This is a genomic window from Xylophilus sp. ASV27 (assembly GCF_016428875.1).
In the GTDB taxonomy this organism is placed as follows: Bacteria; Pseudomonadota; Gammaproteobacteria; order Burkholderiales; family Burkholderiaceae_C; genus Xylophilus.
Window position 1 is genome coordinate 1 of sequence record NZ_JAELTO010000010.1, and the last position, 56426, is coordinate 56426.

Consider the following 56426-nt stretch of genomic DNA (forward strand, 5'->3'; position numbering starts at 1 on the left):
AGGCCAGACCAATCACCAGCCACACGGCATGTTGCGCCGGCAGCTTGCGGCGCCGTATCGAAGCCTTGCCCGTGGCTTGCAAGGCTTGTTCGATCCAGCCCGGGTCGATCAGGGCGCTCAACTCGGCTATCCCATTGGCAGGGAGTGCCTCCAATGTCTCGTTCAGGGTCGTTTGCAGCAGGCTCAAAGTAAAAAGGGAACGTGGTCCATACGTTCCCTTTTTACCTGCCTTCAGCTTCGCTTGGGCTTATCTGACTGGCATTGCGGCAAAGCCGGCCTTTTTGCTGTGGGCGCTGGTCTCAGCTCACATGCTTGCCGATCAGCGAGGCAAGCTCGAACATCGAAACCTGATCCTTGCCGAAGATCAGCTTGAGCTTGGCATCCGCGTTGATGTTGCGCTTGTTGGCCTTGTCCTGCAGGTCGTGCTTTTTGATGTAGACCCAGAGCTTGCTGACGATCTCGGTCCGGGGCAGGGGCGCGGTGCCCACCACGGCAGCCAATGCAGGGCTCGGCGTGAGCGCCTTCATGAACGCGGCATTGGGTGTGCGCTTTGCCGCTGGCGTCTTCTTGGCCGCTGGAGCCTTGGCTGGAGCAGCCTTCTTGGCCGGCGCTTTGGCCGGGACTTTCTTTGCAGTTGCCATGATCTATTCCTTGTCTGGAAGTTGGTTTTATCCTGTGGCCAGCAAGAAAGCAGCCTCTCCGCTGGCTGTGCGCATGCTACTGGAGAAAAAACGCGCCTCCAAGCGAAAACGCACTTTTTCACCCCTCGGATGAAGGGGCGTGGTCGTGTTTTTTTCAGCCGCAAGAGGCGGTGCCATGCGCCAGCGCATGCATCGGCAATTTCATGATGCTCTCATTGTTTTCTCATTGTGAAAAGCGCAAATGCTGCGGCGCATTAAATTTTCTTGATATGAGAGATGAAATTTCACATTGAGGTAATGAGATTGTAGGTTATTGATTTATTTAGAAAAAATATCTAATCTTCTATAAGATATAAGAGGTGGAATGGTCTTGTAGAAGACTTAAAGTTGCGGCATGGACTTGGATGCAGGGATCTGCGCCAAGTCTTCCTCTCATCAACCCTGGAGTGTCAACATGCCGCAAACCATCACTGAACAGTTGAGCCGCGAGCAGCAGATTTCTGCGCTTGAGAAGGAGTGGGCTACCAACCCCCGCTGGAAGGGGGTCAAGCGGGGCTACGGCGCTGCCGACGTGGTGCGGCTGCGTGGATCCTTCCCCATCGAGTACACGCTGGCCCGCCGTGGCGCAGAGAAGCTCTGGAACCTGGTGCACAACGAACCCTACGTCAACTGCCTGGGGGCGTTGACCGGCGGGCAGGCCATGCAGCAGGTCAAGGCGGGCATCAAGGCGATCTACTTGTCAGGTTGGCAGGTTGCGGCGGACAACAACAGCTATGCCGCGATGTATCCGGACCAGTCCCTCTATCCGGTGGACTCGGTTCCCACGGTGGTCGAGCGCATCAACAACACCTTCCGCCGCGCCGACGAGATTCAGTGGTCCAAGGGCGTAAATCCTGGCGACCAGCAGTATGTGGACTACTTTGCTCCCATCGTGGCTGATGCCGAGGCAGGCTTTGGCGGTGTGCTCAACGCATTCGAACTGATGAAGGCCATGATCCGCGCCGGAGCCAGTGGCGTGCATTTCGAGGACCAGTTGGCGTCCGTCAAGAAGTGCGGGCACATGGGGGGCAAGGTCCTGGTGCCGACGCAGGATGCCGTGCAGAAGCTGATTGCCGCACGCATGGCGGCCGACGTGTGCGGAACTCCGACGCTCGTCATCGCCCGTACCGATGCCGAGGCGGCTGATCTCCTCACCAGCGACCATGACGAGAATGACAAGCCCTTCCTGACGGGCGAGCGTACGGCCGAGGGCTTTTACAAGACCCGCAAAGGCATAGACCAGGCCATCTCGCGTGCCATCGCTTATGCGCACTATGCAGACTTGGTGTGGTGTGAAACGGGGACGCCGGATCTGGCGTTCGCCAAGAAGTTTGCCGACGCCGTTCACAAGGTGCATCCTGGCAAGCTTCTGGCCTACAACTGCTCGCCTTCCTTCAATTGGAGGAAGAACCTGGACGACGCGACCATCGCCAAGTTCCAGCGAGAGCTCGGAGCCATGGGCTACAAGTACCAGTTCATCACGCTGGCCGGCATTCATTCGATGTGGTTCAATATGTTCGATCTGGCGCAGGACTACGCGCAGCGCGGCATGTCTGCCTATGTCGAGAAGGTGCAGGAGCCCGAATTTGCGGCGCGCGACCGAGGCTACACGTTCGTGTCGCATCAGCAGGAGGTCGGCACTGGTTACTTCGACGAGGTGACGACCGCCATCCAGGGAGGCAAGTCGAGCGTTACCGCCCTGACGGGGTCGACCGAGGAAGAGCAGTTCCATTGACTGGCGGCGGCGCTGGCGACCGCGTTGCGATGCCAGCGCCCAGTGCCGGGCTTCTCGCGTGCGGGTGCTAAACTTGCCTGCACATTCACCAGCAAGGGCGAGAAAGGCAACTTGGTTATGACACCGCGAACTACGACGGAGATCCGCACCGGCCACTAGCGGCCGAGAGTTCGCGCCTGCACGTTCGATGCATACCTCAAAAGCGCGGGTCTTCCGCGCTTTTTTGTTTTTCTCTCGCATTCACCATGATCCAGATCACGCTTCCCGACAACTCGCAACGCCAGTTCCCCGGCCCGGTGTCCGTCGCCGATGTCGCACACTCGATCGGCGCTGGCCTGGCCAGGATGACCGTTGCCGGCAAGGTGGATGGCGTGCTCGTGGACGCCAGCGACTTGATTGATCACGACGCCAGGCTGCAGATCATCACGCCAAGGGATCAGGAGGGCGTGGAGATCATCCGGCACTCCACCGCCCACTTGGTGGGGCATGCCGTGAAGCAGTTGTATCCGACGGCGAAGATGGTGATCGGCCCCGTGATCGAGGAGGGCTTCTACTACGACATCTCGTACGAGCGCCCCTTCACTCCTGAAGACGTCGCCGCGATCGAGCAGCGCATGAAGGAGTTGATTTCACAGGACTACGACGTCGTCAAGAAGATGACACCGCGCGCCGAGGTCATCGAAGTGTTCCGCTCGCGCGGCGAGGACTACAAGCTGCGCCTGGTGGAGGACATGCCGGATGAAAAGGCCATGGGCCTGTACTACCACCAGGAGTACGTCGACATGTGTCGTGGTCCCCACGTGCCTAACACGCGCTTCCTCAAGAATTTCAAGCTCACCCGCGTATCGGGTGCTTATTGGCGCGGTGATGCCAAGAACGAGCAGTTGCAGCGCATCTACGGCACGGCCTGGGCGGACAAGAAGGATTTGGACGCCTACATCAGGCGCATCGAGGAGGCCGAGAAGCGGGACCACCGCCGCCTCGGTCGGGAGCTGGACCTGTTCCACATCGATGAGCATTCCCCTGGCACGGTGTTCTGGCATCCCAAGGGCTGGACCATCTGGCAGGAGGTGGAGCAGTACATGCGCCGTGTCTACCGCGACAATGGCTATCAGGAGGTGAAGGGGCCGCAGATCCTCGACAAGGGGCTTTGGGAAAAGACCGGTCACTGGGACAAGTATCGCGAGAACATGTTCACAACCGAGAGCGAAAAGCGCGACTATGCGCTCAAGCCCATGAACTGCCCAGGCCACATCCTGATCTTCAATCAGGGTGTAAAGAGCTACCGGGACCTGCCCTTGCGATACGGCGAATTCGGCCAGTGCCATCGAAACGAGCCGACGGGCGGGTTGCACGGCATCATGCGCGTGCGCGCCTTCACTCAGGATGATGGGCACATCTTCTGCACCGAAGACCAGATACAGCAGGAGTGCGCCAATTTCACGGCGCTGCTGCAGCGCGTCTACAAGGATTTCGGCTTCGCGGACATCATCTACAAGGTGGCCACGCGCCCGGAAAAGCGCATTGGTTCGGAGGAGAGCTGGGATAAGGCGGAGCAGGCATTGATGGACAGCTTGCGCGCGTCCGGCTGCGACTTCCAGATCGCGCCTGGAGATGGCGCCTTCTACGGCCCCAAGCTCGAGTACACCCTGCGCGATGCCATCGGGCGCCAGTGGCAGTGCGGCACCATCCAGGTCGATCCATCCATGCCGGAGCGATTGGGGGCGGAGTATGTCGGCGAAGATGGTGCGCGCCATCGCCCGATCATGTTGCACCGTGCGATTGTCGGGAGTCTGGAGCGCTTCATCGGCATGCTGGTTGAGCACCACGCGGGCGCCATGCCGGCGTGGCTTGCACCAGTGCAGGTAGCGGTGCTGAACATCACGGATGCGCAGGCCGACTACTGTCGCGAAATAGCCAAAGCGATGCGGAATCAGGGCTTGAGGGTGGAGTTGGATCTGCGCAACGAAAAGATAACGTATAAAATACGGGAGCACTCGTTGAAGAAGCTGCCGTACATCCTCGTCGTGGGCGACAAGGAAAAGGCGGCTGGCGCTGTCGCAGTGCGCGCTCGGGGCAACAAAGACCTCGGTGCCATGTCTCTCGGAGACTTCATTCAGCAAGTTTCGGGCGATATTGCTCTCAAGAACTGAATCTCGCCAAAGAACGGTTCCTGCGCGTCCATGTGCCGGCTTTTTGCTACAAGTTTTGTAGCGTTTTTTGAAGGATTGAGCCATCGCTACTGAATTTCGTGACCGCCGTCACCGTGAAGAACGCAAGCATCGGTTGAACCGGGAGATCATGGCGCCGGAAGTGCGCCTCTCCGGTCCCGAGAATGAGCCTCTGGGGATCGTGAGCTTGGCCGAGGCCTTGCGCATGGCAGGTGAGCTTGATGTCGACCTGGTCGAGATCGCCGCCACTGCCAATCCGCCAGTGTGCCGTCTCATGGACTATGGCAAGTTCAAGTACCAGGAACAGAAGAAGGCGGCTGAAGCGAAAGCCAAGCAGACGGTCATCGAGATCAAAGAGATCAAGTTCCGTCCAGGCACCGACGATGGCGACTACAACATCAAGATGCGCAACATCCGTCGCTTCTTGGCCGAGGGTGACAAGTGCAAGATTACGCTGCGCTTCCGGGGACGGGAGATCACGCACCAGGAAATCGGCATGGCGCTGCTTCAGCGCATCCGGGAAGAGCTCTCCGACTTGATCGTGATCGAGCAGTTCCCCAAGCTTGAGGGGCGGCAGATGATCATGATGATCGCGCCGAACCGCAAGAAAGTTGCGGCAAAGGCCGCGGAGCCGGCACCGGCGGCCTGAATGACAGTTCATTCCTCGCGCAAGCGGGGGCTGCGGAGAAGCCAGGGCTTCTCCATACAGGGCAGCGGTTGATCCGTCGCCCTGAAAAGTGGCTCGGGGCCATCAAGTCCGTGAAGGTTTCACGGCGCCTCACGAGCACAAGTAAAAGGAGCATTGATATGCCCAAAATGAAAACCAAGAGCAGCGCGAAGAAACGCTTCCGCGTTCGTCCCGGTGGCACCGTCAAGCGCGGTCAAGCCTTCAAGCGTCACATCCTGACCAAGAAGACCACCAAGAACAAGCGCCATCTGCGCGGTTCGGTGTCCGTTCACGAGACCAACATGGTTTCGATGGCCGCGATGCTGCCCGGCATGGGCATTTAATCCAGACGAACAAGGAGTACTCACATGCCTCGCGTCAAACGTGGTGTAACGGCTCGCGCCCGCCACAAGAAGGTTCTTGCCCTTGCCAAGGGCTTCCGCGGTCGTCGCGGCAACGTTTTCCGGATCGCCAAGCAGGCGGTGATGAAGGCTGGGCAATATGCCTACCGTGACCGCCGTACGAAGAAGCGCGTTTTCCGTCAGCTCTGGATCGCCCGTATCAACGCGGCGGCCCGTGAACTGGGGCTGACCTACAGTCAGTTTGCCAACGGCCTGAAGAAGGCCTCTATCGAGATCGACCGCAAGATGCTGGCTGACCTCGCCGTGCATGACAAGGCTGCATTTGGCAGCATCGTGGAACAAGTCAAGGCCAAGCTGGCAGCTTGATGTTCGACGGCGGTCTGCGGCATGTTTTTGCCGTGGTCTGTGCACCAGAAACAAGGGCTAGGGCTTGCACAAGCACTAGCCCTTTTTCATTTCACAAGAGACTTTATGAACGAGTTGGAAGCCCTGGTTCGCAGCGCGCAGACGAGCTTTGCGGACGCTGCGACACCCGCTGATCTGGAGAATGCCAAAGCGCTGTTCCTGGGCAAGTCCGGCCGCATCACCGAGTTGATGAAGGGCCTGGCTGCGCTCCCCGTGGAGGAGAAGAAAACGCGTGGGGCGGTCATCAATACCGCAAAGCAGGCCATCGAAGCCGCGCTCAATGCCCGTCGGCAAGCCCTCGCCGATGAAGAACTAGACCGGCAACTCAAGGCCGAGGCGCTGGACGTGAGTCTGCCTGGACGGCGGCGAGGCGAGGGTGGCCTGCACCCGGTTTCGCTGACACTGGAGCGGATCGAGGGCATCTTCGGCTCCATGGGCTTTGTGGTTGCTGACGGCCCTGAGATCGAGACGGACTGGTTCAACTTCACCGCGCTCAATACGCCCGAGGATCATCCGGCGCGGTCGATGCACGATACCTTCTATGTGGAGGGCGGCAGCGAGGCGTCTCCGCTGTTGTTGCGCACGCATACCAGCCCGATGCAGATCCGCCATGCAGTGCAGCACGTCAAGCGCTATCGGGCGCTGATCGACGCAGGTCAGGCCATGCCGGAGATCCGGGTGATCGCGCCGGGCCGCACCTATCGGGTGGACAGCGATGCCACCCATTCGCCGATGTTCCACCAGTGCGAGGGCCTGTGGGTTGGAGAGAACGTGAGCTTCAAAGACCTGAAGGTCGTTTTCACCGACTTCTGCCGTGCGTTTTTCGAGTCCGATGATCTGGTGCTGCGGTTCCGTCCCAGCTTCTTCCCTTTCACCGAGCCCAGCGCGGAAATCGATATCCAATTCCAGTCAGGGCCGAATGCAGGTCACTGGCTGGAAGTCTCGGGCGCGGGGCAGGTTCATCCGAATGTCATACGCAACATGGGCCTGGACCCCGAGCGCTTCATCGGATTTGCCTTTGGCATGGGCCCCGATCGTCTCACCATGCTGCGCTACGGGGTCAACGATCTGCGCCTTTTCTTCGATGGAGACATCCGCTTCCTGCGCCAGTTCCAGTAGATCGACATCATCAGAACGAATATTCGAGAACGAGAAAATGCAATTTCCGGAATCCTGGCTGCGCGAGTTTTGCAATCCTCCGTTGGATACGCAGGCGTTGGCCAATACGCTGACCATGGCGGGTCTCGAGGTGGAGGATCTGCGTCCCGTCGCTTCGCGCTTCAGCAAGGTCGTGGTGGGAGAGATCCTCGAAGCCCTTCAGCATCCGAATGCGGATCGTCTGCGGGTCTGCCGGGTGGATGCGGGTCAAGGTAGCCCGCTCAGCATCGTTTGCGGCGCTCCCAATGCACGTGCTGGCATCAAGGTGCCCTGTGCCCTGGTAGGCGCGGAATTGCCGCCCGGCGAAGATGGCAAGCCATTCCTGATCAAGGTTGGCAAGCTGCGCGGCGTGGAGAGCTTCGGGATGCTGTGTTCTGCGCGCGAACTGCAGCTCGGCGAGGCGAATGAGGGCTTGCTGGAGCTAGCCGCCGATGCGCCGGTGGGGACGGATATCCGCAGCTGGCTGAGTCTGGATGACACACTTTTCACGCTCAAGCTCACACCCAACCTGGCGCATTGCCTGAGCGTTCACGGCGTTGCGCGCGAACTCGCAGCCCTGACCGGTACCCCGCTGAAGGCTCTTCAGTTTCCGTCGGTGAAGGTAGTGCACGACCAGCAAGTGCCGGTGCAGGTGCTGGCACCTGATCTGTGCGGTCGCTTCTCGGGTCGTGTGGTGCGCGGAGTCAATCCGCGCGCGGCGACACCAGCATGGATGGTGGACCGACTCGCGCGCTGTGGCCAGCGTAGCGTCTCCCCCTTGGTCGATATCTCGAACTACGTGATGTTCGAGTTGGGCCAGCCTTCGCATATCTTCGATCTCGACAAGCTGCGGGGCGGTCTATGCGTGCGCTGGGGCCAAGCAGGGGAGCAGTTGAGGCTGCTCAATGGCAATACCGTCGCATTGGACGAGAAGGTCGGGGTGATCGCAGATGAGGCGCAGGTCGAGTCGCTGGCCGGCATCATGGGCGGAGACGCCACCGCCGTGTCGGATGCAACCACCAACATCTACATCGAAGCTGCGTTCTGGTACCCCGGCGCTGTTGCGGGGCGCTCGCGCCGCTTCAATTTCTCGACTGAAGCGGGACACCGTTTCGAGCGAGGCGTGGACCCGGGGCGGACCGTTGAGTACCTCGAGCGCGTCACAGCACTGGTGCTGGAGATTTGCGGCGGCGAAGCCGGCCCCGTGACGGACCTGCAGTCGAACCTGCCGGTTGCCCGGCCGGTAACGCTGCGCGCAGCACGTGCGGCTAAGGTAATCGGCATGCCGCTGACACTGAAGCAGTGCGCAGATGCCCTCACGGCCCTTGGCCTGCCCGTAGCGCTGGGCGAAGGAGCATTGACCGTCACGCCGCCATCCTGGCGTTTCGATCTTTCGCTTGAAGAGGACCTCATCGAGGAGGTCGCGCGCATGGTGGGGTACGAGAACCTGCCGACCACGCCGCCATTGGCGCCGATCACCCCGCGGCTGCGTGCAGAGTCGCAGCGAAGTCCCTACGCCGTCCGGCGCGCACTGGCCGCTCTCGGCTACCAGGAGACGATCAACTTCAGTTTCGTCGAAGAGCGCTGGGAGCGGGAACTGGCGGGCAACGACCGGCCGATTCAGCTCCTGAATCCGATTGCGAGTCACATGAGCGTGATGCGCTCTTCCCTGCTCGGTTCCTTGCTGCAGGTGTTGAAGTTCAATCTGGATCGCAAGGCCTCGCGCGTGCGAGTCTTTGAGTGCGGCCGGGTGTTTTTGCGCAATGCGTCGGTACCGAACAGCGACACCACTGTTCAGGGCTTCGACCAACCCATGCGGCTGGCGGGGGCCGTACATGGTACCGCCGATGTACTGCAATGGGGGCGCCCCGAAGCCACTGTCGATTTCTTCGATGTCAAGGGCGATGTGGAGGCGCTGTTGGCCCCAGCCTTGCCGGTGTTCGAACCATGCGAGCATCCTGCACTGCATCCGGGCCGTTGTGCACGTGTGCTGCTCGAGGGCAACGCCATTGGTCACATTGGGGAACTACATCCCCGTTGGCGACAGGCCTACGGGTTTTCGCAGGCGCCCGTGCTGTTCGAGTTGGAGCTTTCCGCCGTTTTGCAGCGTCGGATCCCGGTGCCGCGTCCGGTTGAGAAGCAGCAGGACGTCGAGCGCGACATTGCAGTGGTAGTGGCGGAATCCGTGACGCATGCCCAGGTGCAGTCCGCCGCGCGTGCCGCCGCGGTAGGCGGTGTGCTGCGCGATATCACGCTTTTCGATGTTTATCGCCCAAAGCCTGGCAAGACGGAGTCTGCAACCAGCACTTTGGCTGAAGGAGAGAAGAGCCTGGCACTGAGGCTCGTCCTCAATGGCGGTGATGCTGCACTGGACGAGTCGCGCATCGATGCAGCCGTGCGGGCCGTATTGGCGGCTTTGGCAGACCAGGTCGGCGCCCGGCTTCGTTCCTGAGGAGCAGCAAATGGAGGATGACAAGATGCTATCGGTCGAGAGCCTTGAAATGCCGGCTTTGACCAAGGCGCAATTGGCCGAACTCCTGTTCGACCAGATCGGACTCAACAAGCGCGAATCCAAGGACATGATCGACGCCTTCTTCGATCTCGTGTCCTGCCGGCTGGTTGAGGGAGAGGATGTGAAACTGTCGGGTTTCGGCAATTTCCAGATCCGGATCAAGGCGCCGCGCCCCGGTCGCAACCCGCGCACTGGTGAGTCGATCCCCATCCAGGCGCGGCGGGTCGTGACTTTCCATGCCAGTCACAAGCTCAAGGAGCGGATTCAGGGTTGAGAGATGGTGTAGATGAACGCACGATGCCCGTTTGGGCACGCCGGATTCATCCACACCTTCCGAGGCGTGGCACGCGATGCGCCTCTGAGCGTCTTCTTCTTCATGCAAGCGGAGAGTTGGGGTACGCTTCGGCGCTTGCTTTGCCTCGCTGTGAATCCATGGTCAAACCGCTCCCTTCCATTCCTGCCAAGCGCTACTTCACGATCGGCGAAGTAGGTGACCTGTGCGACGTAAAGCCGCACGTGCTACGCTATTGGGAGCAGGAGTTTGCCCAACTGCGACCCATGAAGCGCCGAGGCAATCGGCGCTACTACCAGCGTCATGAGGTGCTCATGATCCGTCGCATACGGGATCTGCTGTACGACGAAGGTTTCACCATCAGCGGGGCCCGCAGCAAGCTGCAAGAGTGGATGCAGGCGGAGCGGAGCGGCGCGCGGTCCGGAGCGCAGGATGTCGAGGAGGAATTCGCATGCTGGACTGTGCCGACGTCTGAGCCGCACGCGCCTGCTCGCGAGCATCGCTCGTCGCCTGAGGCTTGGCTGCACGAACTACCTGCACTCCGAAAGGAATTGTTCGAAATTCGAGAGTTGCTGGCAGTCTCGGATTGATTCCAGCTTATACTATGAGGCTTGTCGGCGTGTAGCGCAGCCTGGTAGCGCACTTGCATGGGGTGCAAGGGGTCGCGAGTTCGAATCCCGCCACGCCGACCATGTTTTCCTGAATAAGAAAACGGGTTACGACCAAAAGTCGTAACCCGTTTTTCTTTTCTCCAAGATGTTGAGCCGGTCGTACGACTAAGGCACGCTGATGATCGATGGCTTCGCGCATCGTCACTTGACGCGCTGCTTCTCCAGCTTTCTTGCCAGCGTACGGCGATGCATTCCAAGACGTCGTGCCGTCTCGGAAATATTGAAGCCTGTTTCTGCCAGTGTTTCGTGGATCCTCTCCCATTCCAGGGTCTTGATCGAGGTGGCGCGGTTGGTCAATTCAACTTCCGTGTTGCCCATGGATCGACCAAATGCAGCTTCTATGTCGTCCGTGTTGGAGGGTTTTGCCAGATAGTGGCGGGCGCCCAACTTGATGGCTTCGACAGCCGTGGCAATGCTGGCAAAACCGGTCAGCACCACGATCAGCATGTGCGGGTCATGCGCGTGCAGAGCCTGCACGCATGCAAGCCCTGAGGCATCGCCGTTCAGCTTGAGGTCGACCACCGCGTAGCCGGGGGAGTGGTCCCGCAGACAGTGCGTCACGTCGTCCAGGCTGGCCGCCAATGCCACCGTGTAGCCGCGCCTTTCGAATGAGCGGCCGAGGGTGCGTGCGAACGCAGCGTCGTCCTCGACGATCAGCAGCAGGCGATCAGCTTGCATGTCCTTCATCTTCCTCGAGGGTAATGGCCGACAGCGGCAGCGTGATGGTGACACGGGCACCGCCTTCCGGGCGATTACACGCTGTCACGCTGCCGCCCAGCGTGCGTGCCACGTTGACCGCCAGGAACAGCCCTAGTCCTCCGCCTGGCCGGCCTTTGCTCGACTGGTAGGGTTTGCCGAACTGCCCGAGCATGCCGGGCGCGAAGCCAGGTCCTTGATCCGTGACCGTCAGCTTCAGCGTTTCGGCGTCTCTTGAGGCTTCAAGACGCATGCCGCCGGGCGAGGCCTCCAGTGCATTGTCCAGTACGTTGCAGATCATCTGCTTCAGGGCGGAGTCGGAGACCATGGGCAGATCGTGGCCGAAGCTGTTTTCATAGCTGAAGGCGACTACCGGCCGGGTTGCTTTCCAATCCTCTACCAGGTCATCGAGGAAGGTGCAGATGCTCGTTTCCTCGGAAGACTCTCCTCGCGCCTCGCCGGCTGACAGCAAGATGCCGCTCACGATTGACTTGCAGCGTTGTACCTGCGCCTGCATCTCCGTGACTTCCTGCAGGAGTTCGGGGTCTGAACTGAAATGGGGAAGATGCCGCCAGTCGCCCAGAATCACGGCAAGGGTTGCCAGGGGGGTGCCCAGTTCGTGCGCAGCGCCAGATGCGAGGAGGCCCATGCGCACGATATGTTCTTCCTCTGCTGCGCGCTGGCGCAAGTCCGCCAGACGAGCATCGCGCTCGCGCAGGTTGCGGTTGATGCGCGTGATGAAAATCACCAGCAATGCGGCGTTCAGTGCGAAGCAGATCAGCGTGCCCTGGATGTAGAGGCTTTGGAGCCCGCGATCATGATCTGGCGGCAATGCCAGCGGTCGCCCGAACAAGGCCAGTCCAACTAGGCAGGCAGCGGTGATCGCGACCATGGTCCAGGTGGACCAGTGCTTGAGAAGCACGGCGCCCAACGTGACCTGCAGCAGATAGAGAAACGTGAACGGGTTGGTCGCGCCGCCGCTGAGATAGAGCTGGGCCGTCAGCATGCCAACGTCCACCAGCAGTGCGAGGAAGAGCTCCCCATTGGTCACCTCGCGTCGACTGCGATAGCGCAGTTGGCTGGCGACGTTGAAGGCAGCAAGGCCGGCCAGCAGCGTCAACATGTGGTTGAGCGGCAGGCGAATGCCAAAGCCGTAGTGTGCGACCTCGATCGTGACAACCTGCCCGACGACCGCAATCCAGCGCAACTGGATCAGTTGCAGCATGTTCTTCAGCCCCGTCGCGTCATCGAGCCGCGCAGCACTGCTGGGCGCAGGCTGCTGCGCCACGGCCTCCATCGCTTCAGTCCTGGGTGGCAGTTCCGCGTCAGTCATCGATAGCATCCTGTGGGGCACTGTCACGATGCCGTCGCTGCCACTCCTCGCGTCCGAAGCGCCATGCTGCGGCAGCAACCACCAGGGCCAGGACATACCAAGTGATGGCGTAGACCAGATGGTTGTTGTGAAAGGCGATGACCGTCAGACCCCCTGCAGGGGCGGCTGGTGTCTCCGCTGCGTTGGCAGGTGTCATGCCGGCGTCCGCATCAAGGAAGTAGGGCGCGACGTTGGTGAGTCCGCGCGCTCGGGCGATGGCCTGGACGTCGCGCGAGTACCAACGGTCTGCTGCTGGATCATTCCGGCGCAGGAAGCCGCCCCCCGGCTCCGTCATGCGCAGCAGGCCAGTAATGGAGGACTCGTGCTGGGCCTGGCGCGTGGCATGGGTCACAGCATCCCGGTGCTCGGGCGGACTGAATCCCTGGTTGACGATTACGATGCTTCCGTCCTGCATGCGAAGCGGTACCAACACCCAGAAACCGCTTCCGCGCGCGGTGGCGGCCGGCACCAGCGTTACGTGCTCTGGAAGAAAGGTCCCGGTGAGCCGCAGGTGCCGATACTCGTCGTCGGCAGCGTTCACGTGTGCCCAGCGGTCTGGAGCAGGCGGCGAGGCGGGAGGGGCGTGCACACGCTGGTCTACCCGATTGATGAGGTCGAGCTTCCAAGCCCGGCGCTCGAGCTGCCAACTGCCCAGGGCGGCAAAACCGGCAAAGAGCAGGGCTGCACATGCGGCCCAGATGAACAAAGAGGCGGCCGAGCGCAAACCGCGCTCAGCAGCCTCCGCTTCGTGGTCGCCCGATTGAGTCAAGGCATGTTCTTCATGTCGTGTACCGACATGGGCATCATGTTGTGGTTCAGGTGGTACATCACCCACAACGAACCGCTCAAGGTGATCACCACGATGACGACGGTGAAGACCAGGGCCAGCATGTTCCAGCCGCCTTCGGAGCGGGTGTTCATGTGCAAGAAGTACACCATGTGCACGACGATCTGCACGGCAGCAAAGCCCAGTATTACCGTCGCCGTTGTGCTGGAAGAGTCGAACACCTTGCCCATCACCAGCCAGAACGGGATCGCCGTCAGGATCACCGACAGGATGAAGCCCGTCAGGTAGCCCTTCAAGGTGCTGTGGCTGGCGCCGTCGTCGTGATCATGAGCGTGGTCGTGGGTATCGTGAGAAGTCTCGGTCTGCGCGCTCATGGCAGCACTCCCATCAGGTACACAAAGGTAAAGACACCGATCCAGACCACGTCCAGAAAGTGCCAGAACATGGACAGGCACATGAGACGCCGGCGGTTTTCTGCGATCAGTCCATGCCGCGAGAGTTGCACCATCAGCGTGACCAGCCAGATGATGCCAAAGGCCACGTGCAGGCCATGCGTGCCGACCAGAGCGAAGAAGGACGACAGGAAGGCGCTGCGCTGGGGGCCAGCGCCGACATGGATCAGGTGAGCGAACTCGTACAGTTCCAGGCCGATGAAAGCCGCGCCCAACAAGCCGGTGACGGCCAGCCAGGACAGCGTTGGCCGCAGGCGCTTCTTCTGCATCTCCAGCATCGCAAAGCCGTAGGTGATGGAGGACAGAAGCAGCATCGACGTGTTCAGCGCGACCAGCGGCAGGTCGAACAGATCTGCTCCGGAAGGGCCCGCGGCATAGCTGCGTCCCTGCACCGCGTAGACGGCGAACAGGCAGGCAAAGATGAGGCAGTCGCTCATCAGGTACAGCCAGAAGCCCAGCAGAGTGCCGTTCTCTACATGATGTTCCTTGGTTTCATGGAAAACCGGAGTGCCAGGAGCGCCCGGGGCGCCGGCAGGGAAGGGGGCGGTGATATCAGACATGGCTGGCCAGCAGTCGGGTGCGATCGGCTTCGGTGCGGACCACCTGATCCGCCGGGATGTAGTAGTCGCGCTTGTAGTTGAAGGTGTGGCCGACAGTCACGGCCAGAATGACGAAGAAGGTGAGCACGGCAAGCGCCCACATATGCCAGATCAGTGCAAAGCCAAGCACAGCGCTGAGCCCAGCCAGCACGATGCCGGCGCCGGTGTTCTTCGGCATGTGGATCGGGAGGAACCCCGCTTGCGGCCGCACGTAGCCGCGCTGCTTCATATCCCACCACGCATCATTGTCATGAACACGGGGCGTGAATGCGAAGTTGTAGGCCGGAGGCGGTGACGAAGTGGACCACTCCAGCGTGCGGCCATCCCATGGGTCGCCCGTGGTGTCGCGCAGAGACTCGCGACGCAAGAAGCTGACCACCAGTTGGATGACGAAGCACAGGATGCCGAGAGCCACCAGGAAGGCGCCGAAGGCGGCAATCTGGAACCAGATCTGCAGGGACGGATCCTCGAAGTGGCTCATGCGGCGGGTGACGCCCATCAGGCCCAGCACATAGAGCGGCATGAAGGCGAACCAGAAACCCGTGAGCCAAAACCAGAACGAGCATTTGCCCCAGAACGGATCGAGCTTGTAGCCGAAGGCTTTCGGAAACCAGTAGGTGATGCCGGCAAAGATGCCGAACACCACGCCACCGATGATCACATTGTGGAAGTGCGCGATCAGGAACAGGCTGTTGTGCAGCACGAAGTCCGCCGGAGGCACGGCCAGCAGCACCCCCGTCATGCCACCGACGACGAATGTGATCATGAAGCCTATGGTCCAGAGCATGGGCACTTCGAAGCGGATGCGGCCGCGATACATGGTGAAGAGCCAGTTGAAGATCTTCGCCCCGGTGGGAATCGAGATGATCATGGTCGTGATACCGAAGAAGGAGTTCACGCTCGCGCCCGATCCCATGGTGAAGAAGTGGTGCAGCCAGACCAGATAGGAGAGGATGGTGATCACCAGCGTCGCGTACACCATGGACGCATAGCCGAACAGGCGTTTGCGGCTGAAGGTGGATACCACTTCCGAGAACACGCCGAACAAGGGCAGTATCAGGATGTATACCTCCGGGTGGCCCCAGATCCAGATCAGGTTCACGTACATCATCGGGTTACCCCCGAAGTCATTCGTGAAGAAGTTGGTCCCTGCATAGCGGTCGAGCGACAGCAGCGCGAGCACTGCCGTCAGGACCGGGAAGGCCGCCACGATCAGGATATTGGTGCACAGTGACGTCCAGGTGAACACCGGCATGCGCATCAGCTTCATGCCTGGCGCGCGCATCTTCACGATCGTGGCGATCAGGTTGATGCCTGACAGCAAGGTGCCGATGCCCGCGATCTGCAGGGACCAGATGTAGTAATCGACGCCCACATCCGGGCTGTACAGGATGCCGGAGAGTGGCGGATACGCCAGCCAGCCGGTGCGGGCGAACTCGCCGACGAACAGCGACATCATCACCAGCGCGGCACCGCTGGCCGTCATCCAGAAACTGAAGTTGTTGAGAAAAGGGAAGGCGACGTCGCGTGCACCGATCTGCAGTGGCACGACGAAGTTCATGAGGCCGGTGACCAGCGGCATGGCCACGAAGAAGATCATGATCACGCCATGGGCCGTGAAGATCTGGTCATAGTGGTGCGGCGGCAGAAATCCCGTCGAGTCGCCAAAGGCAATGGCCTGCTGCAGCCGCATCATCAGCGCGTCGGCAAAGCCGCGCAGCAGCATCACCAAGCCCAGCACTATGTACATGATGCCGATCTTCTTGTGATCGATGCTCGTCAGCCACTCGCGCCACAGGTAGCCCCAGGCGCGGAAATAGGTCAGGGCGCCGACGAGCGCCAGGCCGCCCAGTGCAACGGCGATGAAAGTCACGAGCAGGATGGGTTCGTGATACGGGATCGCCTCCCAGGTGAGGCGGCCGAAGATGAGCTTCGTAAGGTCGATATGGTCGAACATCGTAGGTCCGGGGAGCAAGAGTGACGCGGGGCAACGCAGCGGGGATGACAGCGAAGGGCTACGGCCGCCAGGCAGCCGTATTACAGGGGCCTGTCGGCGGAGGGAGAGGCCGTGGCGCCACTCGGGTCGCTGGCGGTGCACATCGCCGCGACGTAGCTTCGGGTGGGGGTGTCACCAAAGCCCAGGCGAATGCGGGTCGCAAGATCGAGCGAGGCAAGATTGTAGGTGCCGGGCAGGCCCAGGCCACCATTGGCGTCGATGGCCATCATGTCCTTCATGCACATGCGGTTGTTCTCCACGCAGCGGTTCAGGATCGCGTCGTACAGGCCGCCCGCCACGCTGCCATAGTGGCGCACGGGTTCGCGCTCGCTCGGGCGCTCGAGTTGCAGGTAGGCATCGCGGCTCAGTTCCCCGCCGCCAGCCTTGATCTTCTGCACCCACTGGTCGAAGTTGCCGTTGCTCAGGCCATGGAACTTGAAGCGCATGCCAGAGAAGCCGGCACCGCTGTAGTTGGCCGAAAAGCCCTCGAATTCGCCCGGTTTGTTGATGACCGCGTGCAGCTTGGTCTCCATGCCTGGCATGGCGTAGATCTGGCCGGCCAAGGCCGGGATGAAGAACGAGTTCATCACCGACGATGCCGTGATTTTGAAGGTGATCGGACGGTCCACCGGCGCGGCCAATTCATTCACTGTGGCAATGCCCTCTGCCGGATAGAAGAACAGCCATTTCCAGTCGAGCGCGACCACCTCGACCACCAGGGGTTTTGTTCCCGCCGGGATTTCGCGCTGGGCGTCGAGCCGGCTGAGTGGCCGGTAGGGATCCAGCGTATGGGTGCTGATCCAGGTCAGCGCGCCGAGCGCGATGATGATCAGCAGTGGCGCCGCCCAGATCACCAGTTCGAGCTGGGTGGAATGATCCCAGTCCGGGGAGTAGGTGGCCTTGGTGTTGGACCTGCGGTAGCGCCAGGCAAAGAACAGTGTCAGGAAGATCACCGGAACGATGATCAGCAGCATCAGGAACGTGGAGATGTAGATCAGGTCACGCTGCTGAACGGCGATGTCGCCGGACGGACGCAGCAGTACTGCATTGCAGCCTGAGAGCAGGGCGACCACAGGAAGCAGTAGCAGTGCGCGGAGTTTTTTCAGGGGAGGCATGCCGTGCAGGAAGAGAGGAAAACGGAGGGCGATAACCCGCCAAATGTAAGACGATTGCTGTCTGGTGGACATTGGACGTTTTGTCCTATAGTGGGACCCGATGGGCCAAGCAATTTCTGCGCCGTTTGAGCCGGCGACGCGAAGCCCGAATTACCAAGGAGCAGGCATGACCTTCAGTACAAGTCCGGATTCTTCCGCGCTTTCTTCGTACACGGCGGGGCGCGGTGTGCAGCAGCCTGTAGGCCATGGCGACCATGGCGACCACGGAATCGCTCCGGGTGAGATCGCCATCGGCGTGATCATCGGGCGAGCGTCGGAGTATTTCGACTTCTTTGTCTACGGTATCGCGTCCGTGCTGGTCTTTCCCGCAGTGTTCTTCCCATTAGAGACGCGGTTGGAAGGAACACTGTACGCTTTCGTCATCTTCTCTTTCGCCTTCATCGCCCGGCCGCTGGGATCGGTCGCTTTCATGGCGATACAGCGTCGATGGGGGCGTGGAACCAAGTTGACTGCGGCGCTGTTCCTTCTGGGCATTTCCACTGCTGGCATGGCCTTTTTGCCTGGCTATACCAGCCTGGGTTTCTCCGCGGTGGTGCTTCTTTCCGTATTCCGTTTCCTGCAGGGAATAGCGCTGGGTGGGTCCTGGGATGGCCTGCCCTCGCTCCTGGCATTGAACGCGCCCCAGAATCGCCGTGGCTGGTACGCCATGCTCGGCCAGCTTGGCGCGCCGATCGGCTTCATCGTGGCCAGCGGGCTGTTCCTGTTCCTGCATTCGGCGCTGTCGATGGAAGACTTTCTCGACTGGGGCTGGCGTTATCCCTTCTATGTCGCATTCGCCATCAACGTCGTTGCGCTTTTTGCGCGCTTGCGGCTGGTGGAAACCAATGAGTACTCTCGCCTCCTGGAGGAGCGAGAATTACAGCCGACAGACGTCGGTGAAATGCTGCGCACACAAGGCAGCAATCTGCTCATCGGCGCTTTTGCAGCACTGGCAAGCTACGCGCTGTTTCATCTTGTCACGGTGTTTCCTCTTTCGTGGATCGCGTTGCATGCCACCCAGCCGATCAATGATGTGCTGGTCGTCCAGATGGTGGGGGCCGTGATCGCCATGGGCGGCATCATCGCGTCGGGTCTGATCGCCGATCGCATCGGCCGGCGCAGCACTCTTGGCATCCTCGCATGCCTGATTGGTGTGTTCAGCGTGTTTGCTCCCGTGCTCCTGGGAGGCGGCCCGTTTGCGCAGGATGTCTTCATTCTGGTTGGTTTTGCGCTGCTGGGCCTGTCCTACGGTCAGGCGGCGGGGGCGGTGACCGCCAATTTCGCTTCCAAGTACCGCTACACCGGTGCGGCTTTGACCTCGGATCTCGCCTGGTTGATCGGTGCGGCGTTCGCTCCGCTGGTGGCCCTGGGGCTGTCCGCCAATTTTGGCCTGGCCTATGTGAGCATCTACCTGCTGTCGGGGGCGGTTTGCACGCTTGCCGCGCTCCGGCTCAACCGCGCGCTCGAGATTCGCGATTGACCGAGGGCGTCCTGGCCGGCAGGCTATTGCAAGGGCCTTGGCTTGCCGGTCTACTCCGTTTGCACGACTCGTCCTTTCGTCCTTTTGTCGACGCGTGCAACTTGGACGGCCTTTTCATGGGTTCGGCGACAGGCTGAACCTCTTCTTTGCTCTGCGGCTCCGACCCGCCAAAGTCCGACAGCCTGCTGCCGGCTTCCGTAGGGAGGTCGGGCCAAAGCGGTTTCGGTGGCACAATCGCCACCCGTACAAGGCCCTTCCACAGCCACAGTCGCATCCGCCAATCGGTTCAGCCGTGTCGCGGAAGGTTTCAAACCAGCTAATGTTTTCCCAAGGGAAACGAAAGTAGCGCCTCATGAGCGAGACCACGTCTCTTTACAGCGCCTATCTAGGCAACACCTACCTCTTCGGCGGCAATGCCCCTTACGTCGAAGAAATGTACGAGAACTATCTGGCCAACCCTGGCAGCGTTCCCGACAACTGGCGCGAGTACTTTGATGCATTGCAGCACGTGCCTGCCGCCGACGGCAGCGACGCGCGCGATGTGCCGCATCAGCCGGTCATCAATGCGTTTGCAGAGCGTGCAAAGCAGGGGCAAACGAAAGTCGTCGTCGCCAACGCGGATTCCGAGTTGGGCCGGAAGCGCACCGCCGTCCAGCAGCTGATTGCGGCGTATCGCAACGTTGGCGTTCGCTGGGCGGACCTCGATCCGCTCAAGCGGACCGAGCGTGAGAACATTCCGGAGCTCGAACTGTCCTTTTACGGCTTCACCGATGCCGACCAGGAGACGGTGTTCAACACCAGCAACACCTTCTTCGGCAAGGAGACGATGCCCTTGCGCGAGCTCATGAATGCGCTGCGCGAAACCTATTGCGGCACCATTGGCGCCGAATACATGTACACCACCGACCAGAACCAGAAGCGGTGGTGGCAGCAGAAGCTCGAGAGCATTCGCAGCAAGCCCAGCCTCAATGCCGACCAGAAGAAGCGGATTCTCGACCGCCTGACCGCTGCCGAGGGGCTTGAGCGCTTCCTCCATACCAAGTATGTGGGCCAGAAGCGCTTCTCGCTCGAAGGCGGTGAGAGCTTCATCGCCTCCATGGACGCGCTGATCCAGGAGGCCGGAGCCAAGGGCGTGCAGGAAATCGTGATCGGCATGGCACACCGTGGTCGCCTGAACGTGCTTGTGAATTCGCTGGGCAAGCTGCCTGCCGATTTGTTCGCCGAGTTCGATCACACGGCACCGGAGGATCTCCCGAGTGGTGACGTGAAGTACCACCAGGGCTTCAGTTCCGACGTCGCTACCCCGGGCGGTCCCGTGCACCTGAGCCTAGCGTTCAACCCTTCGCATCTGGAAATCGTGAACCCGGTGGTCGAGGGCTCGGTGCGTGCCCGCATGGACCGTCGCGGCGACCCCGAAGGCCGCCAGGTGCTGCCGGTGCTGGTGCACGGCGACGCCGCTTTTGCCGGTCAAGGCGTCATCATGGAAACGCTGGCCCTCGCCGAGACGCGTGGCTACCACACCGGTGGCACGGTGCACATCGTCATCAACAACCAGATCGGCTTCACCACCAGCGATCCGCGCGACAGTCGCTCCACGCTCTATTGCACCGACGTCGTCAAGATGATCGAGTCGCCGGTGCTGCACGTCAACGCCGATGATCCTGAGGCGGTTGTGCTGGCGACCCAGCTCGCGCTCGAGTTCCGCATGGAATTCAAGAAGGACGTCGTCGTGGACATCATCTGCTACCGCAAGCTGGGCCACAACGAGCAGGACACGCCTTCGCTCACCCAGCCGCTGATGTACAAGAAGATCGCGGCTCATCCGGGCACGCGCAAGCTCTACGCCGACAAGCTCGCCGCCCAGGGGATGGGCGACACGCTCGGTGACGACATGGCCAAGGCGTACCGCGCCGCGATGGAGGCGGGCAAGCACACGACGGACCCGGTGCTCACCAACTTCAAGGGCAAGTACGCAGTCGACTGGAGCCCCTACCTGGGCAAGAAGTGGACCGATGCCGGCGACACCGCGATCCCGCTGGCGGAGTGGCGACGTCTGGCCGAGCGCGTGACAACGATCCCCACGTCGGTGACGCCTCACCAGTTGGTGAAAAAGGTCTATGACGATCGCGCCGCCATGGGCCGCGGCGAAATCAATGTCGACTGGGGCATGGGCGAGACCATGGCCTATGCCTCCCTGGTGGCCAGCGGCTATCCGGTGCGTCTGTCGGGTGAGGACTGCGGCCGTGGCACCTTCACGCACCGCCATGCCGTGATCCACGACCAGAAGCGCGAAAAATTCGACGAAGGCATCTATGTGCCTTTGTCGAATGTGGCCGACAACCAGGCGCCGTTTGTCGTCATCGACTCCATCCTGTCGGAAGAGGCCGTGCTGGGCTTCGAGTACGGCTACGCCTCCAACGATCCCAACACTCTGGTGATCTGGGAAGCACAGTTCGGCGATTTCGCCAACGGTGCACAGGTGGTGATCGACCAGTTCATTGCCTCCGGAGAGGTGAAGTGGGGGCGCGTCAACGGCCTGACACTGATGCTGCCGCACGGTTACGAAGGCCAGGGCCCGGAGCATAGCTCTGCTCGCCTGGAGCGTTTCATGCAGTTGTCGGCCGATACCAATATGCAGGTGGTCCAGCCGACCACTGCGGCCCAGATCTTCCACTTGCTGCGCCGTCAGATGGTGCGTGACCTGCGCAAGCCGCTGATCATCATGACCCCCAAGTCGCTGCTGCGCAACAAGGATGCGACCTCACCGGTCGCCGACTTCACGCACGGCGCCTTCAAGACGGTGATCGGTGACAGCCGTGAACTCAAGGCCGACAAGGTCAAGCGCGTCATCGCCTGCTCGGGCAAGGTCTACTACGACCTTGCCAAGAAGCGCGAAGAGAAGGGTGCGGACGATGTTGCGATCCTGCGCGTGGAGCAGTTGTATCCGTTCCCGCACAAGGCCTTTGCTGCGGAACTCAAGAAGTACCCACACGCGACCGAACTCGTGTGGTGCCAGGATGAGCCGCAAAACCAGGGCGCATGGTTCTTCGTTCAGCACTACATCCACGAAAACATGGCAGATGGGCAACGTCTGGGCTATTCGGGACGCGCGGCATCCGCTTCGCCCGCGGTGGGCTATTCGCACTTGCATCAGGAGCAGCAGAAGGCGCTGGTCGACGGTGCGTTCGCCAAGCTCAAGGGCTTCGTGCTGACCAAATAAGGGCACACGCCAGGTCCTCTCTCCCGATCAATCGAAAGAAATCAAATGGCTATCGTAGAAGTCAAAGTTCCCCAGTTGTCCGAGTCAGTGGCCGAGGCCACCATGCTGCAATGGAAGAAGAAGGTCGGTGAAGCCGTCGCGGCCGACGAGATCCTGATCGAGATCGAAACCGACAAAGTTGTGCTCGAAGTGCCCGCGCCTTCGGCCGGCGTGTTGGCAGAACTCGTGGTCGGTGACGGCGGAACGGTCGCGTCGGACCAGGTGATCGCGCGCATCGACACCGACGGCAAGGCCACAACTGCTGCGCCTGCAGCGGCTGCATCTGCCCCCACGCCGGGCGCCCCCGCTGCGTCGTCCAGCAACAAGTCCGACGTCGCCATGCCTGCTGCGGCCAAGCTGCTTGCAGACAACAAGCTGGCGGTCGCGGATGTGACGGGTACCGGCAAGGATGGCCGCGTCACCAAGGGCGATGTACTGGCGGCAGTGGCCGCACCAAAGGCCGCGCCGGCACCGGCTCCTGCGCCCAAGGCTGCACTGCCACAGGTCGCTGCGCAGACTGCCAGTTTCGCTGAACTGGGTGACCGCCCGGAGCAGCGCGTGCCCATGAGCCGGCTACGCGCGCGCATTGCCGAGCGTCTGCTGCAATCGCAGTCCACGAATGCCATCCTGACCACGTTCAACGAGGTGAACATGGCGCCGGTGATGGAGTTGCGCAAGCGCTTCCAGGATAGCTTCACCAAGGAGCATGGCGTCAAACTCGGCTTCATGAGCTTCTTCGTCAAGGCCGCCGTGCATGCGCTGAAGAAGTATCCAGTGATCAACGCTTCGGTTGATGGGAATGACATCGTCTATCACGGCTACTTCGACATCGGTATTGCCGTGGGCAGCCCGCGCGGCCTGGTGGTTCCCATCCTTCGCAATGCCGACCAGATGAGCTTTGCCGACATCGAGAAGAAGATCGCAGAGTTCGGCAAGAAAGCGCAAGACGGCAAGCTGGGCATCGATGACATGACCGGCGGGACCTTTTCCATCTCGAATGGCGGTACCTTCGGTTCCATGCTGTCCACGCCCATCATCAATCCCCCGCAGTCGGCCATTCTGGGCGTGCACGCGACCAAGGACCGCGCGGTGGTGGAGAACGGCCAGATCGTGATCCGCCCGATGAATTACCTGGCAATGTCTTACGACCACCGCATCATCGACGGCCGCGAAGCCGTGCTCGGCCTGGTCGCCATGAAGGACGCGCTGGAAGATCCGTCGCGTCTGCTGTTCGATATCTAGATCTGACGCACCCCCAGTCTTCGCGCACTTCGTGTCGCTTCGCCAACCCCCTCCGGTGGGCAACACCGGCGGCCCGGTCAAGCGGGTTCCGCGGGTGTTTTGCGAAAGCCCTCGGCCGACGCGCGTGACAAGCAAATGAGAGAACACAATGTCCAAACAATTTGATGTGGTCGTCATCGGTGGCGGTCCTGGCGGCTATGTGGCCGCCATCCGTGCTGCGCAACTGGGCTTCAGCGTGGCGGCGGTCGACGAAGCCAAGAACGCCAAGGGCGGTCCGGCGCTCGGCGGCACCTGTACCAACGTCGGCTGTATCCCGTCCAAGGCGCTGCTGCAGTCTTCCGAGTACTACGAGCATGCGTCCAAGCACTTTGGCGAGCACGGCATCGAGGTCAAGGGCCTGAGCCTGGATCTCGCCAAGCTGCTGGGGCGCAAGGACACAGTCGTCAAGCAGAACAACGACGGCATCCAGTACCTCTTCAAGAAGAACAGGATCACCTTCTTCCATGGCCGCGCCTCGTTCGCCGCCGCGAAGGACGGTGGCTATGAACTCAAGGTCGCCGGTGCTGCTGAAGAGACCATTACCGCCAAGCACGTCATCATCGCCACGGGTTCCAATGCCCGCGCATTGCCCGGCGTGCCCTTCGACGAGGAGAGCATCCTGTCGAACGACGGTGCTCTGCGTATCGGCGCGGTGCCGAAGACGCTGGGCGTGATCGGCTCTGGTGTCATCGGCCTGGAGATGGGTTCGGTCTGGCGCCGCCTGGGGGCTGATGTCACGATCCTCGAAGGCCTGCCGACCTTCCTTGGCGCGGTGGACGAGCAGGTGGCCAAGGAGGCGCACAAGGCCTTCACCAAGCAAGGCCTGAAGATTGAGCTAGGCGTCAAGGTCGGTGAGGTCAAGTCCAGCAAGAAGGGTGTGAGCATCGCCTACACCGACGCCAAGGGTGAAGCCCAGACGCTCCATGTCGACAAGCTGATCGTCTCCATCGGGCGTGTGCCCAATACCATCGGCCTGGACGCTGGCAAGGTCGGTCTGCATCTGGACGAGCGCGGTGCCATCGTGGTCAATGATGATTGCAAGACCAACCTGCCCAACGTCTGGGCGGTGGGTGATGTGGTGCGCGGCCCGATGCTGGCGCACAAGGCTGAAGAAGAGGGCGTTGCCGTCGCTGAGCGAATTGCCGGCCAGCACGGGCATGTCAACTTCAACACCATCCCGTGGGTGATCTACACCAGTCCCGAAATCGCATGGGTCGGCAAAACCGAGCAGCAGCTCAAGGCCGATGGCGTGGCTTACAAGGCAGGTTCCTTCCCCTTCCTGGCCAACGGCCGGGCCCGGGCGCTGGGGGACACGACCGGCTTCGTCAAGTTCCTGGCCGATGCCAAGACGGATGAAATCCTGGGCGTGCACATCGTCGGCCCCCAGGCCAGCGAGCTGATTTCCGAGGCTGTCGTGGCAATGGAGTTCAAGGCCAGCGCAGAAGACATCGCCCGCATCTGTCACGCGCATCCTTCGTTGTCCGAAGCCACCAAGGAAGCCGCCCTGGCGGTGGACAAGCGTACCCTCAACTTCTGAGGTGGTTGCCCGCATGTCCGTCCGGGAGGCCTACGAGGCCGAGTTGCGCACGCGCGGCTTCGCCAGCGACCCTGCGCAGGAGCGCGCCGTCGACGCGCTGCAGCGTTGCGCAGATGACTGGGCGGCTTACAAGGAGAAACGCTCCAGCACCTTGCGCCGGCTGCTAGCGCGTATCGAGGTGCCGCGCGGTGTCTACATGTACGGCGGAGTGGGGCGGGGCAAGAGCTTTCTCATGGATTGCTTCTTTGGCGCCGTCCCCCTGCGGCGCAAGGTACGCCTGCACTTTCATGAGTTCATGCGCGAGGTGCATCGCGAGCTTGCGGGCCTGCAGGGCACTGTAAATCCACTGGACGTGCTGGGCGAGCGCATCGCGCAGCGCTACCGTCTGATCTGCTTCGATGAATTCCACGTTGCGGACATCACCGATGCGATGATTCTGCACCGGCTGCTGATGGCGCTGTTCGAGAACGGTGTGGGGTTTGTGACGACCTCGAATTTCAAGCCGGACGACCTGTATCCCGGTGGTTTGCACCGTGACCGCATCCTGCCGGCCATCGACCTGCTCAATGCCCGGCTGGAGGTCATCAACGTCGACAACGGTACGGATTACCGTAGGCGCACACTGGAACACGTCAGGCTCTACCATACGCCCCTGGGGCCGCAGGCCGATGCCGAGATGAGTGAGGCTTTCGACCGCCTGGCGGAGACCCGGGATGAAGATCCCGTGCTGGTCATAGAGAGCCGGGAAATCCGGGCGCGACGCCGTGCGGGCGGGGTGGTATGGTTCGACTTCGCCACCTTGTGTGGCGGGCCGCGCTCACAGAACGACTATCTCGAAATCGCCACTCAGTTCCATACGGTGTTGCTCAGCAATGTCCCGCACATGCCGGTACGCATGGCCTCGGAGGCGCGACGGTTCACCTGGCTGGTCGATGTGCTGTATGACCGCCGGGTCAAGCTCATCCTGTCCGCCGCGGTTCCGCCCGAGGATTTGTATACGGAAGGCCCACTTGCCCATGAGTTTCCCCGTACGGTGTCGCGCCTCAACGAGATGCAGTCCGCGGAATTCCTGGCTTTGGAGCGCCGCACCGTCGATACGGGCCTGACTTGATGAAGTTCCTGCTGCTACTCTGGCTGATGTGGGGCACTGCGATGGCGCAGACGACTGCCGGAGAGGCCTCTTTTGCGCAAGCAGATGCTGCGTTGGCCAGGCTGCATGAGATCGATGCGGCTCGCGCCGGGCTGCAGGCGAAGCAGGCCGCCGAGCAGACCGCCTGTTATCAGCGGTTTGCCGTGAATGACTGCCTGACCGAGGTCAAGTCGCGCTACCGGGCGCCGTTGCGGGAACTGCGCCAGGAGGAGCTCTCGGTTCGCGATGGCGAGCGCGCTCGCAAGGAGCGGGAACGCCAGGCACGATTGGAGGAGCAGCGGCAGCAGGATATCCAGAACAAGGAGAGTGCTGCGCGCCGCGCGCAAAGTTCGGCGTCGTCCGAGCAAAGGCAGGCGGATGCCGAGCGTCAGCGAAAGGAACGCGAGGCGGCCCAACCCGCGCAAGCGGAGCGGGCCCGTGCGTCGCGCGCCCAGCAGGAGCGCAGCCGCGCCGATGCCGAGGCAGCGCAGCAGCAGCGTGCTGCCGACGCGCCTGAGCAGCGGCGGCGTTTCGAGGAGAACCAGCGTGCGGCACAGGAGCGCAGGCAATCGCTGCAGCGTCGTCAGCAGGAGCAGAGGGACAGCGGCAAGCCAGCCGCCAAGCCGCTGCCGATCCCTCCGCCTTGATGGCTTCCGGGCTCGTGTGGCTCAGATCCCGGCTTGCAGCGGTTCCACCTTGATCACCGCGACCGACAGGTTGTCGCCCGCGCCATGCGCCCGATGCCTGGCGGTTTCGATCATCCAGTGCACCGCCTCACGCGGCGCCAAGGTATCGAGGCTCTTCGCCATCTCGTGCGGCCGCAGGTAATGCCAAACGCCGTCGCTGCAGGCCATGACCACGTCGCCCGGCTGCAACTGCGCGATGGCATGAGTGCGCACCGGTGGATTGGCCTCGCTTCCCAGGCATGCCAGTAGGATGTTCGATTGCGGGTGGGCTTCGGCATCGGCCTCGCTGACCTCGCCGCGATCCACCAGCGCTTGCACATAGGAGTGGTCCACGGTGCGAAAGGTCAGCTGGCGATGGTGAAAGTGGTAGATCCGTGAGTCCCCCACGTGCACCCAGTGACATTCGCCGCGTGGGCTGATCAGAAATGCGGCCAAGGTGCTGTGGGGCTCTTCCTCGGAGGAGATCGCGATCAGACGTATGACCAGATGGGCTTCCTCCGCTAGCTTGCGCAGGAAGTCCGCGGGCCGGTCCTGCGCGGGGGCATATCGCTCGAACAACTGGCGCGCAGTAAGAATGACCTGGTCCGCAGCCTTGCGCCCTCCGCTGCGCCCGCCCATGCCGTCGGCCACCACGCCCAGTACACAACCGTGGGTGTGAGGATGGGTCAGCAGTGCCACCTGATCTTGCTGATAATGGCGGTCGCCCTTGTGGATCCCCGTGGTGCCGACGAGCCTGTAGCCTGTGTTCATGCCGGATAGTGGATGCCGACGGTATGCCGGCATGTCATTCCTCCCATTTCTATTATCGAACCAGGCTGCGGTGCCTTGGCAGCATCTTCTGACGGACTCTTCTTGAACAGTTTCCCCGAGCCTTCGCCGCTGGTGCAGCAGGTCGTCGCGGCTTTCCTGCCGGATGGCGCCCTGGCGCGGATCGACGACCAGTTCCGGACTCGCGAGGGGCAGGCCGACATGGCGATCGCCGTGGCGGAGACGGTGGAGCAGGGCGGTGTGCTGGTGGTCGAGGCCGGCACCGGCGTCGGCAAGACCTTCTCCTATCTGGTGCCGGCCATCCTCAGCGGTGAGCGTGTACTGGTGTCCACGGCGACCAAGACCTTGCAAGACCAACTGTTCCAGCGGGACCTGCCCCACCTGGTGCAGGCCTTGGGCGTACCGTTGCGCACGGCGCTGCTGAAGGGCCGCTCCAGCTATCTTTGCCTGCATCGCCTCGACGCTGCCAGGCAGAGCGCGGAAGATGTCGATCCTTTCGTGGCACGTGGCCTGGCCAAGGTCGAGCAATGGTCGCAGGCCACCTGCACCGGCGATCTGGCGGAGTTGCCCGGCCTGGACGAACGCTCGCCCGTCATCCCGTTGGTGACCTCGACGCGAGACAACTGCCTGGGCGCGCAGTGCCCGAAGCTGCGGTCGTGCCATGTCAATACGGCGCGGCGCGACGCACTGGCTGCGGATCTCGTAGTGGTCAACCACCATCTTTTCTTTGCCGATCTGGCGGTGCGGGAGTCTGGTATCGCCGAGCTACTGCCGACAGTTCGGGTGGCGATTTTCGACGAGGCGCACCAGCTCAACGAAACCGGCGTGCAGTTCCTTGGCATGCAGTTCAGCACAGGTCAGTTGCAGGACTTTGCCCGCGATCTGCTGGGGGCCGGCCTGTCCTATGCCCGCGGGATGGCCGACTGGCCGGAGGCCAGTAAAGCGATCGAGCGTTCGGCCCGGGAACTGCGGCTCTCGCTCGGCAGCGCCGCGCCGGGAGCCCGTCTTCGCTGGTACGGTTCGGCGCCCGAGGGGGCCTCTCCCTCCGGTTGGGAAGATGCCATGCGGACGATCGATCGCGCCTGCCAGGAGGCTCTGACCGTACTCGAGACTTGCATGGAGATGGCGCCGGACCTCCAGCGGTTGCACGAGCGTGGCCTCGAACTGCAACGCAAGGCCGCGCATTTCGCCAAAGACTGCAGTGCAGGTGCCGTCCGTTGGGCGGATGCAGGGGTACAGCTGCGCATGGTCGAGTCTCCGCTGGACATCGCATCGGCGGTCCGCACCCGCCTGCTGCGCCTGCCTCCGCACGCGCAGGAGACATCGATGGCGCAGTTCATTGAGACCTCGGAGCCAGGCGAGCGGCCACGCGCCTGGATCTTCACCTCTGCGACGTTGGGCGACGAGCCTCAGTTGCGCTGGTTCACCGAGCCCTGTGGTTTGGAAGGCGAGGCGAAGGTGCTGCAGGTGAGCAGTCCGTTTGACTACGCCGCGCAGGCCGCGCTCTACGTGCCGGCATGGCTGCCTCGGCCGGCTGATCCGGGGCATGCGGCGGCACTGGCGCGCCTGTGCGCTGATGCCGCAGAACGGCTCGGTGGCCGGACGCTCGTGCTCACCACGACGCTGCGGGCCTTGCGCACCATAGGCGACGCGCTACGGCAATACTTCGACGCCGGCGGCGCCATCGAAGTCCTGGTGCAGGGGGAGTGGCCGAAGCGCCGCCTGATGGAGCGTTTCCGCGCAGGCAGCAATAATGATGGCGGGCGGGGCTGTGTGCTGGTGGCGTCCGCTTCGTTCTGGGAGGGGGTGGACGTGCCGGGAGACGCACTGCAGCTGGTGGTGATCGACAAGCTGCCTTTCCCGCCGCCCCATGATCCTCTGGTGGAGGCGCGCAGCCAGCGGCTGGAGCAGGCCGGGCGCAGCGCCTTCCGGGACTATTCCGTGCCAGAGGCCGCGGTGGCCCTCAAACAGGGGGCTGGTCGCCTGATACGGCGCGAGACTGATCGCGGCATTCTGGTAGTTGGGGATATCCGGCTCACCACCATGCCCTACGGGCGCCGTCTATTGGCCGCACTGCCACCCATGCGGCGCCTGGATTCGGACGACGCCTTCTATGCGGAGCTGGAATCGCTCACCACACCTTCCACCACGGATCCGTATTGCGCTTGAAGCCCCGCGCCAGGTACTCGCTCTGCGGGAAATTGGTGTCCAGCACGCGTCGCGTGTCATCCCGCAACTGCACCATGCCCAGCGCATCGTAGGACCGCATCAGAATGTACAGCGCCTCTTCCACTGCCGGGACATCGCGATAGTCCGAGATCGCGATCTGCGCCCGGTTGATGGCTGCCACATAGGCGCCGCGGTTGAAGTAATAACGTGCGACATGCACCTCGTACAAGGCCAGCGAGTTGACGATGTAGGTCATGCGCTGGCGCGCATCCGGGGTGTAGCGCGAGTCGGGAAAGCGTGTGGTCAGCTCGCGGAAGGACTCGAAAGAATCCTTGGCGGCCTTCTGGTCGCGCTCGGACAGGTCCTGTCTCGAAATGAAGGAGAACAGCCCCAGGTTGTCGTTGAAGTTGACCAGACCCTTGAGGTAGAGCGCATAGTCGAGCGCCGGGCTGGCCGGGTGCAGCTTGATGAAGCGGTCCAGCGTGGCCAGCGCCTGCGCCTGTTCGCCCCCCTTGTACTGCGCATAGGCCTTGTCGAGCTGAGCCTGCTGGGCAAGCGCCGTACCGGCCGCGCGCCCTTCCAGCTTCTCAAAAAGGGGGACGGCCTTATCGTAAGAGCCGGAATTGAGCTCGTCCTTGGCCTCGGAGTAGATCCGGTTGGGGCTCCAGCCGGCGGTCTTGTCCTCAACCGTACTAGAGCAGCCTGCCAGCAGGCTCGCCAGAAGGGCCGCTGCGAGGATGGGCTGAACCGATAATTTCACTCGACGCATCACGGAAAACCTTCTTGAGAAAAACCACAGCGATTATATCGACCCCCCCATTGCCGACCGTTTTCGAGGATGGACAGGACGAGGGAGGGGACGCCGGCCCCGACAGCGAATGGCGCCGCGTGCTCGTCTCCGCGGAGTTGCACGGGCAGCGCGTGGACCGGGCCCTCGCTCTGGCCGTGCCGGAGTTCTCCCGCAGTTACCTCCAGCAACTGCTGGCAGCGGGCGGCGTGCAGAGCAATGGCGAACTGGTGCAGAAGCCGGCCGCCCGTGTGCGTGCCGGCGACGTGCTGCAGGTGGAACTGCGGCCCACGCCGCAAAGCCAGGCCTTTCGCCCGGAATTCCTGCCGCTCGATGTGGTTTTCGAGGACGAGCACCTGCTGGTCGTCAACAAGCCCGCCGGCCTGGTGGTCCACCCGGCGCCAGGCAACTGGAGCGGTACCCTGCTCAATGCTCTGCTCGGGCGCGATGAAGAGGCTGCGACGCTGCCGCGCGCGGGCATCGTGCACCGTCTGGACAAGGACACGAGCGGGCTGATGCTCGTGGCGCGCAGCCGGGCGAGCATGGACGCGCTGGTGCGGGCGATCGCCGCGCGCGAGGTAAGTCGTCAGTACCTGGCGCTGGCCCACAAGGCGTGGATCGGCCCTGCGGCGCGGGACATCGACGCCGCGGTGGGGCGTGATCCTCGCAATCGCCTGCGCATGGCGGTGGTGGACCTGGCGTCGCAGGCAGGCAAGGCGGCGCGCACGAGCGTGACGCTGATACAGAACGCCGAGCATGGCTGCTGGCTGCGCTGTGCACTGCACACTGGCCGGACGCATCAGATTCGGGTGCATCTGGCGTCGATCGGCCATCCCCTGGTGGCCGACGCAGTCTATGGCGGAGCGGCCGCCGCGGGCCTGCAGCGCCAGGCGCTGCATGCCTGGCGCCTGGCTTTCATGCACCCGGTGACTGGGGAATCCCTGCGCTTCGAGGCTGCTCCGCCACAGGACATCATGCATGCCCTGGCGGAGTGGGGGCTGGATTACAATCCCGGCTGACGCCCGGCCTGGCATAGCCATGCAGGGCCGTTCATGCAAGAAGTGGCCACGGCACCACGACCCGATGCCCCGGCGGCTTGCGAAGCTCTCCGTCCATCGCCTTTCGACCCCCGCACACCGGCGCACTGCCTGCGCAAGGCGTGCTCCCATCCGGACCGACGACCCATGAATACGACGGATGCCAAGCGCATCCTCGAAACCGCTCTGATCTGCTCGCAGCAGCCGTTGGCCCTGCGTGAGTTGCGCGTGCTGTTCGACGATGCCATTGGCGCGGATACCCTGCGCCAACTGCTGGAAGACCTGCAGTCCGACTGGACGCAGCGGGGCGTCGAGCTGGTGCAGGTGGCCAGCGGCTGGCGCTTCCAGAGCCGGCCGGCCCTGCGTCCCTATCTTGACCGCCTGCACCCTGAGAAGCCGCCGCGCTATACCCGGGCGGTGCTGGAGACACTGGCGATCATCGCCTATCGCCAGCCGGTGACGCGGGGCGACATCGAGGACATTCGCGGCGTTGCCGTCAACAGCCTGGTGCTCAAGCAGATCGAGGACCGCGGCTGGATCGAAGTCATCGGCCATCGCGACACCGTGGGGCGTCCTGCGCTTTTTGCCACCACGCGGCAGTTTCTTGACGACCTGGGCATCGCCTCGCTGGACCAACTGCCGGTGGCTGACAGTGCGGCCGCGGAGCAGGCCATGCAGGCGGCCCTGGCGATCGACGGCGGCGATGCCGAGGCCTTGTCCAAACCCGTACCGGATGCCGGGCATGCGGACATGCCCGGTGAGGCTGAACCTACGGCCGAGGCCGATCCCCTGCCGTCCCCGCTCCCTACTCCTGGCGAGGCTTCCGAGTCCGTCCCCGACCATTCTTCTTCCGACGCCGTATGAACGATTCCAATCCTGACGACCAGTTGCCGCCGGAGCACGAAGGCCCCCAGGCGGGTGACGCCACCCCGACCGCCGTCGAGGGCAGGGTGCCGGTGCCCAAGCGCCGGCGCCGGCCGGCGGGGCAGATCGAGGGCGAGGCTTCCACAGCGATCCCGGCTCTGCATGGGGACCAGGGTGGGCACGATTTCCCGCCTGCCGTGCCGGATGCTGAGCCCGTGAAGGCGACCGCGGCACCACGCGCCTTGCAGCCTGAGGGATCGCCGGCAGCCATCCAGTTCGACGACGTGGTCTCGGGCAAATTCGATGCCGAAGCGGACGATGCCGCCGTGCTGCTGCCCGCGAAGCGCGTGCTGGCGCCTCAGCAGGAGACGCCCAAGCTGCACAAGGTGCTGGCCCAGGCCGGCCTGGGCTCGCGCCTGGAGATGGAGCAGCTCATCCTTGAAGGGCGCATTTCCGTCAACAACGAGCCGGCCCACATCGGTCAGCGCATCCAGTATGGTGACCAGGTGAAGGTCAACGGCAAGCCCATCCGCTATCGCATCGATCCGCCGCCGGCCCGCGTCATCGCCTACCACAAGCCCGTGGGTGAAGTCGTCACGCATGACGATCCGCAGAACCGCCCGACCGTTTTCCGCAAGCTGCCGCGTCTTCAGCAGGGCAAGTGGCAGTCCGTCGGCCGCCTCGACCTCAACACCGAAGGACTGCTGCTGTTTACCAGTTCCGGCGAATTGGCCAACAAGCTGATGCACCCGCGCTTCGGTCTGGAGCGCGAGTACGCCGTGCGTGTGCTGGGGGCGCTGAGCAACGACGAGAAACAGCGCCTGCTCGAGGGCGTGACGCTGTCCGATGGCAAGGCGCAGTTCGGATCCATCGAGGATGGCGGCGGCGAGGGCTCCAACTGCTGGTACCGGGTCACCATCTCCGAAGGACGCAACCGCGAGGTGCGCCGCATGCTGGAGGCGGTGGGGCATGCCGTCAGCCGGCTGATCCGTATCCGTTATGGCGCCATGATGCTGCCGCGTGGCCTCAAGCGTGGCGCCTGGCTCGAATTGGACGAGCGCGATATCGATGCGCTGATGCGCGCGGCCGGAGCCGAGCGGCGCGAGCCCTCGGGAGGTGGAGTACCCGCGCGCGGCCGGGGCGGCAACGACCGCAACCGTCGGGAGGGGGCGCCGCGCGGCGACAACCGCTTCGCCGGCAAAGGCAAGCCAGGCAAGCCTGCGCGGGACGGCGACTGGCAGAAAGCGGGTGCCAGCCAGCCCGATCCGATGAAGACCTCGGTCGGCTACATCGGTGCCGATAGCTTCTCCCGCCAGCGGCAGGCGCGCCAAGGGGGGCCGTCAGGCGGCGGTGGTGGTTTCCGCCGTGGCGGGCGGGGTCGCTGAAGCTGGGCCTTTTGCGTGCCATGCCCATGCCGCAGGCTAAAATGTGCGGCTTTGTCCCACGGGGCAAAAACCGCAAGCCTTCAATACGAATCCAGTAGGAAAATTTTCAGCAATGGCAATCGAACGCACCCTCTCCATCATCAAGCCCGACGCAGTGGCCAAGAACGTCATCGGTCAGATCGTGTCCCGCTTTGAAGCCGCCGGCCTCAAGATCGCCGCGGCGCGCCTGGTGCAGCTCTCCCGCGCGGAAGCCGAGCAGTTCTACGCCGTGCACAAGGCCCGCCCGTTCTTCAAGGATCTCGTGGATTTCATGATCTCCGGCCCGGTGTTCGTGCAAGTGCTCGAGGGCGAGAACGCCATCCAGAAGAACCGCGACCTCATGGGCGCAACGGACCCGAAGAAGGCCGACGCCGGTACCATCCGCGCCGACTTCGCCGACAGCATCGACGCCAACGCCGTGCACGGTTCCGACGCCGCCGAAACCGCCGCGGTCGAGGTCGCTTTCTTCTTCCCTTCCCTGAACGTCTACAGCCGCTGAGGGCTGTATCCGCGCTCACATGACGGTCAACCTGCTCGACTTCGATCTAGAGGGGCTGGCCGCCTGTTGTGAGCGCCTGGGAGAAAAGCGCTTCCGCGCGACCCAGCTGTTCCGCTGGATCCACCAGCGCGGAGCGGCAGATTTCGGCCAGATGACCGATCTTGCCAAGTCGCTGCGCGAGAAGCTGCAGGGCACGGCCGAAGTGCGTGCCCTGCCGGTGGTGGCCCAGCATGTTTCAGCCGACGGCACCATCAAGTGGCTGTTCGACGTCGGCGCAGGCGATGCGGTCGAGGCCGTGTTCATCCCCGAGGATGATCGCGGCACGCTCTGCGTGTCGTCGCAGGCCGGCTGCGCCGTGAATTGCCGCTTCTGCTCCACGGGCCACCAGGGTTTCAGCCGGAACCTGACGACGGCCGAAATCGTGGCGCAGCTCTGGTATGCCGAGCATTTCCTGCGCAAGCGCCGCAACACCGGCGAGCGGGTCATCTCCAACGTGGTGATGATGGGGATGGGCGAGCCCCTGCAGAATTACGGCGCTCTGGTGCCCGCGCTGCGCACCATGCTGGACGACCATGCCTACGGCCTGTCGCGGCGCCGCGTGACGGTGTCCACCTCCGGCGTGGTTCCCATGATGGACCGCCTGTCCGAGGACTGCCCGGTGGCACTCGCGGTGTCGCTGCATGCGCCAAACGACGCATTGCGCGACAACCTCGTGCCGCTCAACCGCAAGTACCCGATCGCCGAGCTGCTGGATGCCTGCAACCGCTATCTGGTGCATGCGCCGCGCGATTTCATCACTTTTGAATACTGCATGCTCGATGGTGTCAACGACCAGCCCGAGCATGCCGGGCAGTTGATACAGCTGGTCAGCAAGCATGCCCGACGCGGCGTTTCCTGCAAGTTCAACCTCATTCCCTTCAATCCGTTCCCCGCCTCCGGCCTGCTGCGGTCGCCCGCGCCGCGCGTGGCGGCTTTCGCCAAGGCGCTGAGTGATGCTGGTATCGTCACCACCGTGCGCAAGACCCGGGGGGACGACATCGATGCCGCCTGCGGCCAACTGGCCGGCGACGTCAAGGACCGGACCCGCGTGGGCGAGCGCATCGTACGGCAGCGTACCGTGATGCTCGTGCCGGCCCGATCGGTGGCTGGCGCCGCCACCAAGGAGGTTTGAGATGCCGTGTGCAGTGCGCCTGTCGAAGGCCGGGCCGGCGTTGGGGGGGGTGGTGCCGTTGCTACTCCTCTGCGCTCTGCTGCAGGCGTGTGCTGGACGCTCCGGCACGCCCAGCGGCGGCGTCGATGCCGCCGCTGGGCGCCAGGACCTGGTCACGGCCTCCGACGAAAAGCCCGAGCGGCGCCGCGCGCGCATCAGGCTCGAGCTGGCTGCCAGTTATTTCCAGGATGACAAGGCCACGATTGCCCTGGACGAGATCAAGCAGTCGCTGACCGCCGACCCCAGCTACGGCGAGGCCTACAACCTGCGCGGGCTGATCTACATGCGGCTGGGCGACTTCAGTTTGGCGGAGGACAGTTTCAAGCGTGCCGTGGCGCTCAACCCGATGGATGCGGACGCCATGCACAACCACGGCTGGCTGCTGTGCGAGCAAAGGCGCTATGCCGAAGCTGACGCGCTCTTCAGGCGGGCCGCGGCGCAGCCCACCTACGGTGAAAAGGCCAAGACCCTGATGACGCAGGGCATCTGCGAAGTGCGCGCAGGCCAGCTCGCGCTGGCGGAGCAGACCCTGGCCGAGTCCTACAGGCTCGATCCTGGCAATCCGATCACCGGCTACACGCTGGCCAACCTGCTGTTCCAGCGCGGCGAGGCGTCGCGGGCCCAGTTCTACATGCGGCGCATCAACAATGGGGAGTACGCCACGGCGGATTCCCTGTGGCTCGGAATCAAGATAGAGCGCCGCCTTGGCGACCGCGTGGCCATGGGGCAACTGGCTGACCAGTTGCGCAAGCGCTTCCCCCTGTCGACCGAGCGTGCGGCCCTGGACCGTGGAGCGTTCGATGAGTGAAGACGTGCCGATGAGTGAAGACGTGCCGATGCAAGCCGACTCCGCGCGGTCGCCAGGCGCGCAACTGCGCCAGGCGCGCGAGGCCGCAGGCGTGCACATTGCCGCGCTCGCGGCCGCCCTGAAGGTGCCTGCGGCGAGGCTGGAGGCCATCGAGGCCGACCGGTTCGATCTGCTGCCCGATGCCGCCTTCACACGTGCGCTGGTGGCGAGCATCTGCCGCCTGCTGCACGTCGAAGCGGCACCCATCCTGGCCCAGCTCCCACGGGCCGGTGCGGGCCGCCTGGCCGACGACGTGCGTGCGCTGTCCGGCAACATCCCATCGGCCTCCGGCCGCAGGTTCGGCCTGTCACAGCAGTTCCCGCGTCCGCTGCTGTGGGGCGTGCTGCTCCTGCTGCTGGCAGCGGCCGTACTGGTGCTGGTCCCGACCTCCACCATGCAGGGCTGGGCCGACGCCCTGCAGGCGCGACTGAGCGCGCAATCTGGCGAGTCCCAGGCACCACCGCCTGCTGCGCCTGCGTTGGCCGCCGTGCCGCCGGCGGAGCCGGCCGGGCTTGCCGATGCCGGCACGGCGGCGCTCAAGCCCGAGGCCGCCGCGGTGCTGCCGGACGGGCCGGCGCAAGCCGCGGCGGTGGCTGCCCCGGTGGACACGAGCGTGCCCCTGTCTTTGCATGCACGGGCGCAATCCTGGGTGAAGGTGACCGATGCGCGCGGCGTCGTGGTGCTGCAGAAGACTCTGGCCGAGGGCGAGTCGCAGGATGTCAGCGGTACGCTGCCCTTGTCCGTCGTCGTGGGCCGGGCCGATGCCACCGAGGTCCGGGTGCATGGCCAGCCCCTGGACCTGACGCCCCTGGTGCGCAGCAACGTCGCACGCTTCGAGGTGAAATGAACATGGTCCCGATGTCTCCCGCCGATGCCCAGCCGATTGCGGTGGCCAGGCCGTTGCCGCGGCGCTCGCGGCAGGCGCGTGTGGTCTGGGGGTCGCGCGTGGTCACCGTGGGCGGCGACGCGCCGGTGCGCGTGCAGTCGATGACCAACACCGACACGGTCGATGCCATCGGCACAGCGATCCAGGTCAAGGAGCTGGCACTGGCCGGCTCTGAGATGGTGCGCATTACGGTCAACACGCCGGAAGCCGCGGCGCAGGTGCCCTACATCCGCGAGCAGCTCGATCGCATGGGCGTGGACGTGCCGCTGGTGGGCGATTTCCACTACAACGGCCACCGCCTTCTGACCGATTACCCGGCCTGCGCCGAGGCCCTGTCGAAGTACCGCATCAACCCCGGCAACGTGGGCAAGGGCGACAAGCACGACCGGCAGTTCGGCCAGATGATCGAGGCCGCGCTGCGCTGGAACAAGCCGGTGCGCATCGGCGTCAACTGGGGCAGCCTGGACCAGGAGTTGCTCGCCGCCCTGATGGACGAGAACAGCCGCCGCGCCGAGCCCTGGGATGCGCGCCAGGTGATGTACGAGGCGCTGATCACCTCGGCCATCGATTCCGCCCGGCTCGCCCAATCCATGGGCATGGATGGCAGCCAGGTCATCCTGTCCTGCAAGGTGAGCGGCGTGCAGGACCTGATCTCGGTCTATCGCGAACTGGCGCGCCGCTGCGACTATCCGCTGCACCTGGGCCTGACCGAGGCCGGCATGGGCACCAAGGGCACGGTGGCGTCTACGGCCGCGCTGTCACTGCTGCTGCAGGAGGGCATCGGCGACACGATCCGTGTCTCGCTGACCCCGCAGCCGGGCGAATCGCGGACCCAGGAAGTGGTCATCGCCTCCGAGATCCTGCAGGCGCTGGGATTGCGCATCTTCGTGCCCAGCGTGACGGCCTGCCCCGGTTGCGGCCGCACCACCAGCACCACGTTCCAGGAACTGGCCAAGCAGATCGACGACTACCTGCGCCTGCAGATGCCGGTCTGGCGCAAGAAGTATCCCGGCGTCGAGGGCCTCAAGGTCGCCGTCATGGGCTGCATCGTCAATGGTCCGGGCGAGAGCAAGCATGCCGACATCGGCATCAGCCTGCCTGGAACCGGCGAGGCCCCGGCGGCGCCGGTGTTCATCGACGGCGAGAAAGCCCTGACCTTGCGCGGCGACAACATCGCCGCGGAATTCCACCAGCTCGTCGAGAGCTACATCGAACAACGCTTTGGTACGCCGCCCTCCGTGTCGGCGACCTGATTCCATACATGGCTGAGAACAATCCCGCCGCAGCGGAGGCCCCCGCGTCCGCGGTTGCAACCCCCAGGGGCAAGCCCGCCAGGCTCGTTGGCGTGAAGGGCATGAACGACCTCCTGCCGCCCGAGTCGGCGCGCTGGGAGTGGCTGGAGGCCACGGTGCGCCAGTTGATGGCGCGCTATGCCTATCGCAACATCCGCACGCCGATCCTGGAGCACACCGACCTGTTCGTGCGCGGCATCGGCGAGGTGACCGACATCGTCGAGAAAGAGATGTACTCGTTCGAGGACCGCTCCGACAAGCACGGCCAGTTCGAGCACCTGACCATGCGGCCCGAGAACACCGCGGGCGTGGTGCGGGCCGTGGTCGAGAGCAACCTGCTCTACGACGGCGGCAAGCGGCTGTACTACATGGGGCCCATGTTCCGCCGCGAGAAACCGCAGCGCGGCCGCTACCGCCAGTTCCACCAGATCGGGGCCGAGGCGCTGGGCTTCTCCGGCCCCGATGTCGATGCCGAGCTGATCCTGCTGGCCCATGCGCTGTGGAAGGCCATCGGCCTGGCCGACGTGCGCCTGGAGCTCAACAGCCTGGGGCAGCCGCACGAGCGGGCGCTGCACCGCGCCCGGCTGATCGCCCACCTCGAGCAGCATGCCGACCTGCTGGACGAGGACGGCCGGCGCCGCCTGCACAGCAATCCCCTGCGCATCCTCGACACCAAGAACCCCGCCATGCAGGCAGTGGTCGAGTCCGCGCCGAAGCTGATCGACTTCCTGGGCGCCGAGTCGCTGGCGCATTTCGAGGGTCTGCAGTCCATCCTCAAGGCCAACGGCATTGCCTACACCATCAACCCGCGCCTGGTGCGCGGGCTCGACTACTACAACCTCACGGTGTTCGAGTTCGTGACCGACCGGCTCGGGTCGCAAGGCACCGTGTGCGCAGGCGGCCGCTACGACGACCTGATCGCGCAGATAGGCGGCAAGGCCGCGCCGGCCGTGGGCTGGGCCATGGGCGTGGAGCGCGTGCTGGAGCTGCTGAAAGAGCAGGGCGCCGCGCTGGAAACGCCCGCGCCCGACGTCTACGCGGTGCTGCCCGACGCCGCCACGGTGCCGGCGGCGCTGCGCACGCTAGAAGCGCTGCGCGCCGCGGGCGTCTCGGTCCAGATGCATGCCGGCACCGGCACCAGCCCCGGCAGCATGAAGTCGCAATTCAAGAAGGCCGACGGCAGCGGCGCGCGCTACGCGCTGGTATTCGGCGCCGAGGAGTTCGCGCGCGGCCAGGTCACCGTCAAGGCGCTGCGCGACGGCGCCGGCACCCAGCGCCTGGAAGCACTGGATGCGCTGGCCGCCTGGGCGCCCACCCTACAATCCCGCCCTCAACTGAACTGAACGACCATCCGATCCATGGCTTCCCATCTCGATCTCGAAGAACAAGAACAGCTCGATCAGCTCAAGCATTTCTGGAACCGCTGGGGCGCGCTCATCACCTGGGCGCTGATCGTGGCGTTCGGTGCGCTTGCCGCCTGGAATGGCTACCAGTACTGGCAGCGCCGCCAGGCCAGCCAGGCCTCGGTGCTCTACGACGAGGTCGACCGCGCCGCCGAGGCGGGCGATGCCACGCGCGTGGAGCGCGCCTTCAACGACCTCAAGGACAAGTTCGGCCGCACCCTCTACGCCTCCCAGGGCGGGCTGCTGGCGGGCAAGGCGCTGTACGACAAGGGCCAGATCGATGCGGCCAAGGCGGCGCTGGCCTGGGTCGCGGAAAAATCCGCGGACACCGGCTACCAGGCCGTCGCCCGCCTGCGCCTGGCCGCCGTGCTGCTCGACGCCAAGGCCTATGACGAGGCGATGCGCCAGCTCAGTGCGAGTTTCCCGCCGTCCTTCGTGCCGCTGGCAGATGACCGCAAGGGCGACGTGCTGCTGGCCCAGGGCAATAAGGCCGAGGCCGCCGCCGCCTACGGCCGTGCCTGGAAGGCGTTCGACGAAGGCACCGACTACCGCAACCTCATCGAGATCAAGCTCAATGCCCTCGGCGTCGACCCGCTCGCCGGTGCATCCCTGGTGGCGCCGTCCGCCGCGGCCGTGGAGAAGAAACCGTGACGCTCGCGATGAATTTCAAGCCAAATAGCCGTGTAGCCCAGGTAGTACCTAGGCTTTGTGCTATTATTTTTGTAGCATCCCTGGCCGGCTGCTCGACGGTGAGCGGCTGGTTCGGCTCCAAGAAGATCGAGCCCAAGCCGCTGGCGCCCAACGTGGTCGTGCTGGGGGTGCGCCAGGCCTGGACGGCCAAGATTCCGAGCGTCGGCTTCTCGCTCACGCCCGCCGTGCAGGGCGATACCCTGACGCTGGCCAGCGACGACGGCACCGTCACCGCGCTCGATGGCCGCACCGGCCGCGAGCTGTGGCGCGCCAGCGCGGGTGCGCCGCTGTCCGCCGGCGTGGGTACCGACGGCACGCTGACCACCGTGGTCAGCCGCAACAACGAGATCGTCGCGTTTGCCCAGGGGCGCCAGAGCTGGCGCGCCAAGCTGTCGGCCGAGGCCTTCACCGCGCCCCTGGTGGCCGGCGGCCGGGTCTTCGTGCTTGCGGCGGACCGCTCGGTGTCGGCCTACGACGGCCAGAGCGGCCGCAAGCTGTGGACGCAGCAGCGCCCTGGCGGCGAGCCGCTGGTGCTGCGCCATAGCGGCGTATTGCTCGCCATGGGCAACACGCTGGTGGTCGGGCTCTCGGGCCGGCTGTCCGGGCTCGACCCCGACAACGGCAGCCTGCGCTGGGAGGCCCCCGTCGCCGCGCCGCGCGGCACCAACGACGTGGAGCGGCTGGTCGACCTGGTGGGCCGCGTCAGCCGCCTCGACGGCGTGATCTGCACCCGCGCGTTCCAGGCGGCCGTCGGCTGCGTGGACGCCACCCGCGGCCAGACGCTGTGGAGCCGGCCGGCCAGCGGCTACACCGGCGTGGACGGCGACGACATGCGCATCTTCGGCACCGAGTCCAACGGCGTCGTCAACGCCTGGCGCCGCCGCGACGGCGAGCGCGCCTGGAGCGTGGACCGGCTGCAATACCGGCATCTCTCCGCACCGCTGGTGCTCGGCCGCTCCGTCGTGTTCGGCGACGCCGACGGCCTGGTGCACTTCCTCTCGCGCGAAGACGGTGCGCCGCTCAACCGCCTGACCACCGACGGCTCGGCCATCACCACCGCTCCGGTGGAAGTGGGCGGCTCGCTGGTCCTGGTGACGAAGAACGGCGGCGTCTTCGGCTTCGTGCCGGACTGAGTGCCGCCAGAACAGGATCCATGAAACCCGTCATCGCGCTCGTAGGGCGTCCCAACGTCGGAAAATCGACGCTCTTCAATCGCCTCACCAAGTCGCGCGATGCCATCGTGGCCGACTTCGCCGGCCTCACGCGCGACCGCCACTACGGCAACGGCCGCCAGGGCAAGCACGAGTACATCGTCATCGATACCGGCGGCTTCGAGCCGGACGCGTCCGACGGCATCTTCAAGGAGATGGCCAAGCAGACGCAGCAGGCCGTGGCCGAAGCGGACGTGGTGATCTTCGTCGTCGACGCCCGCGCCGGGCTGTCGGCGCAGGACCATGACATCGCGCGCTATCTGCGGCGCCTGGGCAAGCCGTGCGTGCTGGCCGCCAACAAGGCCGAGGGTATGCGCGAAGGCGTGCAACTGGTCGATTTCTTCGAGCTGGGCCTGGGCGAGGTCTACCCCGTCTCGGCCGCCCACGGCCAGGGCATCCGCAGCCTGGTCGAACTCGCGCTCGAGCCGCTGCACCTGCCCGAACCGGACGACTCCGAAGATGCTGCCGACGGCAGCGTCATCAAGCTGGCGGTGGCCGGCCGCCCGAACGTCGGCAAGTCCACGCTGATCAACACCTGGCTCGGCGAAGAGCGGCTGGTCGCGTTCGACATGCCAGGCACCACGCGCGACGCGATCAGCGTGCCCTTCGAGCGCGGCGGCCAGCGCTTCGAATTGATCGACACCGCCGGTCTGCGCCGCAAGGGCAGGGTGTTCGAGGCGATCGAGAAGTTCTCGGTGGTCAAGACCCTGCAGGCCATCGAATCCGCCAACGTCGTGCTGCTGCTGCTCGACGCCACCCAGGGCGTGACCGACCAGGACGCGCACATCGCCGGCTACATCCTGGAGAGCGGGCGCGCCGTGGTGCTGGCCGTGAACAAATGGGACGCGGTGGACGAGTACCAGCGCGAACTGCTGCAGCGCTCCATCGAGACGCGGCTGGCCTTCCTGAAGTTCGCCGCCCTGCATTTCATTTCCGCGAAGAAGCGCCAGGGCCTGGGGCCGCTGTGGGCTTCCATCGCGCAAGCGCACCGGGCGGCGACCTGCAAGATGCCCACGCCAGTGCTCACCCGGCTGTTGCTGGAGGCCGTGCAGTTCCAGAGCCCCAAGCGCGGCGGCATGTTCCGGCCCAAGCTGCGCTATGCGCATCAGGGCGGCATGAACCCGCCGGTGATCGTGATCCACGGCAATTCGCTCGAGCACGTGACCGATGCCTACAAGCGCTTTCTCGAAGGGCGCTTCCGCAAGGAATTCAATCTGGTCGGCACGCCATTGCGCATCGAGATGAAGACCTCCCAGAACCCTTTCTCCGAAAAGGGCGAAACCTGAAACCCGGCGCCCACGGTGTCGCGCAAGTGCCCTTGTTTTGTTGTGGAAATTCGTGACGATTTTCCGTTTGGGCGAATGCGGTGTGGTAAGGTGACGTTTTACAACAACATTCTTTGAACACGGAGAATATCGTGAGCAATAAAGGCCAACTTTTGCAGGATCCTTTTCTGAACGCGCTGCGCCGCGAGCACGTTCCGGTGTCCATCTATTTGGTCAACGGCATCAAGCTGCAAGGTCAAATCGAATCCTTCGACCAGTATGTGGTGTTGCTGCGCAATACCGTCACGCAGATGGTCTACAAGCACGCGATTTCCACCATCGTTCCCGGCCGCGCCGTGAACTTTTCCACCGCCGACAGCGCGGATGGCGACGCTGCCGCGTGAGTGGCGGCTGCACACCTGCGACGGACAAGGCGCTGAGCCTTTCCCCTCGCTGACTTGAGCCTCGACGACTTCCCCAGCCAGACCGCAGCCCCCGTCCTGTTGGTGGGGGTGGACCTGGGCCTGCCGCATTTCGATGCGGAATTGGAAGAACTGGGGCTGCTCGCGCAGACCGCGGGACTCGAGCCCGTGGCGCGGGTCACCGCCAAACGCAGGGCGCCCGATGCGGCCTTGTTCGTGGGCAGTGGCAAGGCCGACGAGATACGCCTGCTGGCGCAGCACCACGGCGCGGTCGAAGTGCTGTTCGACCAGTCGCTGTCGCCGGCGCAGCAACGCAATCTCGAACGCCACCTCGGTCTGCCGGTGAACGATCGCACGCTGCTGATCCTCCAGATCTTCGCGCAGCGGGCGCGCAGCCACGAGGGCAAGCTGCAGGTCGAGCTGGCACGCCTGCAGTACCTCAGTACCCGGCTGGTACGCCGCTGGTCCCACCTGGAGCGCCAGACCGGCGGCGCCGGGGTGCGTGGCGGCCCGGGCGAAAAGCAGATCGAGCTGGACCGCCGCATGATCGGCGAGGCCATCAAGCGCACCAAGGAGCGGCTGCACAAGGTCAAGCGCCAGCGCGGTACGCAGCGGCGCCAGCGCGAACGGCGCGAGACCTTCAACATCTCGCTGGTGGGCTATACCAACGCGGGCAAGTCCACGCTGTTCAATGCGCTGGTCAAGGCACGCGCCTATGCGGCGGACCAGCTGTTCGCGACGCTCGACACCACCACGCGCCAGTTGTACCTGGGGGAGGGCGTCGGCTCGGTGTCCCTCTCCGATACCGTGGGCTTCATCCGCGACCTGCCGCACGGCCTGGTCGACGCCTTCCAGGCCACGTTGCAGGAAGCGGTCGATGCCGACCTGCTGCTGCATGTGGTGGACGCCGCCAACCCCGGCTTCCCGGAGCAGATTGCCCAGGTGCAGCGGGTGCTGGCGGAGATCGGTGCCGCCGATGTTCCCCAGTTGCTGGTCTTCAACAAGCTCGATGCGGTGGCGCCCGAGACCCAGCCCGTGCTGCGCGAGGACCATTATGGGCTGGATGGGGTGCAGGTGCCGCGGATCTTCGTGAGTGCCCGCAGCGGCGAAGGCCTGGCGCCGCTGCGTACTGCGCTGGCGGCCAGGGCCGCCGCGCGGCGGGTGGAGATGACCCTTGCTGATGATCCGTCATTGGCCGGGGTTTCCGGTTGATTCGGCACAATCCGACAACTTGATAACGAGAATTTGCGCATGACTCTCACAACACAGGCCTCGCGCTGGATGGGGATTCCGGGCCGTATCAGGGGGATGTTCAACCTGAACGATCCCCGATGGGGCCGGGGCGGCGACGCGCCCCAGGACGGCGCACGCAACGACGGCCCGCGGCCTGGCGAGGATGTACCGCCCCCTCCGCCGCCGCCTCCACGTGGACGCCCCCAGGGACCCAACCAGGGTCCGCCCGATCTGGACGAACTGTGGCGCGACTTCAACCGCAAGCTCGGCGGCCTCCTCGGCGCCGGTCGCGGCCGTGGGCGCGGTAACGGCGGCAACGGCGGCGGCGGGGGCTTCCAGCCCGACATGAAGAATGCCGGTTTCGGCGTGGGCCTGATCTGCGCCATCGCGGTGCTGATCTGGCTGGGTACGGGCTTCTTCATCGTGCAGGAAGGCCAGCAGGCCGTCATCACCCAGTTCGGCAAGTACAAGTCCACCGTGGGCGCCGGCTTCAACTGGCGGCTGCCGTATCCGATCCAGCGGCACGAACTGGTGTTCGTGACGCAGATCCGGTCGGTCGATGTCGGCCGCGACAGCATCATCAAGTCCACCGGCCTGCGCGAGTCGGCCATGCTGACGCAGGACGAGAACATCGTCGAGATCAAGTTCGCGGTGCAGTACCGGCTGAACGATGCACGGGCCTATCTGTTCGAGAGCAAGGACCCCGGCGCGGCCGTGGTCCAGGCGGCGGAAAGCTCGGTGCGCGAGGTCGTCGGCAAGATGAACATGGACTCGGCGCTGGCCGAGGAGCGCGACCAGATCGCGCCGCGCGTGCGGGAACTCATGCAGAACATCCTCGACCGCTACAAGGTCGGCGTGGAAGTCGTCGGCATCAATCTGCAGCAGGGCGGCGTGCGGCCGCCGGAGCAGGTGCAGGCGGCCTTCGACGATGTGCTCAAGGCCGGCCAGGAGCGCGAGCGCGCCAAGAACGATGCCGCCGCGTATGCCAACGACGTGATTCCGCGCGCGGTGGGCTCGGCCTCCCGCATCAAGGAAGAGGCCGACGGCTACAAGGCCCGCATCGTGGCGCAGGCGCAGGGCGATGCGCAGCGCTTCGGCTCCGTGCTGGGCGAGTACCAGAAGGCGCCGCAGGTCACCCGCGACCGGATGTACCTCGACGCCATGCAGAGCATCTACAGCGGCGTCACCAAGATCCTGGTGGATTCGCGCCAGGGCTCGAATCTGCTGTATCTGCCCCTCGACAAGATCATGCAGATGCAGTCATCGCCGCCTGGCGCGGGCGCGGGCGCGGACGCCGCCCCGGGCAGCACCTCTTCCTCCTCGGGCAACGGTTCCGTGCCCCCGACCTCGGCGGCATCTACGTCGCCCTATTCAAGCGATGCTCGCACCCGGGAAACCTCCACCTCCCGCACGCGTGAGCGCGAGTCTCGCTAGGAGCCGCCGTGAACAGAATCGGTTTCATTGCATCGTCCATCCTCGTCGTGCTGGCCTTGCTCAGCTCCATGCTGTTCGTGGTCGATCAGCGCCAGTTCGGCGTGGTCTACGCGCTGGGCCAGATCAAGGAAGTGATCACCGAGCCCGGCCTGCACTTCAAGCTGCCGCCGCCGTTCCAGAATGTCTCGTACATCGACAAGCGCCTGCTCACGCTCGACAGCTCGGACACCGAGTCCATGCTGACGGCCGAGAAGCAGCGCGTGGTGATCGACTGGTACGTGCGCTGGCGCATTTCCGACCCGTCGGAATTCATCCGCAACGTCGGGCTCGACGAGAACGCCGGCGCGCTGCAGCTCAACCGCGTGGTACGCAACGCGTTCCAGGCGGAGATCAACCGGCGCACGGTGGGAGAGCTGATCTCGTCCAAGCGCGACGACCTGATGAACGACGTCAAGCGCCAGGTGATCCAGGTGGTCAAGGGCGGCCGCCCGTGGGGCATGGAGATCGTGGACGTGCGCATCACCCGGGTCGACTACGTGGAGGCGATCACCGAATCGGTCTACCGCCGCATGGAGGCCGAGCGCAAGCGCGTGGCCAACGAGCTGCGCTCCACCGGCGCGGCCGAGGGCGAGAAGATCCGCGCCGATGCCGACCGCCAGCGCGAGGTCACCCTGGCCAATGCCTACCGCGACGCGCAGAAGACCAAGGGCGATGGCGACGCCGAGGCCGCGCGCATCTACGCCGAAGCATTCGGCAAGGACCCGCAGTTCGCCAAGTTCTATCGCAGCCTCGACGCCTACAAGGCGAGCTTTGGCAAGAAGGGCGACTTCATGGTGGTGGACCCGTCGTCCTCCGACTTCTTCAGCGCCTTCCGCGGCAGTGCTGCGTCCACGGCACCCGCCGCAGTGCCGCGCCGCCCCTGAGTCCGGCGGTGGATTCCGATACCGTCTGGACGGCGGTGGCGCTGATTCTGGTGATCGAAGGGCTGCTGCCCTTCGCGTCGCCGAACGGCTGGCGCCAGGCCTTCACCCGTCTGATACAGCTGCGCGACGGGCAGATCCGGTTTTTCGGACTCATCAGCGTGGCCTGCGGGCTGACGCTGCTCTGGCTCCTGTCCTAGGGCGTGTCATCATTTATTTCACTCCCGCGCTGGCCCCGGCGTGCGGATGGATGCGCCAAGCGCGGCGCGGCCATAGCAGGGCTATTGGCAAGCCGTGCGACAAAGACGGCTCCGACGCCCTGAAAACGGGCCGGGGCGTGTCGGTAGAATCGCGTTTTTAACAGCACCCTCTTTCCATGTCTGCCTGGGTCCTGCCGGATCACATAGCCGATGTCCTGCCCTCCGAGGCGCGGCACATCGAAGAACTGCGCCGTGCCCTGCTCGATACCGCTCGAAGCTATGGCTACGAACTGGTCATGCCGCCGCTGCTCGAGCACCTGGAATCCCTGCTGACCGGGACCGGCGCGGCGCTCGGCCTGCAGACCTTCAAGCTGGTCGACCAGCTCTCCGGCCGCATGCTGGGCCTGCGCGCCGACACCACGCCGCAGGTCGCCCGCATCGATGCCCATCTGCTCAACCGCCATGGCGTGGCCCGGCTTTGCTACTGCGGCCCGGTGCTGCACACGCGGCCGAGCCGGCCCTACGCCACGCGCGAGCCGCTGCAGTTCGGTGCCGAAATCTATGGCCATGCCGGCCTCGAAGCCGATCTGGAGGTGCTTCGCCTCACGCTCGACTGCTTGCGCGCGGCCGGGCTGGGCGGGGTGCAGGTGGATCTGGGCGACGCCCGCATTCCGCGCGTGCTGCTGCGGGGCCTGGATCTGCCCGAAGCGCGCCTGGCCGAACTGCATGCCGCGCTGGCGGCCAAGGATGCCAGCGGCCTGGCCGTGCTGACGCGGGATCTGCCCGCGGCGGCGCGCGATGCGCTGCGCGCGCTGGTGCATCTGTATGGCGATGCCTCGGTGCTGGACGAGGCGCTCGGCGTGTTCGCGGCCTTCCCGGCGCTGTCCCCGGTACTGGCCGACCTGCGCCGCCTGGCCGGCGTCTTGCCGCCGGGCAGCGCGAGCTTCGATCTGGCCGACCTGCGCGGCTATGCGTACTACAGCGGCGCGCGCTTCGCCATGTACGTGCCGGGTGCCAGCGACGCCATCGTGCGCGGCGGCCGCTATGACGAGGCGGGCGCCGCCTTCGGGCGCAACCGCCCGGCGGTGGGTTTCAGCCTGGACCTGCGCGAGCTGGTGGGCGTGCTGGAGCCGCGCGAGCTGCGCGCGGCGGTGCGCGCACCCTGGGCGGAAGATGCGGCATTGGGCCGTGCCATCGGCGCTTTGCGTGCGTCCGGTGAAACCGTGGTCTGCGTGATGCCCGGCCACGAGAGCGAGATCGACGAATTCCGTTGCGATCGCGAACTGGTGCCCGACGGCGCCGGGCAGTGGGCCGTGCGCGCCCTTTGAACCACCTTAGAACTGACTGAAGCGAAATGAGCAAGACGAACGGGCCGGTCGCCGGCCGCAACGTGGTCGTGGTCGGCACCCAATGGGGTGACGAAGGCAAGGGCAAGCTGGTGGACTGGCTCACCGAGAGCGCCCAGGGCGTCGTGCGCTTCCAGGGCGGCCACAATGCCGGCCACACGCTGGTCATCAACGGCGTGAAGACGGCGCTGCACCTCATTCCCAGCGGCATCATGCGCCCGGGCGTGAAGTGCTACATCGGCAACGGGGTGGTGCTGTCGGCTGCCAAGCTGTTCGAGGAAATCGAAGGCCTGGAGAAGGCCGGCGTGGAAGTGCGTTCGCGCCTGCGCATCAGCGAGGCCTGCCCGCTGATCCTGCCGTTTCACGCGGCGCTCGACGTGGCGCGCGAGCTGGCCCGCGAGAAGGGCGGGACCGAGAAGATCGGTACCACCGGCCGCGGCATCGGTCCGGCCTACGAGGACAAGATCGCACGCCGCGCCCTGCGGGTGCAGGACCTGAAGCATTCGGAGCGTTTCGCCGCCAAGCTGCGCGATCTGCTGGAGCTGCACAACCACGTGCTGGTGAGCTACCTGAATGCCCAGCCGATCCACTACGACACCGTCTACACCGAGGCCATGCGCCATGCCGAGCTGCTCAAGCCGATGATGGCCGACGTCTCGCGCGAACTCAACGACGCCCACCGCAACGGCGCCAACCTGCTGTTCGAGGGCGCGCAGGGCACGCTGCTCGACGTGGACCATGGCACCTATCCCTTCGTCACCTCGAGCAACTGCGTGGCCGGCAACGCCGCCGCGGGGGCGGGCGTGGGGCCGGGCATGCTGCACTACATCCTGGGCATCACCAAAGCCTACTGCACCCGCGTGGGCGGCGGCCCGTTCCCGACCGAGCTGGACTGGGAAAAGGAAGGCACGCCCGGCTACCACATGAGCACCGTGGGGGCCGAAAAAGGCGTGACCACCGGCCGCAGCCGGCGTTGCGGCTGGTTCGATGCGGCGCTGCTCAAGCGCTCGGCCCAGGTCAACGGCCTGTCGGGCCTGTGCATCACCAAGCTCGACGTGCTCGACGGCCTGCAGGAGCTCAAGCTGTGCGTGGGCTACGAGCTCGACGGCGAGCAGACCGACATCCTGCCCATGGGCGCCGACGAGATAGCGCGCTGCGTGCCGATCTACGAGACGCTGGAGGGCTGGAGCGATTCGACCGTGGGCATCATCGACTACGACGCACTGCCGGTCAATGCACGCCTGTACCTGCAGCGTATCGAGCAGGTCACCGGCGTGCCGATCCACATGGTGTCCACCAGCCCCGACCGGGACCATACGATCATGATGCAGCATCCCTATCTGGCCTGAGCGGGCAGATGATTTTTGATGAAATACGGCTCTAGCCAGCGTGTGGCCTGGGCTTCTAGCTATTAATTCAGGAGTAATTCCATGCTGACGGAAGACGGCAAGCACCTGTACGTGAGCTACGACGAGTACCACAGCCTGATCGAGAAGCTGGCCATCAAGGTGCACCAGTCGGGCTGGGAGTTCGACACCATCCTGTGCCTGGCGCGCGGCGGCCTGCGGCCCGGCGACATCCTCAGCCGCATCTTCGACAAGCCGCTGGCCATCATGTCCACCAGCTCCTACCGCGCCGATGGCGGCACGGTGCAGGGCCACTTGGACATCGCCCGCTTCATCACCACGCCCAGGGGCGAGATCGCCGGCCGCGTGCTGCTGGTGGACGACCTGGCCGATTCCGGCCATACCCTCTCGGCGGTGATGCAGAACCTGAAGGAGAGCTACCGGCCGATCACCGAGCTGCGCAGCGCCGTCATCTGGACCAAGGGCGTGTCCATCTTCACGCCGGACTACTCGGTTGAGTTCCTCCCGACCAACCCGTGGATCCACCAGCCCTTCGAAGGCTACGACAGCATGGGGCCGGCCAAGCTGATCGAGAAGTGGAAGATTTGAGATCACCCCCAGGCTACGCGCTGCGCGTCTTCGCCTTCTCCCTGTGAGGGGGCACATCCTGCGGCCCGGCGAGCCGCTTCCGCGGATGTCTGCGCATGGGTTGCCGCTGCGCAGCATGCTGAATGCCATGCGCTGCGGGTGCGATCGATCACTGAAAAGCGGAAAGGGCCTGGAGCGCGCAAGCTCCAGGCCCTTTCTTGCATTGCGACATCTCAGGGGCGCCGGATGATCGCTTCCTCGATCTTGTTGGCGAGCTGGGATACGGCCAGCGCCGCGGGCGAGCCCGGCAGGCTGCTCAGCAGCAACTGGCGGCGCATGACGGCGTCGCGCACTGCGGGGTCGCCCGGGATATCGCCCAGATGCGACAGCCGGACCGGGCGGCCGAGTTCGGGGACCACAAAGCGGTCCAGCACCTGCTGCAACTGGCCAGTGATGGCGCGGCCGTCGCCGGCGCGCACCGTCTGGTTGATGATCATGCGTATCTGCTGGCGCTTCTGCTGCGTGGCCAGCACCTTGATGGCGGCATAGGCGTCGGTCAGCGAGGTGGGCTCGGGCGTGGCCACCAGCAGCACCTCGGAGGCGAGAGAGACGGCAAACAGCACCACGTCGGAGATGCCGGCGCCGGTGTCGAGCAGCACCACGTCATAGCGCGGGATGATGCTCTGCAGCACCTGCAGGAACTCGGTGCGCACCTCGGGCGTTAGGCGCGAGTACTCCACCATGCCGGAGCCGGCCAGCAGCACGGAAAAGCCCCCTGGCGCGGTGATGATGGCGCTTTGGAGCGATGCCTTGCCGGTGAAGACATCGTGCAGCGTGGTCTTGGGGTGCAGGTTGAGCACCACGTCGAGATTGGCCAGGCCCAGGTCGGCGTCGAGCACCAGGACGCGGTGGCCGCGCCGGGCCAGCGCGGCCGCCAGGTTGGCCGACACGAAGGTTTTGCCCACACCGCCTTTGCCGCTGGTGACGGCCAGCACTTTCGCGGTTGGCGCACCGGGGCGGGCAGGTGAGGGGATCGGCACGTCGCTCATGTGTCCTTTGCTTTCAAATGGCGCTGCCGTTGGAATTGGAAAGCGGCTCCTGGGGTGCGGCCGGCGCCAACGCCTGCGCCGGAATGTCGGCACCTCCAAGACCGAACAGAAAACTCTTCTCTTCTGCGCTGACCGTGCTGTTGGGCGGCTCCTCCAGGCAGACGCGGTTGCGCCCCTGGGCCTTGGCGCGATAAAGCTGATGGTCGGCGCGGTCGATCCAGAGCAGGGCGGTGGAACGGATCCACGGCTGGGCAAAAGCGCCGCCGATGCTGACCGTCACGTTCAATTCGAGCGAGGGCGAAATGCGCAGGGGCGTAGCTTCGAGGTCGGCACGGATGCGCTCGGCCACCATCCGCCCGAATGCTGCCTGGCAGCCCGGCAACACCACGGCGAATTCCTCGCCTCCATAGCGCGCGAGCATGTCCATCGGCCGTATGCAGGACGACAGCAGCCGAGCCACGGCCTGCAGTACCTGGTCTCCGGCCTGATGGCCGTAGGTATCGTTCACGACCTTGAAATGATCGATGTCGAGCATCAGCAGCAGTGCGAATTCTCCGCTGCGGGCAACGCGGTCGATCTCGCGCTCGAGCATCGCCTGGAACTGGCGGCGGTTGGACAAACCCGTCAAGGGGTCTCGCAGCGACAGCTCGCACAGGCCGTCGATGACGCCCTGCAGGTAGCCGCAGGGAGACTCCAGGGCCGGCGCTGTCGGTGGCTCGGTCTGTTCGAGCAGCGCACGTGCCGCGTCCAGGCGCAGATCGCGAAGATCGACGAGGAGGGGGGCTTCCGAAAGCGGCACGTTGTGGGGGGAAAAGTTGCCGGAGTTTAACAGTAGCTACTTATTGCAATGCCAGCCATGACCTGGTCCGAGGCGCCTATGCCACGGCAGTGGGCGTGGGGCTGGCGCGGCCGCCCGACATTGCCTGCAGGGCTTCAGCGTCCGTGCGGTGGATGCGCAGCAGCGGCCCTTCGGTGAGGGCGCCGGCGCGTCGCAGCGCCTGGTCCACCGGCAGCTTGAGCCCGCTCAGGTGCAGCGCGATGCCGCGCGCATGCAGCAGGCGCAGCACCTGGCCGAAGACCTCCACGCCGGTGACGTCGATCCGGTTGATCGGATGGGCGAAGATGCAGACTCGCCGCACTTCCGGGTGCAGCGCCAGGTGGTCGCTCAGCGCGCGCTCGAAGGTGCTGGCCGAGGCGAAGTCCAGCGCCGCATCCATGCGCAGGGCATACAGGTCCGCGGCGATCGGCGGGAGCTGCCAGAGGTGCCGATCGCGCAGGCTGCCATCCGGATGCAGGCCGACCTCGATGATGCGCGGGTGCAGCCGCTGGTAGAGGAAATGGCTCAGGCTGGTCAGCAGGCCGGCCAGCACGCCCCAGTAGATGCGCGGTGCCGTGGCCAGGGTCAGCACGAAGGTCAGGATCCCGATCACGGTTTCGGTGCGGGAGATGCGCCACAGGCCGAGCAGCTGCGCCGGCCGGATCAGGTTGAGCACCGCCGTGATGACCACCGCGGCCAGCACCGGCTGCGGCACCGGCTGGAGCGCCGGCGCCACCCAGAGCAGCGCGATCAGCACCAGCAGCACCGCGAAGATCGTGGCCCAGCCGGTTCGCGCGCCGGCATAGAGGTTGACGGCCGAGCGCGAGAAGGAGGCGCTGGTCGGGAATGCTCCGCTCAGGCCGGATGCGATCTTGGCCAGGCCCTGGCCGATCAGGTCCTGGTTCTCGTCCCAGCGGGTGCCCGAGCGCTGGTGGTCCACCCGCGCGCTGGAGGCGGTCTCCAGAAAGCTCATCAGCGTGATGACCAGGGCCGGCATCACGAGCGCGCCGAGCAGGTCGGAGCCGATAGGCCCGGGCAGGCTCAGCCCCGGCAGCCCCGCCGGCAGGTGCCCGATCACCGCGCCTCCGCGCGCCTCGTAGCCCGTGACGATGCTCAGCACACCGCCCGCGCCCACCACGAGGATGGCCGCCGGCAGACGCGCGGCCCAGCGCTTGCAGGCCAGCAAGGCCAGGATGGCGCCTACGCCATAGGCCAGGGCCTCGCCCCGCACCTGCGGCGCGCGTATCCAGTCGCCGAAGCTGCCGTGCGCTCCCACCAGGGCCGGCAACTGCGAGCTGAGGATGAGCCAGGCCGCGGCCTGGGTGAAGCCATTCATGACCGGCGAACTCACCAGGTTCAGCAGCCAGCCGAAGCGTCCCAGGCCCAGCAGCACCTGCAGCCCTCCGGCCAGCAGCGACAGCCAGACCGCCAGGTGCACCCATTGCGCGCTGCCCGGCGCCGCCAGGCCGGTCAGCGAAGCGCCGATCAGCAGGCTGGTCAGTGCCGTCGGCCCCACGCCCAGGCGCAGGGAGGAGCTGAAGAGCACCGCCACCAGGGCCGGCAGCAGCGAGGCATAGATGCCGGTGACCAGGGGCATGCCCGCGACGGCGGCGTAGGCCACGCCCTGGGGGATCAGCATCAGCCCCACGGTCAACCCGGCCCACAGTTCGCCGGCCAGCAGCGCCGGAGTGGGGCGGGGCCATTGCAGGAAGGGCAGCAGGCGGGTCAGGCGCGCGGGAAACGTCAAGGTCGTAGGGACGAGGCCAGGGTCGTGGGCTGCGACGCTACCACACTACAGAGGGGATGAGGGACGGCACGCTCGGGCCCGCCGCTTCTTGTCCTACAGCAGGTTCAGCGGCGTCCCACCCGGTCGCCGCACGCCACTGCCTAGAGTGCCTTTCAGGCGGCCATGCGGACCGCCGCTCACCATCCACAGGTACTGAAAGGACTCTCCATGAACAAGCATCAGGTCGAAGGTCGGGTTGAACAGGTCAAGGGCAAGATCAAGGAAGTGGCCGGCAAGGTCGTCGGCAACGAGCGTCTGGAAGGGGAAGGCCTGGCGGACCAGGCCGAAGGCAAGGTACGCGCCAGCTATGGCGACACCAAGGAAGCCGTGAAAGACGGCATCAAACGCTCCGCCGACAAGCTCTGAGATGAGCATTTGCCGCCAGGGCGCGTCGGCGCCCAAGCCGTCCGATCCGAGCGAATCGGTGCCGCACAAGGCGCCTTCCCGGGAGCCCCCGATCCCGGTGAAGGAGCCCGTGCAGCCCGATCGGCGGCAGGCGGTTCCTCGCTCTTTCGGGGTTTTCCGGAAACTTCCGGCATTGGCTGCGGTGTTTCTTGGCGCAGGTCTGTTGCTCGCCGGGTGCAATCGCGCCGACGACAACCGCACGGTCGGCCAGCAGGTCGATGCCGCCATCGACAAGACCCAGCAGGCCGCAGCAGGAGTCAAGGAGCAGGCTGCTGCCGCGGTGTCTTCCGCCAGCGACAGGGTTCAGCAGCAGATGCCGGCGATCCGCGCCGACGCCGAACAGGCCGGCACGGCCATGAAGGCTGCGGCGGACGACGCGGCGATCACGGTGCAGGTATCGGCGGAACTGGCCAAGGATGCGGACCTGAGCATCCTCAAGATCGGCGTCGATACGCAGAACGGCCAGGTCACGCTCACCGGCCCGGCGCCGTCGCAGGCGGCCAAGGACCACGCCGCCGAGATCGCCAAGTCCGTCAGCGGGGTGCAGAGCGTGCGCAACCAGCTCATCGTGAAAGCGGGGTAAGGCTCGGGCGGCTACCATGCGCCGATGACCGACATCTCCACCGGCCTGATCCACCATCCGTACCTGCCCCCGCAGGGCTTCGAGGCGCCGCAGCCGGCGGTGCACAAGGCCTCCACCGTCTTCTTCCCCAACGTGGCCGCGCTGCACTCGCGCGACTGGAAGCACAAGACCGGCTACACCTACGGCCTGCACGGCACGCCGACCACCTTCCTGCTCGAGGAACGCCTGGCGACCCTCGAAGGCGGCCGCCACTGCCTGCTGGTGCCCAGTGGCCTGGCGGCGATCGCCACGGTCTCGCTCTCGCTGCTCAAGAGCGGCGACGAGGTGCTGCTGCCCGACAACGCCTACGGGCCCAACAAGGCGCTGGTGCAAGGCGAACTGCGCGCATATGGCATCAGCCACCGGCTCTACGACGCCATGGACACGGCCGACCTGGCCGCCAAGCTCTCCGATCGCACGGCCCTGGTGTGGCTGGAGGCGCCCGGTTCGGTGACCATGGAGTTCCCGGACCTGCCCGCGCTGGTGCGCCTGTGCCGTGCGCGCGGCGTGCGCTGCGCGCTGGACAACACCTGGGGCGCGGGACTGGCGTTCAACCCTTTCGAGCTGGACGCAGACGGCCTCGCGGTGGATGTATCGGTCCATGCGCTCACCAAGTACCCGAGCGGCGGCGGCGACGTGCTGATGGGAAGCATCGTCAGCCGCGACCCGGCCCTGCACATGCGGCTGAACATGACCCATATGCGCCTGGGCCTGGGCGTGGGCGCCAATGACGCCGAGGCGCTGCTGCGCTCGCTGCCCAGCCTGCCGCTGCGCTATGCGGCGCACGATGCGGCGGCGCGCGGTCTGGCGCGCTGGTTGGCGGGGCGCGACGAAATCGCCGGAGTC

53 protein-coding genes and 1 tRNA gene (1 of these 54 running past the window's edge) are annotated in these 56426 nt (G+C 64.6%); 40 read left to right on the top strand and 14 right to left on the bottom strand.

The annotated features are described in order from the left end of the window. Both JHD63_RS03725 and JHD63_RS03730 read right to left on the bottom strand, forming a co-directional pair. Window positions 1-187: transposase domain-containing protein (locus JHD63_RS03725; protein WP_198969315.1), on the bottom strand; the 187-nt coding region annotated here is incomplete at its 3' end. 112 nt (window positions 188-299) lie between these two features. Continuing rightward, window positions 300-641 carry an SWIB/MDM2 domain-containing protein gene (locus tag JHD63_RS03730; protein WP_198969317.1) on the bottom strand — a complete coding sequence of 114 codons (342 nt, stop codon included), beginning with the start codon at window positions 639-641 and terminating at the stop codon, window positions 300-302. 454 nt (window positions 642-1095) lie between these two features. Here JHD63_RS03730 and aceA point away from each other — a divergent pair, with 454 nt between their 5' ends. The 10 genes from aceA (at window position 1096) to JHD63_RS03780 (ending at window position 10653) form a co-directional block, all read left to right on the top strand. Then, window positions 1096-2415: an isocitrate lyase gene (gene aceA / locus JHD63_RS03735; protein ID WP_198969319.1), complete on the top strand. Its 1320-nt coding sequence runs from the start codon at window positions 1096-1098 to the stop codon at window positions 2413-2415. Between the two features lie 245 nt (window positions 2416-2660). Then, window positions 2661-4568, top strand: a complete 1908-nt coding sequence (gene thrS / locus JHD63_RS03740; protein ID WP_198969320.1) for a threonine--tRNA ligase — start codon at window positions 2661-2663, stop codon at window positions 4566-4568. Between the two features lie 82 nt (window positions 4569-4650). After that, window positions 4651-5235, top strand: a complete 585-nt coding sequence (infC, locus tag JHD63_RS03745; RefSeq protein ID WP_198969389.1) for a translation initiation factor IF-3 — start codon at window positions 4651-4653, stop codon at window positions 5233-5235. Window positions 5236-5393: 158 nt separating this feature from the next. Beyond that, window positions 5394-5597: a 50S ribosomal protein L35 gene (gene rpmI, locus JHD63_RS03750; RefSeq protein WP_198969323.1), complete on the top strand. Its 204-nt coding sequence runs from the start codon at window positions 5394-5396 to the stop codon at window positions 5595-5597. A 24-nt stretch (window positions 5598-5621) separates the two neighbouring features. Then, window positions 5622-5981 (top strand): 50S ribosomal protein L20, encoded by a 360-nt coding sequence (rplT, locus tag JHD63_RS03755; RefSeq protein ID WP_005795139.1) that lies wholly within the window; start codon window positions 5622-5624, stop codon window positions 5979-5981. 105 nt (window positions 5982-6086) lie between these two features. Further along, a complete protein-coding gene (gene pheS, locus JHD63_RS03760; protein ID WP_198969325.1) occupies window positions 6087-7139 on the top strand; it encodes a phenylalanine--tRNA ligase subunit alpha in 1053 nt (350 codons plus the stop codon). A 37-nt stretch (window positions 7140-7176) separates the two neighbouring features. Beyond that, the gene (pheT, locus tag JHD63_RS03765; protein ID WP_198969391.1) at window positions 7177-9609 is read left to right on the top strand and encodes a phenylalanine--tRNA ligase subunit beta; all 2433 of its coding nucleotides are present in this window, start codon (window positions 7177-7179) and stop codon (window positions 9607-9609) included. 10 nt (window positions 9610-9619) lie between these two features. Beyond that, the gene (locus JHD63_RS03770) at window positions 9620-9943 is read left to right on the top strand and encodes an integration host factor subunit alpha (RefSeq protein ID WP_233167571.1); all 324 of its coding nucleotides are present in this window, start codon (window positions 9620-9622) and stop codon (window positions 9941-9943) included. 158 nt (window positions 9944-10101) lie between these two features. Further along, a complete protein-coding gene (locus JHD63_RS03775) occupies window positions 10102-10551 on the top strand; it encodes a MerR family transcriptional regulator (RefSeq protein WP_198969326.1) in 450 nt (149 codons plus the stop codon). A gap of 25 nt (window positions 10552-10576) precedes the next feature. Continuing rightward, window positions 10577-10653: transfer RNA gene (locus JHD63_RS03780), tRNA-Pro, on the top strand. Between the two features lie 120 nt (window positions 10654-10773). On the opposite strand, the gene JHD63_RS03785 is transcribed toward JHD63_RS03780, so the two are convergent. The 7 genes from JHD63_RS03785 to cyoA form a co-directional block, all read right to left on the bottom strand. Further along, window positions 10774-11310, bottom strand: a complete 537-nt coding sequence (locus tag JHD63_RS03785) for a response regulator transcription factor (RefSeq protein WP_198969327.1) — start codon at window positions 11308-11310, stop codon at window positions 10774-10776. After that, window positions 11300-12661 carry an ATP-binding protein gene (locus JHD63_RS03790; RefSeq protein WP_370590386.1) on the bottom strand — a complete coding sequence of 454 codons (1362 nt, stop codon included), beginning with the start codon at window positions 12659-12661 and terminating at the stop codon, window positions 11300-11302. The genes JHD63_RS03785 and JHD63_RS03790 overlap by 11 nt, the downstream gene beginning before the upstream one ends. Then, window positions 12654-13469 (bottom strand): SURF1 family protein, encoded by an 816-nt coding sequence (locus JHD63_RS03795; RefSeq protein WP_370590387.1) that lies wholly within the window; start codon window positions 13467-13469, stop codon window positions 12654-12656. The genes JHD63_RS03790 and JHD63_RS03795 overlap by 8 nt, the downstream gene beginning before the upstream one ends. After that, window positions 13466-13861, bottom strand: coding sequence for a cytochrome o ubiquinol oxidase subunit IV (gene cyoD / locus JHD63_RS03800; RefSeq protein ID WP_198969328.1), 396 nt, complete (start codon window positions 13859-13861; stop codon window positions 13466-13468). Before cyoD ends, JHD63_RS03795 begins: the two co-directional genes overlap by 4 nt. After that, window positions 13858-14499 (bottom strand): cytochrome o ubiquinol oxidase subunit III, encoded by a 642-nt coding sequence (cyoC, locus tag JHD63_RS03805; protein WP_198969329.1) that lies wholly within the window; start codon window positions 14497-14499, stop codon window positions 13858-13860. Before cyoC ends, cyoD begins: the two co-directional genes overlap by 4 nt. Continuing rightward, complete coding sequence (cyoB, locus tag JHD63_RS03810) at window positions 14492-16495, bottom strand: cytochrome o ubiquinol oxidase subunit I (protein WP_198969330.1); 2004 nt, start codon at window positions 16493-16495, stop codon at window positions 14492-14494. Before cyoB ends, cyoC begins: the two co-directional genes overlap by 8 nt. Window positions 16496-16575: 80 nt before the next feature. Next, window positions 16576-17649: a ubiquinol oxidase subunit II gene (cyoA, locus tag JHD63_RS03815; protein WP_198969397.1), complete on the bottom strand. Its 1074-nt coding sequence runs from the start codon at window positions 17647-17649 to the stop codon at window positions 16576-16578. A gap of 166 nt (window positions 17650-17815) precedes the next feature. Here cyoA and JHD63_RS03820 point away from each other — a divergent pair, with 166 nt between their 5' ends. The 6 genes from JHD63_RS03820 to JHD63_RS03845 all read left to right on the top strand — a co-directional run bounded on the left by JHD63_RS03820 (window position 17816) and on the right by JHD63_RS03845 (window position 27021). Next, window positions 17816-19168 (top strand): MFS transporter, encoded by a 1353-nt coding sequence (locus tag JHD63_RS03820; RefSeq protein WP_198969331.1) that lies wholly within the window; start codon window positions 17816-17818, stop codon window positions 19166-19168. A 352-nt stretch (window positions 19169-19520) separates the two neighbouring features. Next, on the top strand, window positions 19521-22388 hold the full coding sequence (locus JHD63_RS03825) for a 2-oxoglutarate dehydrogenase E1 component (RefSeq protein ID WP_198969332.1): 2868 nt from the start codon (window positions 19521-19523) through the stop codon (window positions 22386-22388). A gap of 45 nt (window positions 22389-22433) precedes the next feature. Continuing rightward, the gene (gene odhB / locus JHD63_RS03830) at window positions 22434-23669 is read left to right on the top strand and encodes a 2-oxoglutarate dehydrogenase complex dihydrolipoyllysine-residue succinyltransferase (RefSeq protein ID WP_198969333.1); all 1236 of its coding nucleotides are present in this window, start codon (window positions 22434-22436) and stop codon (window positions 23667-23669) included. A 148-nt stretch (window positions 23670-23817) separates the two neighbouring features. After that, a complete protein-coding gene (gene lpdA / locus JHD63_RS03835; RefSeq protein ID WP_198969336.1) occupies window positions 23818-25245 on the top strand; it encodes a dihydrolipoyl dehydrogenase in 1428 nt (475 codons plus the stop codon). Between the two features lie 13 nt (window positions 25246-25258). Continuing rightward, the gene (gene zapE / locus JHD63_RS03840) at window positions 25259-26356 is read left to right on the top strand and encodes a cell division protein ZapE (RefSeq protein WP_198969338.1); all 1098 of its coding nucleotides are present in this window, start codon (window positions 25259-25261) and stop codon (window positions 26354-26356) included. Then, window positions 26356-27021, top strand: a complete 666-nt coding sequence (locus JHD63_RS03845) for a hypothetical protein (RefSeq protein WP_198969340.1) — start codon at window positions 26356-26358, stop codon at window positions 27019-27021. Before zapE ends, JHD63_RS03845 begins: the two co-directional genes overlap by 1 nt. Window positions 27022-27042: 21 nt before the next feature. Here the strand turns inward: JHD63_RS03845 and JHD63_RS03850 are convergent, their stop codons facing one another. Continuing rightward, window positions 27043-27810 (bottom strand): PP2C family protein-serine/threonine phosphatase, encoded by a 768-nt coding sequence (locus JHD63_RS03850; protein WP_198969342.1) that lies wholly within the window; start codon window positions 27808-27810, stop codon window positions 27043-27045. 219 nt (window positions 27811-28029) lie between these two features. Here JHD63_RS03850 and JHD63_RS03855 point away from each other — a divergent pair, with 219 nt between their 5' ends. After that, window positions 28030-29997, top strand: coding sequence for an ATP-dependent DNA helicase (locus JHD63_RS03855; protein WP_233167587.1), 1968 nt, complete (start codon window positions 28030-28032; stop codon window positions 29995-29997). Here JHD63_RS03855 and JHD63_RS03860 read toward each other — a convergent pair. Then, window positions 29960-30766, bottom strand: a complete 807-nt coding sequence (locus JHD63_RS03860; RefSeq protein WP_198969399.1) for an outer membrane protein assembly factor BamD — start codon at window positions 30764-30766, stop codon at window positions 29960-29962. The genes JHD63_RS03855 and JHD63_RS03860 overlap by 38 nt on opposite strands. A 14-nt stretch (window positions 30767-30780) precedes the next feature. Here JHD63_RS03860 and JHD63_RS03865 point away from each other — a divergent pair, with 14 nt between their 5' ends. From JHD63_RS03865 to JHD63_RS03960, 20 genes are all read left to right on the top strand, one after another. Beyond that, on the top strand, window positions 30781-31803 hold the full coding sequence (locus JHD63_RS03865; RefSeq protein WP_198969346.1) for an RluA family pseudouridine synthase: 1023 nt from the start codon (window positions 30781-30783) through the stop codon (window positions 31801-31803). Window positions 31804-31968: 165 nt separating this feature from the next. After that, window positions 31969-32685 (top strand): SMC-Scp complex subunit ScpB, encoded by a 717-nt coding sequence (gene scpB / locus JHD63_RS03870; RefSeq protein ID WP_198969347.1) that lies wholly within the window; start codon window positions 31969-31971, stop codon window positions 32683-32685. Beyond that, window positions 32682-34070: a pseudouridine synthase gene (locus JHD63_RS03875; RefSeq protein ID WP_233167573.1), complete on the top strand. Its 1389-nt coding sequence runs from the start codon at window positions 32682-32684 to the stop codon at window positions 34068-34070. Before scpB ends, JHD63_RS03875 begins: the two co-directional genes overlap by 4 nt. Before the next feature lie 112 nt (window positions 34071-34182). Next, window positions 34183-34608: a nucleoside-diphosphate kinase gene (gene ndk / locus JHD63_RS03880; RefSeq protein WP_198969349.1), complete on the top strand. Its 426-nt coding sequence runs from the start codon at window positions 34183-34185 to the stop codon at window positions 34606-34608. Between the two features lie 19 nt (window positions 34609-34627). Then, window positions 34628-35779 carry a 23S rRNA (adenine(2503)-C(2))-methyltransferase RlmN gene (gene rlmN, locus JHD63_RS03885; protein ID WP_198969351.1) on the top strand — a complete coding sequence of 384 codons (1152 nt, stop codon included), beginning with the start codon at window positions 34628-34630 and terminating at the stop codon, window positions 35777-35779. A 1-nt stretch (window position 35780) separates the two neighbouring features. After that, window positions 35781-36626: a type IV pilus biogenesis/stability protein PilW gene (pilW, locus tag JHD63_RS03890; protein WP_198969353.1), complete on the top strand. Its 846-nt coding sequence runs from the start codon at window positions 35781-35783 to the stop codon at window positions 36624-36626. After that, window positions 36619-37512 (top strand): helix-turn-helix domain-containing protein, encoded by an 894-nt coding sequence (locus JHD63_RS03895; RefSeq protein WP_198969355.1) that lies wholly within the window; start codon window positions 36619-36621, stop codon window positions 37510-37512. Before pilW ends, JHD63_RS03895 begins: the two co-directional genes overlap by 8 nt. A gap of 11 nt (window positions 37513-37523) precedes the next feature. Beyond that, window positions 37524-38804 carry a flavodoxin-dependent (E)-4-hydroxy-3-methylbut-2-enyl-diphosphate synthase gene (ispG, locus tag JHD63_RS03900; RefSeq protein ID WP_198969403.1) on the top strand — a complete coding sequence of 427 codons (1281 nt, stop codon included), beginning with the start codon at window positions 37524-37526 and terminating at the stop codon, window positions 38802-38804. A gap of 101 nt (window positions 38805-38905) precedes the next feature. Beyond that, complete coding sequence (gene hisS / locus JHD63_RS03905) at window positions 38906-40186, top strand: histidine--tRNA ligase (RefSeq protein ID WP_233167575.1); 1281 nt, start codon at window positions 38906-38908, stop codon at window positions 40184-40186. A gap of 15 nt (window positions 40187-40201) precedes the next feature. After that, window positions 40202-40897 (top strand): YfgM family protein, encoded by a 696-nt coding sequence (locus tag JHD63_RS03910; protein WP_198969358.1) that lies wholly within the window; start codon window positions 40202-40204, stop codon window positions 40895-40897. A gap of 8 nt (window positions 40898-40905) precedes the next feature. Next, window positions 40906-42069 carry an outer membrane protein assembly factor BamB gene (gene bamB, locus JHD63_RS03915; protein WP_198969360.1) on the top strand — a complete coding sequence of 388 codons (1164 nt, stop codon included), beginning with the start codon at window positions 40906-40908 and terminating at the stop codon, window positions 42067-42069. Between the two features lie 20 nt (window positions 42070-42089). Continuing rightward, on the top strand, window positions 42090-43433 hold the full coding sequence (gene der / locus JHD63_RS03920; protein WP_198969361.1) for a ribosome biogenesis GTPase Der: 1344 nt from the start codon (window positions 42090-42092) through the stop codon (window positions 43431-43433). 131 nt (window positions 43434-43564) lie between these two features. Continuing rightward, a complete protein-coding gene (gene hfq / locus JHD63_RS03925; RefSeq protein WP_198969363.1) occupies window positions 43565-43816 on the top strand; it encodes an RNA chaperone Hfq in 252 nt (83 codons plus the stop codon). 54 nt (window positions 43817-43870) lie between these two features. Then, window positions 43871-45046, top strand: a complete 1176-nt coding sequence (gene hflX / locus JHD63_RS03930) for a GTPase HflX (RefSeq protein ID WP_233167579.1) — start codon at window positions 43871-43873, stop codon at window positions 45044-45046. Between the two features lie 39 nt (window positions 45047-45085). Then, window positions 45086-46501, top strand: a complete 1416-nt coding sequence (gene hflK / locus JHD63_RS03935) for an FtsH protease activity modulator HflK (RefSeq protein ID WP_198969365.1) — start codon at window positions 45086-45088, stop codon at window positions 46499-46501. An 8-nt stretch (window positions 46502-46509) separates the two neighbouring features. Beyond that, on the top strand, window positions 46510-47424 hold the full coding sequence (gene hflC / locus JHD63_RS03940) for a protease modulator HflC (RefSeq protein WP_198969366.1): 915 nt from the start codon (window positions 46510-46512) through the stop codon (window positions 47422-47424). Window positions 47425-47432: 8 nt separating this feature from the next. Further along, complete coding sequence (locus JHD63_RS03945; protein WP_198969367.1) at window positions 47433-47621, top strand: DUF2065 domain-containing protein; 189 nt, start codon at window positions 47433-47435, stop codon at window positions 47619-47621. 176 nt (window positions 47622-47797) lie between these two features. After that, window positions 47798-48949: an ATP phosphoribosyltransferase regulatory subunit gene (locus JHD63_RS03950; protein ID WP_198969368.1), complete on the top strand. Its 1152-nt coding sequence runs from the start codon at window positions 47798-47800 to the stop codon at window positions 48947-48949. 26 nt (window positions 48950-48975) lie between these two features. Next, a complete protein-coding gene (locus tag JHD63_RS03955) occupies window positions 48976-50316 on the top strand; it encodes an adenylosuccinate synthase (protein WP_198969369.1) in 1341 nt (446 codons plus the stop codon). A gap of 81 nt (window positions 50317-50397) precedes the next feature. After that, the gene (locus tag JHD63_RS03960) at window positions 50398-50922 is read left to right on the top strand and encodes a phosphoribosyltransferase (RefSeq protein ID WP_198969370.1); all 525 of its coding nucleotides are present in this window, start codon (window positions 50398-50400) and stop codon (window positions 50920-50922) included. Window positions 50923-51134: 212 nt separating this feature from the next. Here the strand turns inward: JHD63_RS03960 and JHD63_RS03965 are convergent, their stop codons facing one another. The 3 genes from JHD63_RS03965 to JHD63_RS03975 form a co-directional block, all read right to left on the bottom strand. Then, window positions 51135-51950, bottom strand: a complete 816-nt coding sequence (locus JHD63_RS03965; protein ID WP_198969373.1) for a MinD/ParA family protein — start codon at window positions 51948-51950, stop codon at window positions 51135-51137. 13 nt (window positions 51951-51963) lie between these two features. Then, the gene (locus JHD63_RS03970) at window positions 51964-52749 is read right to left on the bottom strand and encodes a GGDEF domain-containing protein (RefSeq protein ID WP_198969375.1); all 786 of its coding nucleotides are present in this window, start codon (window positions 52747-52749) and stop codon (window positions 51964-51966) included. Between the two features lie 76 nt (window positions 52750-52825). Continuing rightward, on the bottom strand, window positions 52826-54514 hold the full coding sequence (locus JHD63_RS03975) for a SulP family inorganic anion transporter (RefSeq protein WP_198969377.1): 1689 nt from the start codon (window positions 54512-54514) through the stop codon (window positions 52826-52828). 207 nt (window positions 54515-54721) lie between these two features. Between JHD63_RS03975 and JHD63_RS03980 the strand changes: the two genes are divergently transcribed. The 3 genes in view from JHD63_RS03980 to JHD63_RS03990 are tightly spaced (at most 24 nt apart) and all read left to right on the top strand, a layout consistent with a single transcriptional unit that may run on beyond the window. Further along, window positions 54722-54919 carry a CsbD family protein gene (locus JHD63_RS03980; RefSeq protein ID WP_198969378.1) on the top strand — a complete coding sequence of 66 codons (198 nt, stop codon included), beginning with the start codon at window positions 54722-54724 and terminating at the stop codon, window positions 54917-54919. Window position 54920: 1 nt separating this feature from the next. Then, complete coding sequence (locus JHD63_RS03985; RefSeq protein ID WP_198969380.1) at window positions 54921-55541, top strand: BON domain-containing protein; 621 nt, start codon at window positions 54921-54923, stop codon at window positions 55539-55541. 24 nt (window positions 55542-55565) lie between these two features. Continuing rightward, on the top strand, window positions 55566-56426 hold the 5' portion of the coding sequence (locus tag JHD63_RS03990) for a PLP-dependent transferase (RefSeq protein WP_198969381.1). The gene runs 345 nt beyond the window's last position; 861 of the gene's 1206 nt are visible here — the first part of the coding sequence; its start codon is at window positions 55566-55568; its stop codon lies beyond the right edge, outside the window.

Bases quoted from the DNA above. Each gene is read 5' to 3' on its own strand.
- JHD63_RS03955 (WP_198969369.1), top strand. From the start codon at position 48,976: ATGAGCAAGACGAACGGGCCGGTCGCCGGCCGCAACGTGGTCGTGGTC.
- cyoB (WP_198969330.1), bottom strand. From the start codon at position 16,495: ATGTTCGACCATATCGACCTTACGAAGCTCATCTTCGGCCGCCTCACC.
- lpdA (WP_198969336.1), top strand. From the start codon at position 23,818: ATGTCCAAACAATTTGATGTGGTCGTCATCGGTGGCGGTCCTGGCGGC.
- JHD63_RS03730 (WP_198969317.1), bottom strand. From the start codon at position 641: ATGGCAACTGCAAAGAAAGTCCCGGCCAAAGCGCCGGCCAAGAAGGCT.
- JHD63_RS03895 (WP_198969355.1), top strand. From the start codon at position 36,619: ATGAGTGAAGACGTGCCGATGAGTGAAGACGTGCCGATGCAAGCCGAC.
- thrS (WP_198969320.1), top strand. From the start codon at position 2,661: ATGATCCAGATCACGCTTCCCGACAACTCGCAACGCCAGTTCCCCGGC.
- JHD63_RS03965 (WP_198969373.1), bottom strand. From the start codon at position 51,950: ATGAGCGACGTGCCGATCCCCTCACCTGCCCGCCCCGGTGCGCCAACC.
- cyoD (WP_198969328.1), bottom strand. From the start codon at position 13,861: ATGAGCGCGCAGACCGAGACTTCTCACGATACCCACGACCACGCTCAT.
- scpB (WP_198969347.1), top strand. From the start codon at position 31,969: ATGAATACGACGGATGCCAAGCGCATCCTCGAAACCGCTCTGATCTGC.
- JHD63_RS03875 (WP_233167573.1), top strand. From the start codon at position 32,682: ATGAACGATTCCAATCCTGACGACCAGTTGCCGCCGGAGCACGAAGGC.
- JHD63_RS03960 (WP_198969370.1), top strand. From the start codon at position 50,398: ATGCTGACGGAAGACGGCAAGCACCTGTACGTGAGCTACGACGAGTAC.
- JHD63_RS03770 (WP_233167571.1), top strand. From the start codon at position 9,620: ATGGAGGATGACAAGATGCTATCGGTCGAGAGCCTTGAAATGCCGGCT.
- JHD63_RS03850 (WP_198969342.1), bottom strand. From the start codon at position 27,810: ATGAACACAGGCTACAGGCTCGTCGGCACCACGGGGATCCACAAGGGC.
- hisS (WP_233167575.1), top strand. From the start codon at position 38,906: ATGAACGACCTCCTGCCGCCCGAGTCGGCGCGCTGGGAGTGGCTGGAG.
- JHD63_RS03910 (WP_198969358.1), top strand. From the start codon at position 40,202: ATGGCTTCCCATCTCGATCTCGAAGAACAAGAACAGCTCGATCAGCTC.
- JHD63_RS03820 (WP_198969331.1), top strand. From the start codon at position 17,816: ATGACCTTCAGTACAAGTCCGGATTCTTCCGCGCTTTCTTCGTACACG.
- odhB (WP_198969333.1), top strand. From the start codon at position 22,434: ATGGCTATCGTAGAAGTCAAAGTTCCCCAGTTGTCCGAGTCAGTGGCC.
- ispG (WP_198969403.1), top strand. From the start codon at position 37,524: ATGTCTCCCGCCGATGCCCAGCCGATTGCGGTGGCCAGGCCGTTGCCG.
- pheS (WP_198969325.1), top strand. From the start codon at position 6,087: ATGAACGAGTTGGAAGCCCTGGTTCGCAGCGCGCAGACGAGCTTTGCG.
- rplT (WP_005795139.1), top strand. From the start codon at position 5,622: ATGCCTCGCGTCAAACGTGGTGTAACGGCTCGCGCCCGCCACAAGAAG.
- cyoA (WP_198969397.1), bottom strand. From the start codon at position 17,649: ATGCCTCCCCTGAAAAAACTCCGCGCACTGCTACTGCTTCCTGTGGTC.
- ndk (WP_198969349.1), top strand. From the start codon at position 34,183: ATGGCAATCGAACGCACCCTCTCCATCATCAAGCCCGACGCAGTGGCC.
- bamB (WP_198969360.1), top strand. From the start codon at position 40,906: ATGAATTTCAAGCCAAATAGCCGTGTAGCCCAGGTAGTACCTAGGCTT.
- pheT (WP_198969391.1), top strand. From the start codon at position 7,177: ATGCAATTTCCGGAATCCTGGCTGCGCGAGTTTTGCAATCCTCCGTTG.
- zapE (WP_198969338.1), top strand. From the start codon at position 25,259: ATGTCCGTCCGGGAGGCCTACGAGGCCGAGTTGCGCACGCGCGGCTTC.
- JHD63_RS03775 (WP_198969326.1), top strand. From the start codon at position 10,102: ATGGTCAAACCGCTCCCTTCCATTCCTGCCAAGCGCTACTTCACGATC.
- JHD63_RS03860 (WP_198969399.1), bottom strand. From the start codon at position 30,766: ATGCGTCGAGTGAAATTATCGGTTCAGCCCATCCTCGCAGCGGCCCTT.
- cyoC (WP_198969329.1), bottom strand. From the start codon at position 14,499: ATGTCTGATATCACCGCCCCCTTCCCTGCCGGCGCCCCGGGCGCTCCT.
- der (WP_198969361.1), top strand. From the start codon at position 42,090: ATGAAACCCGTCATCGCGCTCGTAGGGCGTCCCAACGTCGGAAAATCG.
- JHD63_RS03785 (WP_198969327.1), bottom strand. From the start codon at position 11,310: ATGCAAGCTGATCGCCTGCTGCTGATCGTCGAGGACGACGCTGCGTTC.
- JHD63_RS03790 (WP_370590386.1), bottom strand. From the start codon at position 12,661: ATGACTGACGCGGAACTGCCACCCAGGACTGAAGCGATGGAGGCCGTG.
- pilW (WP_198969353.1), top strand. From the start codon at position 35,781: ATGCCGTGTGCAGTGCGCCTGTCGAAGGCCGGGCCGGCGTTGGGGGGG.
- hflK (WP_198969365.1), top strand. From the start codon at position 45,086: ATGACTCTCACAACACAGGCCTCGCGCTGGATGGGGATTCCGGGCCGT.
- JHD63_RS03950 (WP_198969368.1), top strand. From the start codon at position 47,798: ATGTCTGCCTGGGTCCTGCCGGATCACATAGCCGATGTCCTGCCCTCC.
- rlmN (WP_198969351.1), top strand. From the start codon at position 34,628: ATGACGGTCAACCTGCTCGACTTCGATCTAGAGGGGCTGGCCGCCTGT.
- JHD63_RS03985 (WP_198969380.1), top strand. From the start codon at position 54,921: ATGAGCATTTGCCGCCAGGGCGCGTCGGCGCCCAAGCCGTCCGATCCG.
- JHD63_RS03845 (WP_198969340.1), top strand. From the start codon at position 26,356: ATGAAGTTCCTGCTGCTACTCTGGCTGATGTGGGGCACTGCGATGGCG.
- JHD63_RS03980 (WP_198969378.1), top strand. From the start codon at position 54,722: ATGAACAAGCATCAGGTCGAAGGTCGGGTTGAACAGGTCAAGGGCAAG.
- aceA (WP_198969319.1), top strand. From the start codon at position 1,096: ATGCCGCAAACCATCACTGAACAGTTGAGCCGCGAGCAGCAGATTTCT.
- JHD63_RS03825 (WP_198969332.1), top strand. From the start codon at position 19,521: ATGAGCGAGACCACGTCTCTTTACAGCGCCTATCTAGGCAACACCTAC.
- JHD63_RS03855 (WP_233167587.1), top strand. From the start codon at position 28,030: ATGGCGATCGCCGTGGCGGAGACGGTGGAGCAGGGCGGTGTGCTGGTG.
- rpmI (WP_198969323.1), top strand. From the start codon at position 5,394: ATGCCCAAAATGAAAACCAAGAGCAGCGCGAAGAAACGCTTCCGCGTT.